Source organism: Streptomyces sp. NPDC093225 (assembly GCF_044753805.1).
Taxonomy (GTDB): domain Bacteria; phylum Actinomycetota; class Actinomycetes; order Streptomycetales; family Streptomycetaceae; genus Streptomyces.
The window spans coordinates 1-57,671 of sequence record NZ_JBIVNX010000021.1 but is presented as its reverse complement, the minus strand read 5'-3'; the positions used below and the strand labels follow the sequence as shown (position 1 = coordinate 57,671).

Annotated in this window: 46 protein-coding genes and 1 pseudogene (1 of these 47 running past the window's edge); 25 read left to right on the top strand and 22 right to left on the bottom strand. The window is 73.9% G+C overall.

The genetic code is table 11. From position 1 onward, the window contains the following. Positions 1–331: the 3' end of a hydrogen peroxide-dependent heme synthase gene (gene hemQ, locus ACIQCH_RS20460; RefSeq protein WP_030202513.1), read on the top strand. It extends 383 nt beyond the left edge of the window; only the last 331 of its 714 coding nucleotides appear in the window; its start codon lies off the left edge, out of view; its stop codon occupies positions 329–331. A gap of 205 nt (positions 332–536) precedes the next feature. Here the strand turns inward: hemQ and ACIQCH_RS20455 are convergent, their stop codons facing one another. The 3 genes from ACIQCH_RS20455 to ACIQCH_RS20445 all read right to left on the bottom strand — a co-directional run bounded on the left by ACIQCH_RS20455 (position 537) and on the right by ACIQCH_RS20445 (position 4,095). Then, positions 537–2,201 (bottom strand): alpha/beta hydrolase, encoded by a 1,665-nt coding sequence (locus tag ACIQCH_RS20455; RefSeq protein ID WP_402582809.1) that lies wholly within the window; start codon positions 2,199–2,201, stop codon positions 537–539. An 830-nt stretch (positions 2,202–3,031) separates the two neighbouring features. Beyond that, positions 3,032–3,463 carry a hypothetical protein gene (locus ACIQCH_RS20450; RefSeq protein WP_402582717.1) on the bottom strand — a complete coding sequence of 144 codons (432 nt, stop codon included), beginning with the start codon at positions 3,461–3,463 and terminating at the stop codon, positions 3,032–3,034. After that, positions 3,460–4,095 carry a TetR/AcrR family transcriptional regulator gene (locus tag ACIQCH_RS20445; protein ID WP_402582716.1) on the bottom strand — a complete coding sequence of 212 codons (636 nt, stop codon included), beginning with the start codon at positions 4,093–4,095 and terminating at the stop codon, positions 3,460–3,462. Before ACIQCH_RS20445 ends, ACIQCH_RS20450 begins: the two co-directional genes overlap by 4 nt. A 192-nt stretch (positions 4,096–4,287) precedes the next feature. Between ACIQCH_RS20445 and ACIQCH_RS20440 the strand changes: the two genes are divergently transcribed. Then, on the top strand, positions 4,288–5,082 hold the full coding sequence (locus ACIQCH_RS20440; RefSeq protein ID WP_402582715.1) for an SDR family NAD(P)-dependent oxidoreductase: 795 nt from the start codon (positions 4,288–4,290) through the stop codon (positions 5,080–5,082). A gap of 51 nt (positions 5,083–5,133) precedes the next feature. On the opposite strand, the gene ACIQCH_RS20435 is transcribed toward ACIQCH_RS20440, so the two are convergent. Beyond that, positions 5,134–5,460 carry a hypothetical protein gene (locus ACIQCH_RS20435; RefSeq protein WP_402582713.1) on the bottom strand — a complete coding sequence of 109 codons (327 nt, stop codon included), beginning with the start codon at positions 5,458–5,460 and terminating at the stop codon, positions 5,134–5,136. Between the two features lie 194 nt (positions 5,461–5,654). Between ACIQCH_RS20435 and ACIQCH_RS20430 the strand changes: the two genes are divergently transcribed. Further along, entirely contained in the window at positions 5,655–8,129 is a 2,475-nt protein-coding gene (locus ACIQCH_RS20430; protein WP_402582711.1) for a CehA/McbA family metallohydrolase, read from the top strand. Positions 8,130–8,197: 68 nt separating this feature from the next. Here ACIQCH_RS20430 and ACIQCH_RS20425 read toward each other — a convergent pair whose 3' ends face one another. Then, a complete protein-coding gene (locus ACIQCH_RS20425; protein WP_402582709.1) occupies positions 8,198–8,710 on the bottom strand; it encodes a CAP domain-containing protein in 513 nt (170 codons plus the stop codon). Positions 8,711–9,247: 537 nt separating this feature from the next. Between ACIQCH_RS20425 and ACIQCH_RS20420 the strand changes: the two genes are divergently transcribed. Continuing rightward, a complete protein-coding gene (locus ACIQCH_RS20420) occupies positions 9,248–10,681 on the top strand; it encodes an amidase (RefSeq protein WP_402582707.1) in 1,434 nt (477 codons plus the stop codon). Positions 10,682–10,700: 19 nt separating this feature from the next. Here the strand turns inward: ACIQCH_RS20420 and ACIQCH_RS20415 are convergent, their stop codons facing one another. After that, a complete protein-coding gene (locus ACIQCH_RS20415) occupies positions 10,701–11,864 on the bottom strand; it encodes an agmatine/peptidylarginine deiminase (RefSeq protein ID WP_402582706.1) in 1,164 nt (387 codons plus the stop codon). 201 nt (positions 11,865–12,065) lie between these two features. Beyond that, a complete protein-coding gene (locus ACIQCH_RS20410) occupies positions 12,066–12,764 on the bottom strand; it encodes a TetR/AcrR family transcriptional regulator (protein WP_402582704.1) in 699 nt (232 codons plus the stop codon). A 129-nt stretch (positions 12,765–12,893) separates the two neighbouring features. On the opposite strand from ACIQCH_RS20410, the gene ACIQCH_RS20405 reads away from it, so the two are divergent. From ACIQCH_RS20405 to tpx, 12 genes are all read left to right on the top strand, one after another. Then, positions 12,894–14,621 carry a serine/threonine-protein kinase gene (locus ACIQCH_RS20405; RefSeq protein WP_402582702.1) on the top strand — a complete coding sequence of 576 codons (1,728 nt, stop codon included), beginning with the start codon at positions 12,894–12,896 and terminating at the stop codon, positions 14,619–14,621. 163 nt (positions 14,622–14,784) lie between these two features. Then, on the top strand, positions 14,785–15,366 hold the full coding sequence (locus tag ACIQCH_RS20400) for a TetR/AcrR family transcriptional regulator (RefSeq protein WP_402582700.1): 582 nt from the start codon (positions 14,785–14,787) through the stop codon (positions 15,364–15,366). A gap of 333 nt (positions 15,367–15,699) precedes the next feature. Continuing rightward, on the top strand, positions 15,700–16,419 hold the full coding sequence (ureA, locus tag ACIQCH_RS20395) for an urease subunit gamma (protein ID WP_402582699.1): 720 nt from the start codon (positions 15,700–15,702) through the stop codon (positions 16,417–16,419). Beyond that, positions 16,416–18,167 (top strand): urease subunit alpha, encoded by a 1,752-nt coding sequence (locus tag ACIQCH_RS20390; RefSeq protein ID WP_402582697.1) that lies wholly within the window; start codon positions 16,416–16,418, stop codon positions 18,165–18,167. The genes ureA and ACIQCH_RS20390 overlap by 4 nt, the downstream gene beginning before the upstream one ends. Positions 18,168–18,272: 105 nt before the next feature. After that, positions 18,273–19,286: an agmatine/peptidylarginine deiminase gene (locus tag ACIQCH_RS20385; RefSeq protein WP_402582695.1), complete on the top strand. Its 1,014-nt coding sequence runs from the start codon at positions 18,273–18,275 to the stop codon at positions 19,284–19,286. A 147-nt stretch (positions 19,287–19,433) separates the two neighbouring features. Continuing rightward, on the top strand, positions 19,434–21,116 hold the full coding sequence (locus tag ACIQCH_RS20380; protein WP_402582693.1) for an ABC transporter substrate-binding protein: 1,683 nt from the start codon (positions 19,434–19,436) through the stop codon (positions 21,114–21,116). After that, positions 21,113–22,081, top strand: a complete 969-nt coding sequence (locus ACIQCH_RS20375; protein WP_402582691.1) for an ABC transporter permease — start codon at positions 21,113–21,115, stop codon at positions 22,079–22,081. Before ACIQCH_RS20380 ends, ACIQCH_RS20375 begins: the two co-directional genes overlap by 4 nt. Then, positions 22,078–22,938: an ABC transporter permease gene (locus ACIQCH_RS20370; RefSeq protein WP_402582689.1), complete on the top strand. Its 861-nt coding sequence runs from the start codon at positions 22,078–22,080 to the stop codon at positions 22,936–22,938. Before ACIQCH_RS20375 ends, ACIQCH_RS20370 begins: the two co-directional genes overlap by 4 nt. Further along, positions 22,935–23,996, top strand: coding sequence for an ABC transporter ATP-binding protein (locus tag ACIQCH_RS20365; RefSeq protein WP_402582687.1), 1,062 nt, complete (start codon positions 22,935–22,937; stop codon positions 23,994–23,996). The genes ACIQCH_RS20370 and ACIQCH_RS20365 overlap by 4 nt, the downstream gene beginning before the upstream one ends. Continuing rightward, entirely contained in the window at positions 23,989–24,819 is an 831-nt protein-coding gene (locus ACIQCH_RS20360; RefSeq protein ID WP_402582685.1) for an ABC transporter ATP-binding protein, read from the top strand. Before ACIQCH_RS20365 ends, ACIQCH_RS20360 begins: the two co-directional genes overlap by 8 nt. A 12-nt stretch (positions 24,820–24,831) precedes the next feature. Continuing rightward, the gene (locus tag ACIQCH_RS20355) at positions 24,832–25,935 is read left to right on the top strand and encodes an agmatine/peptidylarginine deiminase (protein ID WP_402582683.1); all 1,104 of its coding nucleotides are present in this window, start codon (positions 24,832–24,834) and stop codon (positions 25,933–25,935) included. 142 nt (positions 25,936–26,077) lie between these two features. Continuing rightward, a complete protein-coding gene (gene tpx, locus ACIQCH_RS20350) occupies positions 26,078–26,578 on the top strand; it encodes a thiol peroxidase (RefSeq protein ID WP_402582682.1) in 501 nt (166 codons plus the stop codon). A gap of 14 nt (positions 26,579–26,592) precedes the next feature. Here the strand turns inward: tpx and ACIQCH_RS20345 are convergent, their stop codons facing one another. Then, positions 26,593–27,810 (bottom strand): PP2C family protein-serine/threonine phosphatase, encoded by a 1,218-nt coding sequence (locus tag ACIQCH_RS20345; RefSeq protein WP_402582680.1) that lies wholly within the window; start codon positions 27,808–27,810, stop codon positions 26,593–26,595. Positions 27,811–27,932: 122 nt separating this feature from the next. Here ACIQCH_RS20345 and ACIQCH_RS20340 point away from each other — a divergent pair, with 122 nt between their 5' ends. Beyond that, positions 27,933–28,346 (top strand): VOC family protein, encoded by a 414-nt coding sequence (locus ACIQCH_RS20340; protein WP_402582678.1) that lies wholly within the window; start codon positions 27,933–27,935, stop codon positions 28,344–28,346. A 323-nt stretch (positions 28,347–28,669) separates the two neighbouring features. After that, positions 28,670–29,506: an SDR family oxidoreductase gene (locus ACIQCH_RS20335; protein ID WP_402582676.1), complete on the top strand. Its 837-nt coding sequence runs from the start codon at positions 28,670–28,672 to the stop codon at positions 29,504–29,506. Positions 29,507–29,540: 34 nt separating this feature from the next. Here ACIQCH_RS20335 and ACIQCH_RS20330 read toward each other — a convergent pair whose 3' ends face one another. The 5 genes from ACIQCH_RS20330 to ACIQCH_RS20310 form a co-directional block, all read right to left on the bottom strand. After that, on the bottom strand, positions 29,541–29,894 hold the full coding sequence (locus ACIQCH_RS20330; protein ID WP_402582674.1) for a UBP-type zinc finger domain-containing protein: 354 nt from the start codon (positions 29,892–29,894) through the stop codon (positions 29,541–29,543). After that, on the bottom strand, positions 29,891–31,396 hold the full coding sequence (locus ACIQCH_RS20325) for an ATP-binding protein (protein WP_402582672.1): 1,506 nt from the start codon (positions 31,394–31,396) through the stop codon (positions 29,891–29,893). Before ACIQCH_RS20325 ends, ACIQCH_RS20330 begins: the two co-directional genes overlap by 4 nt. Positions 31,397–31,420: 24 nt before the next feature. After that, positions 31,421–33,097, bottom strand: coding sequence for an FAD-dependent oxidoreductase (locus ACIQCH_RS20320; protein ID WP_402582670.1), 1,677 nt, complete (start codon positions 33,095–33,097; stop codon positions 31,421–31,423). Between the two features lie 135 nt (positions 33,098–33,232). Next, a complete protein-coding gene (locus ACIQCH_RS20315; protein WP_402582668.1) occupies positions 33,233–33,964 on the bottom strand; it encodes a hypothetical protein in 732 nt (243 codons plus the stop codon). Between the two features lie 118 nt (positions 33,965–34,082). Continuing rightward, positions 34,083–35,618, bottom strand: coding sequence for an MFS transporter (locus tag ACIQCH_RS20310; RefSeq protein WP_402582666.1), 1,536 nt, complete (start codon positions 35,616–35,618; stop codon positions 34,083–34,085). 213 nt (positions 35,619–35,831) lie between these two features. Between ACIQCH_RS20310 and ACIQCH_RS20305 the strand changes: the two genes are divergently transcribed. Beyond that, a complete protein-coding gene (locus ACIQCH_RS20305) occupies positions 35,832–37,040 on the top strand; it encodes an MFS transporter (protein WP_402582664.1) in 1,209 nt (402 codons plus the stop codon). Between the two features lie 108 nt (positions 37,041–37,148). On the opposite strand, the gene ACIQCH_RS20300 is transcribed toward ACIQCH_RS20305, so the two are convergent. Continuing rightward, complete coding sequence (locus tag ACIQCH_RS20300; RefSeq protein ID WP_402582662.1) at positions 37,149–39,488, bottom strand: LamG-like jellyroll fold domain-containing protein; 2,340 nt, start codon at positions 39,486–39,488, stop codon at positions 37,149–37,151. A 452-nt stretch (positions 39,489–39,940) separates the two neighbouring features. Here ACIQCH_RS20300 and lpdA point away from each other — a divergent pair, with 452 nt between their 5' ends. Next, positions 39,941–41,344 (top strand): dihydrolipoyl dehydrogenase, encoded by a 1,404-nt coding sequence (gene lpdA / locus ACIQCH_RS20295; RefSeq protein ID WP_402582660.1) that lies wholly within the window; start codon positions 39,941–39,943, stop codon positions 41,342–41,344. 24 nt (positions 41,345–41,368) lie between these two features. On the opposite strand, the gene ACIQCH_RS20290 is transcribed toward lpdA, so the two are convergent. Next, positions 41,369–41,944, bottom strand: a complete 576-nt coding sequence (locus tag ACIQCH_RS20290; RefSeq protein ID WP_402582658.1) for a TetR/AcrR family transcriptional regulator — start codon at positions 41,942–41,944, stop codon at positions 41,369–41,371. Between the two features lie 105 nt (positions 41,945–42,049). On the opposite strand from ACIQCH_RS20290, the gene ACIQCH_RS20285 reads away from it, so the two are divergent. Further along, positions 42,050–42,445: a nuclear transport factor 2 family protein gene (locus tag ACIQCH_RS20285; RefSeq protein WP_402582656.1), complete on the top strand. Its 396-nt coding sequence runs from the start codon at positions 42,050–42,052 to the stop codon at positions 42,443–42,445. A 38-nt stretch (positions 42,446–42,483) separates the two neighbouring features. Then, positions 42,484–43,503: an NAD(P)-dependent alcohol dehydrogenase gene (locus ACIQCH_RS20280; protein ID WP_402582654.1), complete on the top strand. Its 1,020-nt coding sequence runs from the start codon at positions 42,484–42,486 to the stop codon at positions 43,501–43,503. A 12-nt stretch (positions 43,504–43,515) separates the two neighbouring features. Here the strand turns inward: ACIQCH_RS20280 and ACIQCH_RS20275 are convergent, their stop codons facing one another. From ACIQCH_RS20275 to ACIQCH_RS20265, 3 genes are all read right to left on the bottom strand, one after another. Next, positions 43,516–44,952 (bottom strand): condensation domain-containing protein, encoded by a 1,437-nt coding sequence (locus ACIQCH_RS20275; RefSeq protein WP_402582653.1) that lies wholly within the window; start codon positions 44,950–44,952, stop codon positions 43,516–43,518. Further along, positions 44,952–46,367, bottom strand: a complete 1,416-nt coding sequence (locus tag ACIQCH_RS20270; protein WP_402582651.1) for a condensation domain-containing protein — start codon at positions 46,365–46,367, stop codon at positions 44,952–44,954. Before ACIQCH_RS20270 ends, ACIQCH_RS20275 begins: the two co-directional genes overlap by 1 nt. Before the next feature lie 183 nt (positions 46,368–46,550). Beyond that, entirely contained in the window at positions 46,551–47,486 is a 936-nt protein-coding gene (locus ACIQCH_RS20265; RefSeq protein ID WP_402582649.1) for a glycoside hydrolase family 16 protein, read from the bottom strand. 279 nt (positions 47,487–47,765) lie between these two features. Here ACIQCH_RS20265 and ACIQCH_RS20260 point away from each other — a divergent pair, with 279 nt between their 5' ends. From ACIQCH_RS20260 to ACIQCH_RS20250, 3 genes are all read left to right on the top strand, one after another. Continuing rightward, positions 47,766–48,035 carry a hypothetical protein gene (locus ACIQCH_RS20260; protein ID WP_402582647.1) on the top strand — a complete coding sequence of 90 codons (270 nt, stop codon included), beginning with the start codon at positions 47,766–47,768 and terminating at the stop codon, positions 48,033–48,035. A gap of 201 nt (positions 48,036–48,236) precedes the next feature. After that, positions 48,237–50,324, top strand: a complete 2,088-nt coding sequence (locus ACIQCH_RS20255; protein ID WP_402582807.1) for a bifunctional polysaccharide deacetylase/glycosyltransferase family 2 protein — start codon at positions 48,237–48,239, stop codon at positions 50,322–50,324. Between the two features lie 2 nt (positions 50,325–50,326). Then, complete coding sequence (locus ACIQCH_RS20250; RefSeq protein ID WP_402582645.1) at positions 50,327–51,628, top strand: acyltransferase; 1,302 nt, start codon at positions 50,327–50,329, stop codon at positions 51,626–51,628. 149 nt (positions 51,629–51,777) lie between these two features. Here ACIQCH_RS20250 and ACIQCH_RS20245 read toward each other — a convergent pair whose 3' ends face one another. The 4 genes and pseudogenes from ACIQCH_RS20245 to ACIQCH_RS20230 all read right to left on the bottom strand — a co-directional run. After that, the gene (locus ACIQCH_RS20245; protein WP_402582643.1) at positions 51,778–52,791 is read right to left on the bottom strand and encodes a BtrH N-terminal domain-containing protein; all 1,014 of its coding nucleotides are present in this window, start codon (positions 52,789–52,791) and stop codon (positions 51,778–51,780) included. A gap of 142 nt (positions 52,792–52,933) precedes the next feature. Further along, complete coding sequence (locus tag ACIQCH_RS20240) at positions 52,934–56,269, bottom strand: S8 family peptidase (protein WP_402582641.1); 3,336 nt, start codon at positions 56,267–56,269, stop codon at positions 52,934–52,936. A gap of 322 nt (positions 56,270–56,591) precedes the next feature. Continuing rightward, positions 56,592–57,515, bottom strand: coding sequence for an ABC transporter permease (locus ACIQCH_RS20235; protein ID WP_402582639.1), 924 nt, complete (start codon positions 57,513–57,515; stop codon positions 56,592–56,594). Beyond that, positions 57,502–57,671, bottom strand: a pseudogene (locus ACIQCH_RS20230) (ABC transporter ATP-binding protein); the annotation flags it as partial. The gene ACIQCH_RS20235 and the pseudogene ACIQCH_RS20230, both read right to left, overlap by 14 nt.

Below are 57,671 nucleotides of genomic sequence, written 5' to 3'. Positions count from 1 at the left end.
CGACGAGGTGGCCCGCGACTACGTCAGCGTCTACCCGTTCGTGCGCTCGTACGACTGGTACCTGCTGCCGGACGAGGACCGTCGCCGCATGCTCGCCGACCACGGCAAGATGGCCCGCGGCTACCCGGACGTCCGCGCCAACACCGTCGCCTCGTTCTCGCTGGGCGACTACGAGTGGCTGCTGGCCTTCGAGGCCGACGAGCTGTACCGCATCGTCGACCTCATGCGCCACCTGCGCGCTTCCGAAGCCCGTATGCACGTCCGTGAAGAGGTGCCCTTCTTCACCGGACGCCGCAAGTCCGTCGCCGACCTGGTCGCCGGACTCGCCTGACCTCCCCAGGGGGGATGGACCGGGGGCCAGGGCCCCCGGTGGTCGGAGGTGGACCGCCTCCGGCACCACGCCGGAGGCCAGCCGCACTCCGGTGAAGGACCGGAGGGCCTGCGCACTCCGGTCACGGACCTGAGGCCAGCCGCACTCCGGTCCGCACCTCGGGGGTCCGCCCCCGAAACGACGCAGCCGGACCCGCCCCGGAAGTTCAGACGGCCGGCGGCAGCATGCCCGTACGGGGTGCTGCCGCCCGGTCGTCCAGCGACACCGGTGCGGGTTCCGGATGCGGCGCGCAGTCGGCCCGCCGCCCGGCCGGCAGGGCACCCTTCAGCAGGTACTCCCGCACGTGCCGGTCCACGCACGCGTTCCGGCCGCCGACCAGCCCGTGCGAGCCGGCCCCGCGCTCCGTCACCAGCGCCGAGCCGGTCAGCCGCCGGTGCAGCTCCAGGGCCCCCGCGTACGGGGTGGCCGCGTCCCGCTCCGCCGCCACGACCAGGGTGGGGGGCAGCGCCCTCGGCAGCACCCGGACGTCGATCTTCTGCTGCCGCTTCGCCGGCCAGTACGCGCACGGCAGGTTCGTCCAGACGTTGTCCCACGTCTCGAACGGGGCCCGGCGCGCCAGCGCCGTGTTGTCCCGGTCCCAGACGGCCCAGTCGCCGGGCCAGGCCGCGTCGTTGCACAACACCGCCGTGTACACCGCCGTCGCGTTCTCCTCCTCGACCGCCGAGGCCGTGTCGGGTCCGGCCTGCGCGGCCAGCGCCCACTCGTCGCCGGCCAGGTACGCGCTCAGCGCGCCCGCCCGCGGGGCCCAGTAGTCGTCGTAGTAGGCGGTCTTGAGGAACGCGGCCTGGAGCTCGCCGGTGCCGACCGTCCCGCCGGCCGGGTGCTTCGCGACGGCCGCGCGGACCTTCTCGTACGAGGCCAGCACCGCCTCCGGTGTCCTGCCCAGGTGGTAGACGTCGTCGTGGCGGGCCGCCCAGGTCCGGAAGTCCCGCCAGCGGCCCTCGAACGCCAGGGACTGGTCGAGGTTGTTGCGGTACCAGATGCCGCGCGGATCGGGGTTGACGACGGAGTCGAAGACCATCCGGCGCACGTACGAGGGGTAGAGCGTGGCGTACAGCGCGCCGAAGTACGTGCCGTACGAGGCGCCCATGAAGGTCAGCTTCCGGTCGCCCAGGGCGGCCCGCAGGACGTCCAGGTCCCGGACGTTGTTGAGCGAGTTGTAGTACGGCAGCGCCGCGCCGGCCGAGCGCGCGCAGCCGCGCGAGTACGCCCGCGCGGCCGCGATCCGCTGCCGCTTGTACGCCGCCCCGGGCGCGCGCGGGGTCTGCGTGGGCGCGTGGCCGAACTGCTTCGGGTCCTGGCAGGACAGCGGGGCCGAGCGGCCGACCCCGCGCGGGGCGTAGCCGACCAGGTCGTACACCGCGGTGACCGGATCCCACTCGGGCAGCATGCCGACGACGGGGAAGTACATGCCGGAGGCGCCCGGGCCGCCCGGGTTGTACACGAGGGAACCCTGACGGCGGGAGCGCTCGCCGGTGGCCCGCGCCCGACTGACGGTCAGGGAGATCTGCCTGCCGTCGGGCCGCGCGTAATCCAGGGGAACGCGCAGCAGCGCGCACTGCACCGTCGGCGGCAACTGCTCGACGCGCGGACAGGCCCGGAAGGCCAGCCCGGCGGTGGCCGCGCGCTTGGCGGCCAGGGCCGCGCCCCGCTGCTCGGGGGTGCCGGCGAAGGCGCCGGGCACGGCAGCACCAGCGACCGGCCCGGCAGCCCCACTGCCGGCTGCGGCCGCGGCGGGCCCCGGGGCGGGCGCACACAGGCTCAGGGCGAGGACCGTGGCGGTCACTCCGTATCGGACGAGTTCCCGCATGTCCCGCATGGCGGCGGCCCCTTCACATCCCACTGGTCCAGATCATCCACAACATCCGTAAATCGGATAAAGGGATGCTTCGTGGAGGAGCGGCCGAAGTAAAGGAGGCGGCACGGATGTCGGACCGGATGGCCCCCGTTGGGTCAGCGCACCGGTTGACGAAGCGTCAGCGCCGGCCGCGGAAGCCATCGCCGTCCGTGGCAGCCCCCGTCACCGGATCCGGTGCCCGTGACTCCCGTGGTGTGGGGGGCAGACCCCGGCCACCGCATCCTTGGCGGTGCCTGGTGGGTCCCGTGGCGCGTGGGCCCGCAGCCCCGGCCACCGCATCCTTGGCAGTGCCTGGTGGGTCCCGTGGTGTGTGGGGGAGGTGCTTGAGGCGGTAGGGCAGGCTGGTCCGGAGGCAGGCCCGGGCCTGGGGTGGCCGTAGGCCAGGGGCGGAGCCCCCTTGCCCCAGGGGTGGGCCTGCCGCAGGGCCTGCAGGCCCTGCCGGGTCAAGCACCGAGGGGACCCACACACCACACGACCCACCCCCCGAAGCGAGCCCACCCCATACCGGGCCGCACACCCCGCCCGACCCCTTGAAGCAACCCCCTCGAAGCCACCCCACCCCGTCCCCACCCGCACCCTCGCGACCCCGCTCGCCCCCACCGCGGCCCGGCGCCCCCAGCGCTACCCCCGGTCGGCGTACCGGCGCCGTGCCTCGCCCGCGAGGTCCGGGACGGCGCGCCGCAGGTCGGACTCTGACGGCCGCGGCTCCGGGTGCGTGACCCGGCGTCGTGGGCCCGCCCCTCGGCGGGCCCGCCGCGCCGTGCGCTCCGGCAGCCTGTGCGCTACGCAGCCTTGCGGCGGCGGAACAGCCGCAGCAGGGCGAACACGATCACCGCGAGGAGCACCACGCCGAGCACGCCCACGACGAGGGCGGCGATGCCGAGCTTCTTGAAGAAGCCGCCCTTCTTGCCCTTCTTCTTCCCCTTCTTCTTGCCCTTGCGGTCCTTCAGGGCCTTGAGGTTCTTCGTGACCTTGTTCGGCTTGCGCTTGTCGGCGAGCAGCACCGTGCCGGCCGCCTCCTGGCCGACGGCGGTGGGGGTGGTCGCGGCGGCCGTCCCGGCCACGGCTATCGCCCCGGCCGCAGCTGCGGGGCCCGGGGCCACGGCCACGGCGCGGGCGGTCGCGGGCGCCGCCTCGGCCAGCGCCGCCGGGCCCGCGAGCAGCCCCGCGAGGGCGAGGGCGGCCGCGGCCCGTACGGTCGTGCGTCTGTTCACTGCGTCTCCTCCGTCGGACGGTCCCCGGGCGTGCGCCGCCCGGTGGCTTCGGTGCCGGCCCCGGAGCCGGGCGTGGTGGCGGGCCGGGTCAGGACCAGCAGGGCGTCCACGAGGTCCTCCGCCGGGGCGCCGGTGGCCAGCCGCCGCAGCTGCTGGCCGAAGACCAGCGCGACCGCGGCCCCGGCCAGCCGCTCGGGGTCCGGTACGCCGAGGTGGGCCAGGATGCGCGCCGCAAGCAGGTCGTAGGCCGCGAAGCAGTCGGCCGCCGCGGCGCGCAGCCGCTCGTCGCGGCCGGCCTGGACGTACAGCTCGAACGGGGCGATGTGCCGGCTGTCGAAGCCGTCGACCCCCGCGACCCGGGCCACCACCTCGGCCGCCTGCCGGATGTCGAAGCGGTCGTCGGAGCACTCGTCGGCCAGGGCCGTGAAGTGGCGCGTCTCCTCGGCCACGAAGTGCAGCAGGCTCTCCCGCAGGAGTTCGTGCTGGGTGGCGAAGTGGTAGGTGACGGAGCCCAGCGAGACCCCGGCCTCCTTGGCGATGCGCCGGTTGGTCAACGCGGCGATCCCGTCCTGCCCGATGATCCGCAGTACGGCGTCGATGATGTTCTGGCGGGTGTCGGCGGCAGGGGACATGGCGGCATTCTGCCCGATCACCCCGGGGACCCGTGCCGCCCGTGCCCTGGCCACCTGCGGGCCCGCCGGCGGCGCGTCCCGACCTCCCTGCGGTGCCTGGACAGGGGCCCGCTCCCCTCCCTACTGTTCGTTCGAACGAACAGCTCAGTGGACCACGCATCGGCAGTCGGCACTCGGGAGTCGGGAATCGCCATGGACGTATCCGGATCGAACGTTCTGCTCACCGGGGCCACCGGAGGCATCGGCGGGGCCCTGGCCGCCGGCCTGGCCTCGCACGGGGCGCGCCTCACGGTCACCGGCCGGCGCGCGGACGCGCTGAAGGCCGCCGCCGACGCCCACGGCGCCCGGGCGGTGGTCGCCGACCTCGCCGTACGCACCGACGTCGCCCGCCTCGCCGAGACCTGCGCCGACACGGACGTCCTGGTCGCGAACGCCGCCCTGCCGGCCAGCGGCGACCTCCTCGACTACACCGAGGACCAGCTCGACCGCGCCCTCGACGTCAACCTGCGCGCCCCCGTCCTGCTGACCCGGCTGCTCCTCCCGCACATGGTGGCGCGCGGCCGGGGCCACGTCGTGCTGGTCGGCTCGATCTCCGGCAAGGCGGCGAGCAGGTCCACGTCCCTGTACAACGCGACCAAGTTCGGGCTGCGCGGGTTCGCCCTCGCCCTGCGCCAGGACCTCGCGGGCACCGGGGTGGGGGTGTCCCTCGTCCAGCCGGGCTTCGTCCGCGACGCAGGGATGTTCGCCGACACCGGCGCGGCGACCCCGAACGGCATCCGGACCGTCGCCCCCGGCCAGGTCGCCGAGGCCGTCGTCCGGGCCGTCCGGCGCGACCTGTGCGAGGTCAACGTGGCACCGCTGGAACTGCGGCTGCTCAGTGCGGTGGCCGGCCAGTTCCCCCGGTTCGCGGAGCGGGTCCAGGCCCGGTCGGGCGGCGTCGACGGCCTCGTCCGCCAGATCGTCGACGCGCAGCGGTCCCGGCGCTGAGCGGTGTGACGCCCGCGCGGGAGCGGCGTACCGCCCGACCGTGACGGCGGGTCAGCGGACGGTGCCCGCCGGGCCGGTGAGCAGGTGCAGCGCCCGGTGCTCCGCACCGGCCTGGGCCGCCCCGGCACCGAGCAGCCCCCGGTCGGCCGCCTCGCGCAGGGTCGTGCTGAGCTCGTCGCAGCGGGCACATCCCTCCACCCACCCCGGGACGAGGTCGAGGTGACGGTTGGCCAGGTGGCGCGCCAGCCGCGTGAGGGGGTGGGACGGCGCGCCCGGCCTGGGCGCGGCGTCCGGGGTCGGTGCGGGCTGACGGACGGTCTGGCGCAGGCGGTTGCATTCCGGACAGGCGGCCGGCACGGCTACGGGGTCGGCACTCATGCCTGCCACGGTAACCCCCGACGGCTCCGGTACCGGCCCCGGCTCGGCGGCGGCCGCCGCATTGTCGCGCCATTGTCCCCCCACGACGGCTGCCCTACTGTTCGTTCGAACGACTTGGGGCGGATGTCACGTCGCCTGCCCGCCCCGCACCCGTACGCCTCCCATAACACGCCACGTGAACGGAGAGTCCGGCTGTGCCGAGCGACCACCCCCCGACCCCCCTGTCCGCCGACCCCGGCGGCCCGCGCGCCGGCTCCGGCGTCGACCGCCGCGCCCTGCTCCGCATGAGCGGGCTACTGGCCGCGGGCGGCGCGGCCGCCCTGGTCCCCGCACCGATCGCCCGCGCCGTGACGAGCGGCCAGGGCACCGGCACGGTGACCACCACCTACCAGGGCCGCTCGCCCTACGGGATCGACCAGTGGGCGTCCGTCCCCTTCGACGTCCCCCCGGGCGTCCAGCGGATCACGGTCGCCTCCTCGTGCGAGGCGGCCGCCGGCATCCTGGACACCGGCATCTTCGGGCCGTCCGGATTCCGCGGCTGGTCCGGCAGCGCCCGGTCCGAGTTCACCCTCTCCGGGGCGGACGCCACCCCGGGGTACGTGCCCGGGCCCGTCGAGCCGGGCGGCTGGTCCGTCGCGCTGGGGCCGATGGTCAGCGGCGCCGGCGGCATGGCCTGGACGGTCACCGTCACCCTCCACCACGGCGAGCCGCTGACCCGGGCCCCGTACGACGTCCTGCCGACCGCGCTGCCCGGGCGCGGCCCGGGCTGGTACCGGGGCGACCTGCACCTGCACAGCGTGCACTCCGACGGGCAGCGCACGGTGGACGAGATCGTCGCGGCGGCCCGGCAGGAGGGCCTGCACTTCCTCGCCACCTCCGACCACAACACCAGCTCGACGGGCGTGTCGTGGAGCGGCAACGTCCCGGGCGACCTGCTGGTCATCAACGCCGAGGAGGTCACCACCCGGCACGGCCACTGGCTGGCCGTGGGGATCCCGCAGGGCGAGTGGGTGGACTGGCACTACGGCCCCCGCGACGCCGGGGCGTTCGACGGCCACGTCCGGCGCGTCCACAGTCTCGGCGGGCTGGCGATCGCCGCCCACCCGCTCACCCCGGCCGCGGGCTCGTTCTGGGAGTTTGGCCTCGACCGCGTCGACGCGCTGGAGGTGTGGAACGGGCCCTGGACGCTGGACGACGCGGCCAACATCGCCGCCTGGCACGCCATGCTCTGCGTCGGCAAGCGCGTCGCCGCCGTCGGCAACAGCGACGCTCACAGCCCCTCGGACGCCGTCGGCCGCCCGCACAACGTGGTGTACGCCAGCAGCCTGTCCACCCCCGCCGTCCTGGACGCCCTGCGCACGGGGCGCTCGTACGCCGTCGAGTCCTCGGCCGTCACCCTGGACTTCACCGCCCGGGGCGGCGGCGGGGTCGCCGGGCCGGGCCAGGAACTGCCGCTCGGCTTCTTCGACGGCGTGGACGTCGTGCTCGACGTCCGGGGCGCCCCGGACACCGTCGCCACGCTCTACACCGAGTGGGGCATCATGGCCGCCACGTGGATCGACGGCAGCGGCCGGGGCCAGCTGCGCTGGCGGGGCTGGGGCAAGGCCTCCCTGTTCGCCCGCGCCGAGGTGCGCCGCCTGAAGCCCGCTTCCACCACGCTGGACCAGCTGGTGGCGATCACCAACCCGATCTGGTTCTACTCCCCCCAGCTGCCGCCGTACGACGTCGAACGGCGCACCCTGTTCCACACCGAGCGGCGGCCCGACGGGTCGTGGAGCAGCATGCGGCCGCTGCCGGGGGCCGCCGGCGCGTCCGCGTTCTCCGGGGTGCAGACGGCGGCTGCCGGCCAGGCCGACGGCTCGGTGGTGCTGCTCGGCATCGCGCCGGACAACAGCCTGTGGCTGACGGCCGTGCGGGGCGCGAGCGTGCTGCAGCCCTGGCAGCGGGTCGCGGGGCCGGACGGCAAGGAGGCGTTCACGGTCCGCGAGGCGGACGTGGCGGCCTTCCCCGACGGCACCTGCCAGATCGTGGCCACGGCGATGGACGGCACCGCGTACCACCAGCTGCGCCGGGCCGACGGCGGGCTGACGGGCTTCCGGGCGGCGCCCGGCGCCACGGCGTCGAGCCGGTGGGGTGCGACGAAGGTGGCGATCGCGGCGATGCCCGACGGGTCCGCCCAGTTGCTCAGTTACGGCACGGACGGGCTCATGTACCACTGCGTGCGCGGCCGGGACGGCTCGTGGAGCGGGTGGGGGCGGATGGGCGGCGCGAACGGGGCCGCGACGTTCTCCGGTCCCGCGCTGGCGATCACCGGGATGCCCGACGGTTCGTCCCAGGTCCTGGCGATCGGGCTCGACGGCATGGTGTACCACCAGGTGCGCCGCCCCGACGGTTCGTGGACCGGTTTCCGGGCGCCGCGCGGGGTCACCACGCCCACCATGGGCGCCAGTGCCGTCGGCATCGCCGGGATGCCCGACGGTTCCGCCCAGGTCGTGGCGGTCGGGCTCGACGGGCGGGTCTGGCACGACGTCCGGCGGGCGGACGGCTCCTGGACGCCGTTCGCACAGGTCCCCGGCCCGAACGGGCGGGACGGCTTCCCCGCGGGCCAGGTCCGCATCACGGCCCTGCGGGACGGCACCGCGCACGTGTCCGCCGTCAGCGCCGGCTAGCCGGCGGGGGGACACGCGCGCGGTGGGTGCGGCCGGCGTGGTGCGGGCACCACGCCGGCCGCGGGGACTCAGCGGGCCGTCGCGAAGTCCTGGGTCCAGTAGTGGCTGGCCCCGGAGACGCCGACGCCGATCTCCTTGAAGGAGCAGTTGAGGATGTTCGCCTTGTGGCCGGGGCTGTGCATCCAGGCGTTCATGACCTTGGCGGGCGTGCTGTAGCCGTAGGCGACGTTCTCGCCGTAGGCGCGCCAGCGGTAGCCGGCGCGGGTGATGCGCTGGCCGGGGTTGGAGCCGTCGGAGCCGGTGTGCGACATCCGGTGGTGGACGGCCTGGTCCCGGCTGTGGTTCTGGGCGGCCTTGGTCAGCTTCGCGTTGACCTTCAGCGCGCGGCAGCCGACCTTGGCGCGCTCCTTGTTGACCAGCGCCACGACCTTGGCCGTCGGGCTGGTCGAGGACGTCGCCGCGGTGACGTCCTGCGGGGTCTCCTGGGACGCCATGGCGGCCGTGGGTATGCCCACGAGGCCCAGGGTGGCGACCGCGATGGCCGCCTTGCGGTAGTGCGTCTTCTTGCGGTGCTTCTGCATGCGTGACCTCATTCGGTGTCGCGAAGCCGGCGGCGCCGGGGTCTCCGGCGCCGAGCGGGCCGCCATTCTTAGAAAGCTGGCGAGGGCATGGCAAGTCGCTCCGCTTGGGCGCGCGTCAACTCGGCTGCACCGGGCTTGAAATGGGCGGGCGGTCGTGCAGGTGGACCCGGTCGTGTCGTGAGTGAGATATCTGATGAAGAATCAAAAATCCATCTGAGCAGGGAATTTGCTGCTCGGCGTCTCGAGCGTCGAGATGGGCATTCCGTCGGAGAGGGGTATTTCGATTCCCGTCGCACATGTCCGGACATGTCGACGCGGGCCCGGCGCCCGTAACCCTTCCGTTATCCCGTCACCGTCCGTGATCCATGTCACGGTCCGATCGGTAGCAAGATCACGCATGCCGGAACCGGCGGTGACGGAACGTGAGGCGCGTGCGGGGGGTGGAAGGTGCCGGGGGAGCCTCCGACCCCTCGCGTGTTACTCGGCGGTACGTAATGATGGCGGCGACCATCCACACGGCCGGGGGCTGAGGTAGCGGTGACGACTTTCGACGAACGGACCACGGTGCACGCCTTCCGCGACGACGCCCTGGGGGAGCACGACGCCGTCGGTCTCGCCGCGGCGATCCGGCGGGGCGAGGTCGGCGCCGCCGAGGCCGCCCGGGACGCCGCCGCACGGGTGCGGGAGGTCGAGTCGCGGCTCCGCGCGGTCCAGGTGTACGCCCACGACCCGGAGCCGACCGGACTCCCCGCGCACCGGGCCGGCGGAGGCGGCGCCTTCGCCGGCGTGCCGACGTTCGTGAAGGACAACACCGACTACCGCGGACTGCCCACGGGCCACGGCAGCGCGGCCTTCACCCCGCGGGCCGCCCGCCGGCACGCACCCTTCGCCCGGCAGTTCCTGAGCACCGGGGTCACCGTCCTCGGCAAGACCCGGCTGCCCGAGTTCGGGTTCAGCCCGAGCACCGAGTACGAGGGCGCCGAGCCGGTCCGCAACCCGTGGCACACCGGCCACTCGGCGGGCGGCTCCTCCGGCGGCAGCGCGGCGCTCGTCGCCGCGGGCGCCGTACCCCTCGCGCACGCCAACGACGGCGGCGGCTCGATCCGGATACCGGCGGCCTGCTGCGGACTCGTCGGCCTCAAGCCCACCCGCGGCAGGGTCGTGCCCAACGCCCAGAGCCGCCAACTCCCGCTCGACATCGTCTCCGACGGCATCGTCAGCCGCTCCGTCCGGGACTCCGCAGCCTTCCTCGCCGCCGCTGAGACGTACTGGCGCAACCCCAAGCTGCCGCCGGTCGGCCTGGCCGAGGGCCCCACCGGGCAGCGGCTGCGCATCGGGTTCCTGGTGGACTCGCCCAACGGCGTCCGCTCCGACACCGCCACCCGGGAGGCGGTCACCGGGACCGCGGCGACGCTGGAGCGGCTCGGCCACACCGTGGAACCGGTGGAACTGGCCGTCGACCCCCGTTTCACGGACGACTTCCTCACCTACTGGGGCCTGCTCTCCTTCCTCCTCGGCGTCACGGGCCGCACCCTCGGCGCGGACTTCGACCGGAGCCGCATGGACGCCCTCAGCCGGGGCCTGCGCCAGACGTACCTCGACGACTGGCGGCGGACCCCCGGGGTGCTGCGGCGGCTGAAGCGCACGCGGGAGGCGTACGCGGCGTCGTTCCGCGGACTCGACCTCGTGCTCTCACCCGTGCTCGCCCACACCACGCCGCCGATCGGCCACCTCAGCCCGACCGTTCCCTACCGGGCCCTGATCGAGCGGATCCTCGCGTACGTGGCGTTCACGCCGGTCAACAACGTCGTCGGCACGCCGTCGATCTCGGTGCCCGCGGCGCACGCGACGGCCGACGGCCTCCCCGTCGGCGTGATGTTCTCCGGCCGCCCGGGCGGGGAGCGGAAGCTGCTGGAGGTGGCGTTCCAGTTGGAGGCTGACCGCCCCTTCCGCCGCATCCAGGACGCCTGAAGGGGACTCCCGACCGGCGTCAGGCGGCCGGCTTGCCCGGCTGGTCGTGGGTGGAGCAGTGGATGCCGCCGCCACCGGAGGCGATGGTGTCGATCTGCACCTGGACGACGTCCCGTTTCGGGAAGTGCTCCTGGAGGATCGCCTTGGCCCGCGCGTCCGCCTTCCGGTCGCCGAACTTGGGCATGAAGACGGAGTCGTTGGCCACGTAGAAGTTCGCGTAGGTGGAGACGAAGTCGTCGCCCTCGCCGGTGATCCGGTCGAGGTCCGGCTGGGGCAGGTCGACGATCTCGAAGCGCCGGCCCCGCGCGTCGGTCGCCTTGCTCAGCACCGCGCGGGCCTGGTCGGCCGAGCGGGACCAGGAGTCCGGGGGAGTGCTCGGGTGCGCCTGGTCGAGGAGGACGACGCCGGGGGCGGTGAAGCGTACGAGGCTGTCCACGTGCGCGTCGGTGATGTCCTCGCCGCGGACGCCCGCCAGCCACACCACCTTCTCCACGCCCAGGGTCTCGACGAGCTCGTCCTCGATCTGGTCCCGGCTCTTCCCGGGGTTGCGGTTGGCGTTGACGATCGAGCTCTCGGTGATCAGGAGGGTGCCCTGCCCGTCGGTCTCGAAGGAGCCGCCCTCGGCGACGAGCGGGGCCACCTCGCGGGGGATGCCGTACCGGGCGAGCAGCTTGCGACCCACCTGGGCGTCGTTGGCGTGCTCCTGCTTGTTGCCCCAGCCGTTGAAGTTGAAGTCGATCCCGGTGACCTTCCCGGCGTCCTCGACGAAGACGGGGACGATGTCGCGGGCCCACAGGTCGTCGACGGCCATCGGAACGACCTCGACCTGCGAGCCGCAGGCCCGCTGGGCCGCGGCGAGCTGGTCGGGGCGGGCCAGCATCACGACCGCCTCGTACTCGCCGACCGCGCGGGCGATGCGGGCGATGTCCTCCCGGACGTACGGCAGGTCCTCCCCCCACACCGAGGCGAGGGCCGGCCACGACATGAACGTGCGCGTGTGGCTCTCCCACTCGGCACCGAAGCGGCGCTCGGCCTCCTCGGACGGCGTGCGCCCGGGGGCGGTGTTGCGGCCGGCGCCGGCGGACTCCTCGGGACTGCAGGCCGCGGCGCCGAGCCCGAGCGCGCCGCCGAGGGCGGCGAAGGCCCGCAGGGCGGTGCGGCGGGAGAGGGGGAGGTGGGACACGCTGTGCTCCGATCGTGGGCTGGCGAGACTATCCGGCCGCGGCGGGCGGATCCCGGGGGCGCGCGGCGGCGGGGTGGGTCGCCGGGCGCGCGGGGCGGCGGATGTCACGGGCCGGGGCCCCACGCGGGGGCGGCCGTCGGGGCGGCTGCGCCGGTGCGTGGGTGGGGTGGCCGTGCGTCCACTCTGACACTGACTGAATTTTCAGTCAAACTCCCTCCGGGTCGGTGTGCCGGCGCCCCGGGCGCCGGGCACCGCCGCGCCGACCGCGTCGCGGGTCCTCAGGTGCAGGCCCGCCACCTCGGCCCCGATCGCGTCGCGCACCAGGTCGCGGGCGTGGGACACCGGCAGGATCCCGATCAGCCACCGCGTGGTCAGGCCCTCCAGGAGGACGCCGAGCCGCTCGGCCGCGGCCGCCAGGGCGGCGTCCGGAGCCGTCGGCGCGACCCGTCCGAGCAGGTCCGTGGTCTCCCGCACCCATTCCAGACTGGCCCGGGCCAGTTCCTCCCGCAGCTCGGGCTCGAAGATCGCGCCGGCCCGCAGCTCGCCCCAGGCGGTGCTGTTGTCGCGGGCCTCGGGGGCGTCCCGGAGGTCCAGCAGCAGCCGGTGTTCCAGCTCCCGCCGCCAGTGCCCCGGCCCGCCCGGTCCGTCCGCTCCGTCCCCCGGCCCGCCCGGTCCGTCCCCCGGTCCGGGCGCCGGGTGGTGGGCGTACCGCCGCGCCCGGTCGCCGATGAACCTCAGGGTGTGCCGCAGCAGGCGGGCGCGGTCGCCGAAGTGGTAGTACACGAGCGCCTTGGACACCCCGGCCTCGGTGGCCAGCTCCTCGATGCGCAGCCCGCGCACCCCGCGGCGGGCGATCACCCGGGCCGCGGCCTCCAGGATCGTCGTCTTGCGGTCCTTCACCCTGTGCTCCTTCGCACGGCCCCCTGCACCGGGTCCGTTGTTGACTGAAACTTTAGTCAACAGGCGCGATCGCCGGGGCGCGTCCCGCGCCCCGGCCCTCCGCCGCCCGCACCGCCGAAAGAGCCACCCATGCCCTCCACCCAGCAGTCCGGGGCCCAGCCGGTCCACTCGCCGCTGTCCGCCGACGACCCCCGCGAGATCGGCGGCTACCGGCTGCACGCCCGGATCGGCGCCGGCGGCATGGGCCTCGTGTACCTCGCCCACACCCCCGGCGGACGGCCCATCGCCCTGAAGGTGGTCCGGGAGGACTTCGCCGCCGACCCCGGGTTCCGCCGCCGGTTCGCCCAGGAGGTCGCCAGCGCGCGCCGCATCCACGGCCTGTTCACCGCGCAGGTGGTGGACGCCGGCGTGGACGCCCCGCTCCCGTGGCTCGCGACGGCGTACGTGCCCGGCCCGTCCCTGCAGCAGCTGGTCGAGCGGTACGGCCCGCTGCCCGCCCGCTCGGTGCTGCTCCTGGTCGCCGGGATCGCGGAGGCCCTCCAGGCGGTGCACGGGGCGGGCGTGGTGCACCGCGACCTCAAGCCCGCCAACGTGCTCGTCGCCGAGGACGGCCCCCGCGTCATCGACTTCGGCATCGCGCGGGCGGCCGACGACACCGGGCTCACCGGCACCGGCCTGCGGATCGGCACGGCAGCGTACATGGCGCCGGAGCAGGCGCTCGGGCGGGCCGTCACGCCCGCCACCGACGTCTTCGCGCTCGGCGCGCTCGCGGCGTACGTCGCCGGCGGCGGGCTGCCCTTCGGCGCGGGACCCGAGTCGGCCGCCCTGTACCGCGTGGTGCACGAGCCCGCCGACCTCTCCCGCGTCCCGGCGGAGCTCCACGGGCTGCTCGTGCGGTGCCTGGCCAAGGACCCCGGGCTGCGGCCCACCCCGGCCGAACTGATCGCCGCGGTGCGCGCGCACCCGGCCGTGGGCCCCTCGGCGGAGTTCGGCGACGGGTGGCTGCCCGGGGCGGTCGGCCGGGAGGTCACGCGCCGCGCCGCGGCCCCTGCGGCCGCCGGTTCGGTGCCCTCCGGTCCTGGTGCCCACGGTTCCGCGCCCTCCGGCTCCGGGTTCCCCGCGCCCGGCTTCGACGCGCCCGGCTTCGACGGGGCCGGGCTCCCCGCCCCCACCCTGCTCGACGCGGAGTTCGGGGCGGCGTTCCCGCACGCGCAGCCCACCCAGGCCGTTCCGGCCGCCCGAGCCGTCCCGGACGCGGTCCACGGTGCCGTCGCCGGTGCCGCGGGGGCCGCCGGGCCGGGCGCACCGGGCGGGCGGGACCGCGGCGGGCGCCCCGGGGCCGCCGGGCGCCGGTCCCCGCGCGGGGTGCGGCGCGGCCGTACGGCCCGCACGGCGCGGGTCGTCGGCGTCCTCGTCGCGCTCGGGGCGGTGGCCGGGGCGGTGTACTGGTTCGACGTACCCGGCGGGGACGACGGCGGGCCGGGCGTCACGTACGCGGCGGGGTACGCGGACGTCGAACTCACCGCCCCCGACGACGGCTACGAGTTCGACCTGGACACCGGGAAGGTGGTGCCCGCCGACACAGCCGAGTGGTACCTCGCGCGGGTCGAGGACGGGTTCGTGGTGCCGGAGGACGCCGACGCGTTCGTGGCGTCGGGGTACGCGCTCGGCCCCGCCGACTGCGAGAGCGGGCTCGACGCGGAGCCGGTGGCGAGCCTGCCGTACGACCAGCTCGCCGACGAGCGGCCGTTCTGCGTGCGCGGCGCCGACGGCCGACTGGTCGTGGCGCGGCTGGTCGAGGCGGACCCCGGCGGCCGCGTCACGGTCGCCCTGAGCCAGTACCGGCGGAACGGCTGACCGCGCACGGCAGCCGCGGGCGTGCCGGGCGTGCCGGGCGTTCGGGCCGTACCGGGCGGGCGTGCCGGACGCGTCGGCGTACGGGCGTACGGGCGTGTCGGGCGGATTCCGGGGAGCGGACGGCGTGACGGCGCTTCCCCGCGGTCCGGATAGGGTTCGTGACATGGCGTCTCGCAGTACTCAGATCCTGGAAGCGGCCGCCCGGGTGATCGCCCGGCGCGGGGTCCGCGGCCTGCGCGTGGAGGAGTTGGCGGAGGAGGCCGGGGTGTCCACCGGCCTGATCTACTACCACTTCAAGGACCGCACCGGAGTCCTGCGCAGCACGCTGGAGTTCATCAACGACCGCGCCGAGCGGTACACCACGGCCCAGGACCCGGACGCGGAGCCGTTGAGCCCCCGCGAGGAGCTCGACCAGGTCCTGCTCCTGGAACTCCAGGACGACCCCGAGGTGCGGGAGAACAGCACGGCCTGGGGCGAGCTGCGGGCCAGCGCCGTCTTCGACCCCGTCCTGCGCGAGGACCTGGCCCGGGCCACCCTGGTGTGGGTCCAGGAGGTGGCCGCCCTGCTGGGCCAGGTGCAGCCGCTCGCGCCGGCGGCCACGCTCGCCGCGGCGGCCGAACGCCTCACGGCCCTGCTCGAGGGCCTGAGCATGCGCTGGCTCAGCGGCGGCCTCGCCCTCGATCACGCGCGCACCCTCATGGCGGAGGCCGTCGAGGTGGAGCTGGCCCGGCTGCGGCAGCGCTGAGCCCCGGCCGCCGCGGACGGCGATCAGGCCGCCCCGCCGGCCACCGGCGCCCTTCCCCCTGGGAGGGCGCTTTCTCGTCTCCCCAGTCTTGACTGAAAATTCAGTCAGTGCCACAGTGAGGCCACCGCCGGGCTCCACGCCCGCCATCGAGGCCCACCCGCCTCCGAGGCCCCGCGCCGAGCCGGCTGCCCGAAGGCCGGACGCGCGAAGGCCGGAAGGTCCCGCCTCCGGGCCGTCCGGATCCCGGCCCTCCCTCGCTCTCTCCCCACCCTTTCCGTACGGGGAGGAAGGACACCCCATGCACGCCATGCACGTCATCCGCCCGAGGCCGGCATGCCGCTGACCCCCACCGAGCGGGACCGCCTGCTGCTGTTCACCGCCGCCGAACTCGCCCGGGCCCGCCGCGCGCGCGGCCTCCGGCTCAACGTCCCCGAGGCGACCGCGCTCGTCGCGGACACCGTCTGCGAGGCCGCCCGCGACGGGCTGCGCCTGGCCGAGGCGATCGAGCGGGGGCGCTCGGTCCTCGGGCCGGACGACGTCCTGCCGGGCGTCGTGGACGTGGTCACCGAGATCCAGGTCGAGGCCGTCTTCGACGACGGCAGCCGGCTCGCCGCCGTCGCCGAGCCGTTCGGGGCCCGGGAGGGGCGCGACGACGGCGCGCCCGGCGCCGTCCTGCCCGGCCCGGACGCCCCCGCCGTACCCGAGGCGGTCGTGACGCTCCGGGTGCGCAACACGGCGTCCGTGCCGATCAGCGTCACCTCGCACTTCCACTTCTTCGAGGCCAACCCGCGCCTCGACTTCGACCGCTGCGCCGCGTACGGGATGCGGCTCGCCGCCCCGGCCGGCGCGTCGACCCGGTTCGACCCGGGGAGCACGGCCGCGGTGGGCCTCGTCCCCCTCGGCGGCGCCCGCGTCGCCCTGGGCTTCGCGGGCCTGGTCGACGGACCGCTGGACGCCCCCGGCGTGCGGGAGGAAGCCCTGCGCAGGGCCGCCGCCTGCGGTTACCTGGGCGCGGCGGAGCACCCCGGCGCGCCGGACGGGGGGCGGGCATGAGCAGGCCGACCCGGCACTCCGACCACTGCGCCCCCGGCAGCAGTCGTCACATCGACCCGTACGAGTACGCCTCCGTGCACGGTCCGCGCGCCGGCGACCGGGTCCGGCTGGGCGACTCGGGACTGGTCGTCCGCGTCGAGTCCGACGCCCAGCAGCCCGGTGACGAGTTCCTGGCGGGCTTCGGCAAGACCGCGCGGGACGGCATGCACCTGAAGGCGGCCGCGGTCCGCGAGACCTGCGACGTCGTGATCACCAACGTGCTGGTGATCGACGCCGTCCTCGGCATCCGCAAGGTGTCGGTCGGCATCCGCGAGGGCCGCATCCACGCGATCGGCCGGGCCGGCAACCCCGACACCCTCGACGGCGTCGACGTGGTCGTCGGGACGGGCACCACGATGATCCCGGGGGAGGGCCTGATCGCCACCGCAGGCGCGGTCGACACCCACGTGCACCTGCTGTCCCCGCGCATCATGGAGGCGTCCCTGGCGAGCGGTGTCACCACGGTCATCGGGCAGGAGGTCGGTCCGAGCTGGGGCGTCGGGGTCAACTCCCCGTGGGCGCTCAAGCACGCCTTCGGCGCCTTCGACGCCTGGCCGGTCAACATCGGTTTCCTGGCCCGTGGTTCGTCCTCGGACGCCGCGCCGCTGGTGGAGGCCCTCGCCGAGGGCGGCGCCTCCGGCTTCAAGGTCCACGAGGACATGGGCGCCCACACCCGCGCCCTGGACACCGCCCTGCGCGTGGCCGAGGAGCACGACGTCCAAGTGGCCCTGCACAGCGACGGCCTGAACGAGTGCCTGTCGGTGGAGGACACCCTGCGGGTCCTGGAGGGCCGGACCATCCACGCCTTCCACATCGAGGGTTGCGGCGGGGGTCACGTCCCCAACGTGCTGAAGATGGCGGGCGTCCCGAACGTCATCGGCTCCTCGACCAACCCCACCCTGCCCTTCGGCCGTGACGCGGTCGCCGAGCACTACGGGATGATCGTCTCCGTCCACGCGCTGAAACCCGACCTGCCGGGCGACGCGGCGATGGCCCGCGACCGGATCCGGGCCGGGACCATGGGCGCCGAGGACGTCCTGCACGACCTGGGCGCGATCGGCATCACGTCCTCCGACGCGCAGGGCATGGGCCGGGCGGGGGAGACCGTCCGCCGTACGTTCGCCATGGCCGCGAAGATGAAGGCCGAGCTCGGCCCGATGGACGGCGACGGCGAGGGCGACGACAACGCCCGCGTGCTGCGCTACGTCGCCAAGCTCACCATCAACCCGGCCATCGCCCACGGCCTGGCCCACGAGATCGGCTCCATCGAGGTCGGGAAGATGGCGGACATCGTCCTGTGGCGGCCGGCCTTCTTCGGCGCCAAGCCGCAGATGGTCGTCAAGAACGGCTTCCCCGCCTACGGCGTCACCGGCGACCCCAACGCCGCCACCGACACCTGCGAACCCCTCGTCCTCGGGCCCCTGTTCGGCGCCCACGGCGCCGCGCCCGCAGACCTCTCCGTGGCCTTCGTGAGCGCGGCCGCGGTCGCGGCCGGCTCGGCGGGCCGCCCGTACGACGCCCTCGCGACCCGCCGTCGCCGGGTCGCCGTCCGCGGCACCCGCGGCATCGGCCCGAAGGACCTGCTGCACAACTCGCGGACCGGTGACGTGCAGGTCGACGGCCGCTCGGGCCTCGTCACGCTCGACGGGGCGCCGCTGCGCTCGGAGCCTGCGGACAGCGTCGCGCTGAGCCGCCTGTACTTCCTCTGACACCCCGCTGGTCCCTCCTTTCACGGGCGTTCTCCCCGCCCAAAGACTTGACTGAAAATTCAGTTAGGGCCACGATCCCTCCCAACGACCGAAAAGAGACCCCCGATGACCGGATTCCGCATGCCCGCCGAATGGTCCGAGCACGAGGGCTGCCTGATGGCCTGGCCCACCCGCACGGACCTGTGGGGCGACGTCCTCGACGCCGTGAAGGCGGAGTACGCCGAGGTGGCCCGCGCCGTCGCCCGCTTCGAGCCCGTCACGATGGTCGCCCCGCCCGGCCACGCCGACGACGCCCGCGCCCACTGCGGCGACGAGGTGACCGTCGTGGAACTGCCCCTGGACGACTCCTGGTTCCGCGACTCGGCACCGCTGTTCGTCCTGGACGGCGACGGGCGCCGGGCCGGCGTCGACTTCCGGTTCAACGCCTGGGGCCGCAAGCACCACCCGTACGACTCCGACGACCGGATCAGCGCGCTGCTCCTGGAGCACCTCGACGTCGAGCGCATCGCCTCCGACATGATCCTGGAGGGCGGGGCGATCACCGTCGACGGCGAGGGCACCCTCATCACCACCGAGCAGTGCCTCCTGCACCCCAACCGCAACCCCGGCCTGAACCGGGCGCAGATCGAGGCCGAGCTCAAGGCGCGGCTCGGCGTCGACAAGGTGATCTGGCTGCCGTACGGCGGACTGCTCGACACCGAGACCGACGGCCACGTCGACGGCGTCTGCGCCTTCGCCGCGCCCGGCCGCGTCGTGCTCTCCCTGCCCGACGACCCCCAGCACCCGGACTACGTCCGGATGCGCGCCAACCGCGCCGTGCTGGAGGCCTCGACCGACGCCCGGGGCCGCTCCCTGGAGATCGTCGACGTCCCCCAGACCGCGTACGCCGAGGCCGGCGGCACCCGCGTCGAGGTCTCGTACCTCAACTACTACGTCGCCAACGGCGGGGTCGTCGTCCCGGTCGCCGGCGTACCGCAGGACCTGGCCGCCATGGAGGTGATCGCCACCGCGTACCCGGACCGCAAGGTCGTCGGCGTACCGGCCCCGGTCATCGCGTACGGGGGCGGCGGCGTCCACTGCATCACCCAGCAGGTCCCGGTGGCCCGCCCCGGCGCATGACCCAGGGGGCACACCCCACCGGGGCGCGCCCGGCGCCCCGGCCCCCACCCCTGCCCCCACCCCCCCCCGCCGCGTCACCCCCCCGCCGCGTCACCCCCCCCGCCGCGTCACCCCGCATCCCCGCCCGCACCGAAAGAGAGCGCGACGATGAGCCCCGCACCGCCCCCGCCCCGCGTCCCGGGACGCCGCCCCGCGAGGACCGCCCTCGCGGCCCTCGCCTCGGTCGCCGCCCTCTCCGTACTCGCCGCCTGCGCCGGACCGCCGCGCGGCGGGGCCGACGGCGCAGGCGCGTCGTTCGCGCTCTCGGCCGGCACTCCCAGGCCCAAGGGGGACATCGACTCCTTCACCTGGGCCGTGTACGCGGAACCGCCCACGCTCGACTACACGATGGCCTTCGACTACCCGCAGAACACCATCCTGTCCAACGTCTGCGAGAGCCTGATGCGCTGGACGCCCGGGCTCACCCCGGAACCCGGGCTCGCGCAGAAGGCGACCAACCCCGACCCCACGACCTGGGTGTACGACCTGAGGCGCGGCGTGCGCTTCCACGACGGCCGCACCATGACCGCCGACGACGTCGTCTTCAGCCTCGGCCGCCAGACCGACCCGAAGAACGCCGCCGCCTGGGCGCAGAACTTCCAGAACGTCGCCTCGATCCGCAAGACCGGCCCCCTCCAGGTCACCGTCAAGCTGAAAAAGCCCGACTCCCAGTTCCCCCAGTACATGGCGACCGCCGCCGGCGTCGTCGCCTCCAGGGCCGGGGTCACCGCCGCCGGCGCCGACTACGGGACCTCCGGCGGCCTCGCCTGCACCGGCCCCTTCACCCTCGGCGCCTGGCAGAAGGGCCAGTCCCTCGAACTGCGCCGGTTCGACGGCTACTGGGGGACCCGCGCCAAGGCCGGCAAGGTCGTCTTCCGCTTCCTCACCGACCCGTCCGCCCGCACCAACGCCATGCTCAGCGGCGAGGTCGACGGCGGCTACCTCATCCCGACCGAGAGCTACGGACGCCTCAAGGACAGCGGCGTCGGCACCCTCTACTTCGGCGAGGGCCTCAGCACGGTCAACCTCGGCATCACCAACATGAACGGCCCGCTCGGCGACGTACGCGTCCGCCGCGCGCTCTCCCTGGCCCTGGACCGGACCGGCTTCGTCCGCGCCGCGCTCGGCGGCGCCGGCACCGCCACCAACTCCCTGACCACCCGCGCCGCCTGGGCGGGCGCCTCCCCCGAGGTGCGCAAGGGCGCCTTCGCCGGGCTGCCCCCCGCCACCCGCGACATCGAGAAGGCCAAGGCACTCGTCGCGCAGGCCGGCGCCACCGGCCGGACCCTCACCATCGCCACCAGCTCCATCGGCCAGGACGTCTCCCTCCTCGCCACCGCCGTCCAGGCCGCCGGCACCGCCATCGGGCTGAACGTCACGCTCAAGTCGGTCGCCCCCAACGCCTTCACCGCGCTGTTCACCGACCCCGGCGCCCGCGAGGGCATCGACGCCTTCCCGCTCACCTACTACGACTCGATCACCGACCCGCTCGACCTGCTCGTCAACTTCCGGACCGGCTCCTACCTCAACTTCGCCGGCTACAGCGACAAGCAGTACGACGCACTCGTGGAACGCGCCACCGCCACCTACGACCGGGACCGCCGCCTGCGCATCGAGACCGAACTCCAGCGGCACGCCGCCGAACGACTGCCCTGGATCCCGGTAGCCGAGTGGCCCACCGCCCTCTTCCTCAACAAGCGCATCACCGGCGCCCCCACCACCATCGCGTACATGTACTACCCGTGGGCCGCCGACATCGGCGCCACCACCGGTGCGGGAGCGGCCCCGTGACCGCCGTCGACTTCCTGAGGTTCGCCGCCCGGCGCGCCGCCGAGATGGCGGCCACCCTCCTCGTCGCCTCGTTCGTCGTCTTCGGCGCGATGTACCTGGCCCCCGGCAGCCCCGCGAGCTTCCTGCTCTCCGGCCGCTCCGCCTCGCCCGAGGCGCTCGCCGCCGTCAACGCCCGCTACCACCTGGACGACCCCTTCGCCGAGCGCTACCTCCACTGGCTCGGCGACGTGCTCCGGGGCGACTTCGGCCGCTCCCTCACCTACCGCACCGAGGTCTCCCGGCTGCTCGCCGACCGGCTGCCCACCACCCTGCTCCTGATCGCCATGGCGCTCCTCGTGGTCGTCACCGTCGGCCTGTTCCTCGGCCGGATCGCCGCCGTCCGGGGCGGGGCCACCGACACCGGCGTCCTGCTGGCCACCACCCTCGCCGTCGGCACCCCGTCCTTCGTCGCCGCCGTCCTGCTCCAGGGCCTCTTCGCCGTACGCCTCGGCTGGTTCCCCAGCAGCGGCGCCGGCGAGGGGTTCCTCGACACGGTGTGGCACCTGACCCTGCCCGCGACCGCGCTGGCGCTCTACCTGATCGGCATGCTCGCCCGCGTCACCCGCACCGCCATGCTCGAAGCCCTCGACAGCGACCACGTCACCGTGGCGCGCAGCCGGGGCGTCCCCGAGCGCCTGGTCATCCGCCGCCACGTGCTGCGCAACTCCCTGGGGACCGTGCTCACCACCGGCGGCCTGATCGTCTCCACCCTCCTGGTCTGCACGATCCTCGTCGAGACGGCGTTCAGCATCGGCGGCATCGGACAGCTCCTCGAACTGGCCACCACCACCAAGGACTTCCCGACCGTGCAGGCCATCTCCCTCATCATCGTGACCCTGTTCATGGCCGTGAACCTGCTCGTCGACCTCGCCCTGCCCCTGGTCGACCCGCGCATCACCCTCGGTACGAGGGGAGCCGCCGCATGACCGCCGTCCTCACCCGCCGCCCGGGCCTCGCCCGGCTCCGCGCCGCCTCCGGCGGCTCCCCGCTCCACCTCGCCTGCCTGGGTTTCGTCGCGCTCCTCGTGCTCGCCGCCCTGCTCGCCCCCTGGCTCACCCCCCACGACCCCAACGCCGTCGACCTCGGGGCCGCCCTCGCCGGGCCCTCCGCCGACCACCCGCTCGGCGCCGACGCCGCCGGCCGCGACACCCTCTCCCGGCTGCTCCTCGGCGCCCGCACCTCCCTGCTCGGGCCGCTCGGCGTCGTCGTGACCTCCACCCTCGCGGGGGTCGCCGTCGGCACCGCCGCCGCCTGGCGCGGCGGCTGGCTCGACTCCGTCCTGTCCCGCTCCACCGAGCTCGTCTTCGCCTTCCCCGGCATGCTGCTCGCGATCCTGGTCGTCTCCGTGTACGGGGAGGGCCTGCTCGCCCCCGTCGCAGCGCTGGGCCTGGCGTACCTGCCGTACGTCAGCAGGCTCACCCGCTCCCTCGTCCTCGCCGAACGCGCCCGCCCGTACGTCAGCGCGTACCGGGTCCAGGGCCACTCGGCGCTCCAGATCTGCCTGCGCCACGTCCTGCCCGCCATCGCCCCCGTCGTCCTCGCCCAGTCCACTATCAACTTCGGCTACGCCCTGATGGACCTGGCCGGCCTGTCGTTCCTCGGACTCGGCGTGCCGCCCCTCACGCCCGACTGGGGCCGCATGGTCTTCGACGGCCAGACCGCCATCCAGCACGGCTACCCGCTCTCCGCGATCCTGCCGTGCGTCCTCGTCGTGCTCACCGTCGTCGCGTTCAACGTGGTCGGCGAGCGCTGGGCCGACCGCGTCGCCAGGAGGGACCGATGACCCCGCCCACCGCCGGCCCGCCGGCCCCCGCGCTCGACGTCCGCGGCCTGCGCCTCACCCTGCCCGGCACCGCCCGACCCGTCCTCGACGGCGTCGACCTCACCGTCGGCCCGGGCGAGACCGTGGCCCTCGTCGGGGAGTCCGGCTCCGGAAAGTCCCTGACCTCGCGCAGCGCGCTCGGGCTGCTCCCGCCCGGCGCCACCGCCGAGGGAACCGTACGGATCGAGGGCGAGGACGTCTTCGGCGCCTCCCCCGCCCGGCTGCGCGCCCTGCGCACCGGCACCGTCGCCATGGTCTTCCAGGACCCGCGGGCCGCCCTCAACCCCCTGCGCCGCATCGGCGACTTCGTCACCGAGTCCGTCCGCGCCGCCGGCACCGTGGACGAGAAGACCGCGGCCGCCCGCGCCACCGAACTCCTCACCGAGGTCGGCCTGGACGGCTCCGTCCTGCGCAAGTACCCCCACCAGGTGTCCGGCGGCATGCTGCAGCGCGTGGTGATCGCCGCCGCGCTCATGGGAGACCCCGCGCTGCTCCTCGCCGACGAGCCCACCACCGCGCTCGACGTCACCACCCAGGCCGAGGTGATCGCCCTCCTCGCCCGGCTGCGCGCGACCTTCCGCACCGGCCTGCTGTTCGTCACCCACGACCTCGACCTCGCCGCCGCGATCAGCGACCGGGTCTACGTCATGTACGCCGGACGCATCGCCGAGACCGGCCCCGCCGACGTCCTCTTCGCCCACCCCCGGCACCCGTACACCGCCGCCCTGCTGGCCTCCACGCCCCGGCTCACCACCCCGGGCGGCCGGCTCGCCGCCATCCCCGGACAGCCCCCGGACCCGCGCACCGCGCCGACGGGCTGCGCCTTCGCCGCCCGCTGCGCCCTGGCGACCGACCTCTGCCGCGAGGAGACCCCGCAGGCCCTGCCGGACCCCGACCGCCCGGCGCACCTCGCCGCCTGTCACCACAGCGACCGGCTCGGGGCACGGCCCCCGGCCGCCCCCGGGGCCGTGCCCGCGGGGGAAACCGCCGGAGAAGGAGGAGCCGTCCTCGATGCCTGAACCCCTGCTCCACGTCACCGGACTGGCCCGCGCCTTCGGCACCGTACGCGCCGTGGACGACGTCGCGTTCACCCTCCCCGAGGGCGGCTCCCTCGGCATCGTGGGCGGCTCCGGATCCGGCAAGACCACCACCGCCCGCATCGTCGTCGGCCTGGAGCGGGCCGACGCGGGCGAGGTGCGCGTCCGCGGCCGCGTCCGGCCCGCCCGGGTGCGCGGCCGGGCCCGGCGGCTGGCCCGGGCCCGGGAGGTGCAGATGGTCTTCCAGGACCCCTACCTCTCCCTCGACCCCCGCACCAGCGTCGGCCGCGCACTGCGCGAGACCCTGCGCCTGCACTTCCCCGGCCGCGACCCCGAGCCCCGCGTCCGGGAGCTCCTCGACCAGGTCGGCCTCGGCGGCCGCGCGGCCGAGGCCCTGCCCCGGCAGCTCTCCGGCGGGCAGCGCCAGCGCGTCGCCATCGCCCGTGCCCTCGCCGTGGAGCCGGCCGTCCTCGTCCTGGACGAGGCGGTCGCCGCCCTCGACGTCTCCGTCCAGGCCCAGATCCTCAACCTGCTCGCCGACATCCGCGAACAGACCCCGGTCGGCTACCTCTTCATCACCCACGACCTCGGCGTGGTCCGGTGCGTCACCGACGAGGTCCTCGTCATGCACCGCGGCCGCGTCGTGGAGGCGGGCGCCACCGCGGAGGTGCTCGCCGCCCCGCGCCACCCCTACACCCGGCTGCTCCTGGACTCCGTACCCCGCCCCGGCTGGCAGCCGGAGCGGATCGCGGCCGCACGCCAGGCGCTGCCGTCCCCTCAGGCAACCCCCACACAGGAGGCATGAATGTCCCGAGGCATGAACCGGCGAACCTTCCTCGCCGCCGCCGGAGCCACCGCCGCCGGCGCCGCCCTCGCCACCACGGCCGCCCCCGCGAACGCCCGCACCACCGCGGGCTCCTTCCGGGTCCCGGTCGAGGACGTCCGCCACACCCGCACCTGGATGGCCTTCCCCGACAGCACGTCCATCTGGGGCAGCAAGCTGAGCGGCGTCCAGGCGGACATCGCCCTGATCGCCCGTACCATCGCCACGTACGAGCCGGTCGTCATGTGCGCCAACTCCGGCAGCGCCGCCAAGGCCCGCTCGCTGTGCGGCTCCGCCGTCACGGTCCTCAGCTCCATCCCGGTCGACGACTGCTGGATGCGCGACAGCGGCCCCGTCTTCCGCACCGACGGCTACGGCGGCCTCGACGCGGTCGGACTCAACTTCAACGGCTGGGGCAACAAGCAGACCCACTCCCGCGACGCCCTGGTCGCCGAGCGCGTCGCCGACTGGGCGGGCGTCCGCTTCACGTACGCCGACCTCGTCGGCGAGGGCGGCGCCATCGAGCCGGACGGCGCCGGCACCCTGATGGCCACCCGCAGCAGCCTGGTGAACCGCAACCGCAACCCCGGGATGACGGAGCGCCAGCTGGAGACCGCGATGTGCGACGCGTACGGCGCCTCCAAGGTCATCTGGTTCGACGGCGTCCGCGGCCAGGACATCACCGACGACCACGTCGACGCCACGTCCCGCTTCCTCGCCCCCGGCGAGTCCCTCACCCAGATGCCCCTGAGCACCGACACCGACGCCTACGCCCGCGACGCCCGCCAGCAGTACGCCGTCCTGTCCGCCGCCACGACCGCCACCGGCCGCCCGATGGACGCGATGCAGCTCCAGGGCCCGGACTACAACAAGATCCGCTCCACCAACCGCGAGTTCCTGGCCTCCTACGCCAACTTCTACCTGTGCAACGGCGCCGTCATCAGCGCCCAGTTCGGCGACACCCGCGCGGACGCGGCGGCCCGCGCGACCCTGGCCCGCCTCTACCCCGACCGCGCCGTCGAGCAGCTGAACATCGACCGCCTCGGCACGGGCGGCGGCGGCATCCACTGCGTCACCCAGCAGCAGCCGGTCGCGTAGCCGCGTGGCCCCGTAGTCGGCGGCCGGCCGGCCCCGGGCGGGAGCGATCCCGTCCACGGGTCGGCCGGTCACGCCGCGCTTTCACCCGAACGCATTAAGATCGCGGCGATATCAGCATTTGTGTTCGAAGGGGAAACATCACATGGCTCAGGTCACGCTGAAGGGCAACCCGGTGCAGGTCAACGGCACCCTCCCGGCCCCCGGCACCCAGGCCCCCGCATTCGCGCTGGTGGGCGCCGGTCTGGCGGACGCCGCGCTCGCGGACTTCGCCGGCAAGCGCAAGCTGCTCAACATCTTCCCGAGCGTCGACACCCCCACCTGCGCGGCTTCCGTGCGCGCGTTCAACGAGAGCGCCGCCAAGCTCGACAACACGGTCGTGCTCTGCATCTCCGCCGACCTCCCCTTCGCCCAGGCCCGCTTCTGCGGCGCCGAGGGCCTGGAGGACGTGAAGAACCTGTCGACGCTGCGCGGCCGTGAGTTCCACGAGGCGTACGGCGTGGCCATCGCCGACGGTCCGCTGGCCGGTCTGACCGCCCGCGCCGTCGTCGTCCTCGACGAGAACGACCAGGTCCTGCACTCCGAGCTGGTCGGCGAGATCGCCGAGGAGCCGAACTACGAGGCCGCCCTCGCGGTCCTGAAGTAGGCCCCGGGCCCGCGTCACCCGGGCCGTCCCGCCGCGCCGGCGTCGCCGTCGGCGTGGTGGGGCGGCCGGGGGTGCAGGCGGGCCGCGACGACCGCGACGTCGTCCTCGGCGTGCCGTACGTCGAGCCCGTCGCAGACGGCGTCCACGACCTCGGCCAGCGGCGTCCCGCCGCGGACGGGCAGGGCGGTGAGCCGGGCCAGTGAAACGTCCATGTCCTCGCCGCGGCGTTCCACCAGGCCGTCCGTGTAGAGCAGCAGGGTCTGCCCGGCGGCGATCGGCCGGGCCAGCGCCTCGTAGCCGCCGACGCCCGTGCCGAGGGGCGGGCCGACGGGGACGTCCAGCACCTCGCCCGCGCCGTCCCGGTCGAACACCACGGGCGGCAGGTGGCCGGCGCTGGCGTAGACGGCCGTGCCGCGGGCCGGGTCCACCCGGACCAGCAGGCAGGTGGCGGGGCGGCGGGACTCGTCCGCCGCGGACATCGCGTCCATCTGCCGCAGCACCCGGTGCGGGGCGAGATCGGTGGACGCGATCTCGCGCAGCACGGCGCGGTAGGCGTTCATGTCGACGGCGGCGTCCAGGCCGTGGCCCATGACGTCCCCGACCACCAGCAGGGTGCGGCCGAAGTGCAGCCGCACCGTCTCGAACCAGTCGCCGCCCACCACCGCCCGCCCGCCCAGCGGCAGGTAGCGACTGGCGATCTCCAGGTTCGGATGCGGCCGGCCGGGTTCGGCCACCAGCGCCCGCTGGAGCTCGAACGCCGACTCCTCCATGGCGGCCAGCCGCAGGGCGTACCCGAGGTGCATGCTCGCGAGCCGCACCGCGAAGTGCAGCGTCGCCAGCTCGTGGTCGCCGAACCCGGCGTGCCGCCGGGCCGCGACCAGCCTTCCGTGCACCTCGTCCCGGCCGATCAGGGGGACCGCCACCAGATGCACGGCGGCGCCCGCCGCGGGGACGGTCCACGCCCGCAGGGGATGGCCCTGGTCCAGCGCGCGCACGGACGACGGCAGGTCCGGAGCGGGCCCCTCGAGCAGCTCCGCCGCACCCGCCACGGCCGCGCGCCCGGCGCCGGCCCCGGGGTCGGCCAGGTCCACCGCCGCGGCGTCGCAGAGCCCATGGACGAGGAAGAGCGCCAGCTCCCGGCAGGTCTGCCGGGCGTCGGAGGTCGTCCCGATGGCTTCGAGGGCCGCTTCCACGGCGCGCAGTCGCGATTCCGGCCCGCCCTGCTCGCTCACCCTGCCCGGTCACCCCCGTCGCCCGCATCGTCGTCGGCCTGTCGGGGACGGCCTTGCGCCGGTTTCGCCGATGGCGCCCCTAGGCTTCCGAACCGGTCCATTGTTCCTGAAAGGGGCACGACGTGGCATCTCGCCTCAACCCGTACATCAGCTTCTCCGGTGACGCGCGCCCGGCCATGGAGTTCTACCAGAGCGTCCTGGGCGGGGAGCTGCGCGTGAGCGGCTACGGCGAATTCGGCTCCGAGGCCCCGCCCGGGTACGAGGACAAGGTCATGCACGGCATGCTCGAGACCCCGGACGGGTTCACGCTGATGGGGGCCGACGTGCCGCCCGGCATGGAGCACGCGCCCGGGAACAACTTCGCCGTCAGCCTCAGCGGCGACGACGCGGACCGGCTGCGCGGCTACTGGGAGGGGCTGTCCGCGGGGGGCACCGTCTCCGTCCCCCTGGAGAAGCAGATGTGGGGAGACGTGTTCGGCATGTGCACGGACAAGTTCGGCATCACCTGGATGGTCAACATCGGCACCCAGGGCTGATCCCCGCGACGACCCCGTCCCCGTCCCCGTCCCCGTCCCCGTCCCGGGCCCGGGCCCGGGACACGGCGCTGGCTCCGGCTCGGGTCCCCGCCCCGGCCGCAGCCGGCCGCGCCGAGCACGGCGGGCGTCACCGCGGGGGCGCGCAGCTGGCCGGGGCGCCCGGTCGTACGCCCGCCCGTGCGTCCGCGCGCCCCTGCGCAGGGGATGGCCGCCGCCACGTCCGCCCCCGACGATGAACCGCACCCCGCCCCCACCGTGCGCGATCGCACGGGTACGCACGGGCACGGGCGGGTACGAGCGGTTCGGTCACCACGGGGGGAACGATGGGTGGACGCTGGCTGGTCACGGGCTGCTCCTCCGGCCTCGGGCACGCGCTGGCCGGGGCCGCGGCGCGGGCGGGGCACGAACTGGCGGTCACCGCCCGCAAGACCGTCGACCTCGCGGACCTGACCGCCGCGTGGCCCGGCCGCATCACCCCCGTCCCGCTGGAGCTGCGCGACGCGGACTCGTGCGAGGAGGCCGTGCGCACGGCCGTCGACCGGCTCGGCGGCATCGACGTCCTCGTCAACAACGCCGCCGTCGGCCTGTTCGGCGCGGTCGAGGAGGTCTCCGACGCCGAGCTGCGCGACCAGCTGGAGACCCTGCTCGTGGGCCCCTGGCGGCTCACCCGGCTGGTCCTGCCGCTGATGCGCGCACAGGGCCACGGCCACATCGTGAACGTGTCCTCCGTCGGCGGCCGGATCGCCTTCCCGGGCCTGGCCGCCTACGTCGCGGGGAAGCACGCCCTCGAGGGCATGAGCCAGGCGCTGGCCGCCGAGGCCGCCCCGCACGGCATCCGCGTCACCGTGCTCGAACCGGGCATGTTCGCCACGCGCTACGGCAGCTCGTTGACCGAGGCCCGCCACCGGATCCCCGCCTACGACGCCACCAACCGCGAGATGCTCGAAGGCGCCCGGGGCCTGGCCGACCACCCCGACACCGGCCGCCCGGAGGACTTCGCGGCCCGGGTCCTCGACGTCGTCGGCGCCGACGCCCCCACCCCGCTGCGGATCCCGGTCGGCGACGACGCGTACGGCTACCTCGACCTGGCCGACGTGGCCGCCCGCGAGGAGCTCACGGCGGCCCGGGCCCTCGTCCAGGGGCCGCCGCCCGTCACCTGACGGCCCTCGCGGCCCGGCCCGGGAAGTGCACCCCTCAGCGGTGGAGCCGGGTCGTCCAGTCGCTCGGGACCCGGCCGGCCGGGCCCGGGGCCGGCTGGTCGGCCGGGTGTCCGCCGGGCGGGGCCAGGGCCGGCCCGGACTCGTAGAACTCGTCGGTGCCGTAGTCCCAGAACCAGTCCTCGCCCGGCTCGAAGCTCTGCACCAGCGGATGTCCGGTGGCCTTCCAGTGGGCGGTGGCGTGCTGCGCCGGCGAGGAGTCGCAGCAGCCGACGTGGCCGCACCGGGCGCACCGCCGCAGGTGGAACCACCAGCCGCCCACCGCGTCGCAGTCGGCGCAGCCGGTCCCGCTGGGCGGGACGCCCGGGTCGATCCCGTCGATCTCGGTCATACGGGTTCCTCCGTACTCTCGGTGTCGGTGTCGGTGTCGGTGTCGGTGTCGATGTCGGGGGCGGTCAGCGGCAGCAGCACCTGGAAGCGGGTGTCGCCCGGAACGGACTCGACCTGCAGGCTGCCGTGGTGCTTGTTGACGACGATCCGCCAGCAGATGTCGAGGCCGAGGCCGGTGCCCTCACCGACCGGCTTGGTGGTGAAGAAGGGGTCGAAGATCCGGTCGCGGATGTCCTCGGGGACGCCCGGGCCGGTGTCGCGGAACTCCACGAGCAGCCGGTCGCCCTCACGGGCCGTGCGGACCGTCAGGATGCCGTCCCCGTCCCCGTGCCCGTCGCCGTCACCGCCGGTGATGGCGGCCACCGCGTTGTCGATGAGGTTGGTCCACACCTGGTTCAGCTCGGCCGGGTAGGCGGGCACCTCGGGCAGCGAGCGGTCGTAGTCCTTCACCACCCGCACCCGGCTGCCGATCTTGCCGGACAGCATCAGCAGCGTGCTGTCGAGGAGTTCGTGGACGTCGACGTCGCGGTGCGGGGCCCGGTCGAGCTGCGCGTACTGCTTGGCCGCGTCCACCAGGTGCGAGATGCGGGTGGTGGAGTCGTCGATCTCGTCCATCAGGAGCTCGGTCTCGACGGTGTAGTTGAGCCAGCCGATCGCCCCCGGCAGGATGTCCTCCGCCACGGTCGCCGCGACCTGCTCCAGCCAGTCCGTGTCCAGCCCGGCCTGGACGAAGGTGGGCGCGACCCGCCACCCCTCGGGGATGCCGTGGTCCTCCAGCCAGTCCGCGAGCTCGTCCTCCCGGTCGGACGCCTCCAGCGGGGTCAGCACCGGTGCCTTGGCGACGCGTTCGGCCGTCCGCTCCTGGATCTCGATGAGGTCGGCGAGGGCCTCCCGGGAGTACGGGCCCCGCGCGATGTGCGCCAGCTTGTGCCGCATCTTGCCGACCCGCTCGCGCAGCGCCGCGGTGGCCCGTACGGCGGCCGCGGCCGGGTTGTTGAGCTCGTGGGTGAGCCCGGCGGACAGCGAGCCGAGCGCCAGCAGGCGCTCGCGCTGCCCGATGGCCCGCTGGGTGTTCTTGGAGCCGAAGAAGAGCCCCTCCAGCAGGTGCGCCGCCATCGGGAACCACTCCCGCATGACGTCCGCGAACGACTGCGCCGGCAGCACGAAGAACCGGGTCGGTTCGGTCACGTGCATCGAGTTCATGTACGCCTGCGGCACCCGGTCGCCCAGGTACGCCTGCATCGCCCCCGCGTACACGCCGCGCTGCGAGGTGCGGCTGACCTCCACGTCGTCGCCGCCGACCCGGCGGTACAGCACGACGGTGCCCTCGATCATCACGTAGAAGCAGGTGGCCGGGTCGCCCTCGACGTACACCGGCCCGGGGCCGAACCGCTCCACCCGCCCCTCGGAGCACAGCCGCCCGAGCTGCTCCGGCGACAGCTTCTCGAACAGGAACAGCGAGGAGATCTCGTGCGGGTCGCACGGCATGACCTGCGCGCTCATGACGGACTCCTCATGACGGACTCCTCACGACTGCTCCAAGTAGCGGTGGACGAGCATCACGGCCATGGCTCCCTCTCCCACCGCCGACGCGACCCGCTTCGCGGACTGGGCGCGCGCGTCGCCCGCCACGAAGACCCCGGGGACGCTGGTCTCCAAGTGGTAGGGCGGCCGGTCGAGTTCCCATCCTGCCGGCGGCCGCCCGTCCGGCGTGAGGTCCGGCCCGGCCAGGATGAACCCGTGCTCGTCGCGCAGCACGGTGTCCTCCAGCCAGTCCGTCAGCGGTGCCGCGCCGATGAAGACGAACATCCACTGGGCGTCGACGTCCTCGGCGGCACCGGACCCGGCGTCCCGCAGGGTCAGGGCCTCCAGGTGCTCCGCGCCGTGCGCCGCCGCCACGACGGTCCGCGGCCGCACCGTGATGTTCGGCGACTCCTCGATCTGCTGGATCAGGTAGTACGACATCGACGCCGTCAGGGACTCCCCGCGCACCAGCAACGTCACCGACTTCGCGCCCCGCGCCAGGTACACTGCCGCCTGCCCGGCCGAGTTGGCGCCCCCGACGACGTACACGTCCTGGCCCTCGCAGGACGACGCCTCGGTGAGCGAGGAACCGTAGTACACCCCGCGGCCGGTCAGGTCCTCGCAGCCCGGCGCCCCCAGCTGCCGGTAGGACACCCCGGTGGCCAGGATGACGCTGTGCGCGGCGACGGCCGAGCCGTCGGAGAAGCGTACGACCCGCGCCGGACCGTTGACCTCCAGGCCCGTGACCTCGCGCGCGGTGAGGATCTCGGCACCGAAGCGGCCGGCCTGGCGGCGGGCGCGGTCGGTGAGCTGCGCCCCGGAGACGCCGTCCGGGAAGCCGAGGTAGTTCTCGATGCGGGAGCTCTGGCCGGCCTGGCCGCCGGTGGCCGAGCGCTCGACCAGCACGGTCCGCAGCCCCTCGGAGGCGCCGTACACCGCGGCGCCGAGCCCGGCCGGGCCGCCGCCGATGACGACGAGGTCGTAGAACGCGGCGGCCGGGGTGGTCGCGAGCCCGACGCGCGCGGCCAGTTCGGGCGTCTCCGGCTCGATCAGCGCCGTGCCGTCCGGCGCGACCACCAGCGGCAGCCGGTGGCCGTCGGCGCCGGCCGCCGCCAGCAGCCGCTGCCCCTCGGGCTCGTCGGAGGAGTACCAGCGGTACGGCACCTGGTTGCGGGCCAGGAACTCGCGCACCCGCGAGGAAGGGGCCGACCAGCGGTGACCCACCACCTTGGTCGCGGGGACCGGCCGGTAGTCGCTGGTGCGCCAGGCCGTGAGGAGGTCGTCCAGGACCGGGTAGAGCTTCTCCTCGGGCGGGTCCCAGGGCTTGAGCAGGTAGTGGTCGAGGTCGACGACGTTGATCGCGTCGATGGCGGCGTTGGTGTCGGCGTACGCGGTCAGCAGCACGCGCCGCGCCCCCGGGTACACGCCCAGGGCCTGCTCGAGGAACTCGATGCCGTTCATCTGCGGCATGCGGTAGTCGGCGAGGATGACCGCCACCAGGTCGCCCCGCAGCTTCAGCTCGCGCAGCGCCTCCAGCGCGGACTCGCCCGACTCGGCCCGTACGATCCGGTACCCGCCGCCGTAGCGGCGCCGCAGGTCGCGGGCGATGGCGCGGGAGACCCCCGGGTCGTCGTCCACCGTCAGGATGACGGTCCGTGCCGCGTCGGTGGCCTGTGCCATGCTCCTCCGCCCTGGGCGCTGCGGACGGCCGGCCCGACGGGCTGCCCGTGCCGGCACCCGCCCATCGTATGTTCGATCCCGCGGGAGCGCCCCGGCACGCGCGGGCGGCCGGGGGGCCACGCCCGGCCGGTCGGGTCAGGCCGGTGCACCCCAGGCCGTCGTCAGACCGTCGAGCCAGGCGGGCGGCAGCTCGGCGGCGTCCCACTTCTCGCGCAGTGCCGCGGGCGCGACGGCGAGGCGTTCCAGCACGGCGACGCTGGTGGGGGAGTGGAGCAGGGAGTACCGGCCGTGGATCGCGGTGGGGCTGCCGGGCCCGTACCCCGCGTACAGCCGTTCCAGGTGGGCCCGGTGGTCGGAGGCGAACCGGGCCAGCCGGCCCGCGTATCCGGCCCGCTGCCGGGCGCCCAGCGTGCCGAGCACGGCGGTGAGCACCTGCTCGGAGACCTCGGGGTCGAGGTCGGACTCCGTGGTGAACGCGAGGTAGAGCGGCCGCACGGCCACCTTGGCCCGTTCCACCTCCATCCGGCTGACGTAGCGGCGCTCGTCCGGGGCGCCGCCCGCCGGCGCGCTGCCCACGACCCGGTGCAGCGTGCGTTCGGCGATCTCGCCGAGCCCGTCGGTGACGGCCCGGGCGCCGTCGAGCCAGCCGGCGGCGTAGAGCTCGCCCTTCCCCTCCGGGGCGGCCGTGGTGTCCTCGACGGTCTCCCGGTGCGCGACGGCGACCGCGCCGGCCTCGACGAGTCCGATCAGCTCCTCCGCGTCGGCGGGGCGGACCCCGGCGCGCTCGAGTAGCTGGACGAGCGTCGTCTTCGCGTTGAGGACGCTCACCGCGTCCAACTGCTGCGGGCCTTCGCCGGCCGCGTTCATGGGGTCCTCCTCGTTCGTAGGCGCGCCGAGGCGAGCCTACGCAGCCCGGACGGCGCGTCCACGCCCGTGGGGTGTCCATCCGGGACCGGTTCGGGGAAAGTACCCCGCGAGGACCCCGCTAAGGGGTGTCCGGCGGGGCCGTTCCCGGGGCCGGTGGTCCGTGGGCGGCGCCGGTCGCAATGGTGTGGGAGCCCGCTGCGGCGGCCGCGGCGTAGTCGGCCGCCGAGGGCGGGCCGGACGGCCGGATCCGCCCGACCAGCAGGGCCAGGGCGATGCCGAAGGCGCAGAACAGCGCGAGCCCGACGGCCGCCCGCGAGAACCCGCTCGCCAGTGCTTCCGCCGCGGCCGCGCCGGCGGCCTGCCGCTTCGTGGCGGCCGCGTTGAAGACGGCGGCGGTGACGGCGGTCAGCACCGCCGCGCCGACGTAGCGGCCCATGTTGGAGATGCCGGAGGCCGCACCCACCTCGTCCTCCGTGACGCAGGAGGTGGCGACCGACGAGGACGGGCCGTTCGCCAGTCCCAGCCCGACCGCGACGACGACCAGCGGGCCGACGAACGCCGCGTACTCCCAGGACGCGCGGACGAGGGCGAGCACCACGAACGCGGCGGTCGCGATCACGAAACCGCCCGCGATCACGTTCCGGGCCCCGACCTTGTGCACGACCGGCGTGATCAGGGGTGCGGTCACGACGATGCCCGCCGCCGCGGGCAGCGTGGCCACGCCCGCCTCCAGCGGGGTCATGCCCAGGCCCTCGGGGTTCTGGAAGTACAGGCTGCACACGTACATGAGCGCGTTGATGCAGCCGGCCACCACCAGGATCGCGACGGAGGCACCGACCAGGAACGGGTTGCGCAGCAGGGCCAGGTCGATGAGCGGTGCCCGCACGCGCTTCTCGACCAACACGAACCCGACCACCGCGACCACCGAGATCCCGAAGCACACCAGGGTGGGGGCGCTGAGCCAGCCCCAGTCCGCGCCCTCCGTCACCGCGAACACGAAGGGCACGAGCACGGCGGCGACCAGCGCCGTCCCGGCGAGGTCGACGGAGCGCGGCCGCGACGGATCGCGCGACTCGCGGACCGTGCGGAGGGTCAGCGGTACGCAGCCGGCGGCGATCCCCGCGTCGATCCAGAACAGCCCCTGCCAGCCGGTCACGTCGACGAGCACGCCACCGAGCAGCGGTCCGGTCGCCGCCCCGGCGGCCGAGGCCGCGCCCCAGAGCGACACCGAGCGCATCTGCGCGGCCCCGGAGACCCCCGCCGACAGCAGGCTGAGCCCGCACGCCAGGATCGTCGAACCGGCCGCTCCCTGGATCGCCCGGCCGCCGATCACCAGTCCCGCGCCGTCCGCCAGCGCGATCAGCACGCAGGAGACCACGAACAGCAGCAGCCCGCCGATGAAGACGCGGCGCCGCCCGAAGATGTCGCCGAGCGCGCCGGAGGTGACGATGACGGCCGCACCGACCAGCGAGTAGCCGGTCACCGCCCACTGCAGGGTGGCCAGGGAGGCGCCGGTGTCCTGGCTGATGGCGGGGAGCAGGATGCTGACCGCGGAGGTGTTCGCGTTCACCACGAAGGCGGAGACGCAGGTGGCCGCGAGCACGCCGCCCGCGGCCCGGGCCGGGGCGGCTGCGGCGTCGGCTCCGGTTCCCATGTCCACACCACCCTCCCGAGCCCGTCCGCGGCGTCGCGCGTCCACGCCCCGCGCGTCGAAACCCTCGGCCGCCATCGTCGCGAGCGACGGGCCGCCCCGCCCAGTCGGGCTGGTCCGTCCGTGGTCACGGGCACGTTCACGGGCGGCCGACGCCCCGCCGCGACCTCCGCCGACATCCCCGGGGGGAGCGCCCGGCGGGGTTACGGTCGGCGGATGGATGGTGATCGCCGGAGCTGGCCGCGGTGCCTGCTCGCGGGGGCGGTGTTCGTCGTGTGCATGGCCGGCACCACGCTCCCGACGCCGCTCTACCCGCTCTACGAGCAGAAGTTCGGCTTCGCCGAGCTGACCGTGACGCTGGTGTACGCGGTGTACGCCTTCGGCGTCATGGGCGTCCTGCTGCTGGCCGGCAACGTCTCGGACGCCGTCGGCCGCCGGCCGACCCTGCTCTGGGGCCTCGGCTTCGCGGCCGCGAGCGCCGTCTGCTTCCTGAGCGCCGACGCGGTGGGCTGGCTCTACGCGGGCCGGCTGCTGTCGGGGCTGTCGGCCGGCCTGTTCACGGGGGCGGCCACGGCGTACGTCATGGAGCTCGCCCCACCGGGCGGCAGGACGCGGGCGACGTTCGTGGCGACGGCCGCCAACATGGGCGGTCTGGGCTGCGGCCCGCTGCTGGCGGGCCTGCTGGCGGAGTACGCCGCCGAACCGCTGGTGCTCCCCTTCGCGGTCCACCTCGCCCTGGTGGCCGTCTCGGCCCTCGTCCTGGTGCGCCTTCCGGAGACCGTGGCGGACCGGCGGCCGCTGGCCACCGTACGCCCGGAGGGCCTCGCCCTCCCCCCGCAGGTCAGGGTGGTGTTCCCGCCGGCGGCGATCGCGTCCTTCGCAGGCTTCGCCCTGTTCGGCGTGTTCGCCTCGGTCAGCCCCGCCTTCCTGGCCCGCTACCTGGGCGTGGACAACCACGCCGTGAGCGGCCTGGTGGTGGCCCTGGCCTTCTTCGCCTCGACGGCCGGCCAACTGGCCGTCGACCGCGTCGGCGTGGCGCGCTCGCTGCCCGTGGGCTGCGTCGTCCTCTTCGCCGGCCTGCTCCTCCTGGCGGCGGCCCTCTACACGGACCTCCTCGCCCTCGTCGTCCTCTCCGCGCTCGTCGGCGGGGTCGGCCAGGGCCTCACCTTCCGCGCCGCCCTGGCCGCGGTGGCGGCGGCCGCGCCGGCGGACCGGCGGGCCGCGGTGATCTCGACCCTGTTCGTCGTCGCGTACACGGGCATCTCGGTCCCGGTGATCGGCGTGGGCCTGCTGGCCGACGTCCTCGACCTCGAGGGCGCGGGCCTGGTCTTCATCGGCTGCATGCTGCTGCTCGTCGCCGGGGCCGGCGCCTACCTGCTGCGGCGGCCGGTGGCGACGGGGCGGACCTCCGAGGAGCGCACCTGACGGAGCGCGCCGGGGGCCAGGCGGGGCGGACGGCTCGCGCCGCACGAACGCCTGCGGGGGCCGGCGCGGTGCACCGGCCCCCGCGTCGTCAGGCGACCGGGATCACCGTCACGGTGCCGTGGCCAGGTCGAAGTGGTTCTTGACCTGGGCGGCGGAGAGCGCCGTCGGGTAGACGGCGGTCTCGTCGATCTGGCCGGCGAACGCGTCGCTGAAGGGACGGCCGGGCCAGCCGGCGAGGTTGTCGCCGCCGACGTGCCAGTAGCCCGTGTAGTCCGCGTGGCCGGGGACGTTGAGCGTGCCCTTGCTCTGGCCGTCGACGTACAGCGCCATGCCGGCCGGGCCCTGGGTCGCGACGACGTGGTGCCACCGGTTGTCGTTGTACGCCTCCCACCAGGGGCTGGCGAGGGTGTACGTGGAGCCGGAGTACACGCCGAACACCAGGCGACCGTCGTTGGTCATGTAGAGGTGGTTGTCGTACTGGTTGCTGAGCTGCGTGGTGTGGCTGCCGAACCCGATCAGCTTGCCGCCGCGCGTGGTGCCGGTCCGGAACCACGTCTCGATGGTGTACGCGCTGCCCGCCCGCTGGCGGTGGTCGCTGTAGACCTGCTGGGTCGTGCCGTTGAAGCCCATGGCCGTGCTGGGGCCCGTGACGGCCCCGGGCGCCTGGCGCAGGGACGGCGCGCCCACCTGGAGGCCGCTGGTGTTGCCGCCGTTCGAGGAGTCGGCCACGTACGGGCTGACGGTGTCGTCGTAGCGCCAGTACAGCCGGGCGCCGTCCGCACGGACCTGGTTGGGGTAGGCCTGTGCGGCGGCCGGGACCGTCACGGACGCGGTGGCCGACTTGGCGCTCGTGTTGCCCGCGCCGTCGGTGGCCGTGACCCGGTAGGTGTACGTCTGGCCGGCCGAGACCGCGGTGTCGGTCCAGGAGGCCTGCCGACGCTCGAACTCGAGGGAGTCGGCGGTCATCGTGTGGACGGGCGTGGCCGCACCGTTGCGGTAGATCCGGTAGGTCAGCCGGCTGTCGTCGGCGTCGAAACTGGTGCGCCAGCGGACCTGGACCTCGCCGGGCCTGATGCTGCCGGCGCTGGCGACCGGGGTGGTCGGCGCACCGACGTCGCCGGTGGACGCGAAGCGGGTCAGGCCCTGCTGGGGCTTGGTGTTGACGGTGGTGAACTCACCGCCGACCCACAGGTACTTCGTGTCGCCCTTGGCCGCGACCGTCATGACGCGCGGGCCGACGCCCTCGCCGATGCCGCCGTTGACGGCGGGGAACCAGCCGAGCTTGCCCGGGCCGGGGACGAACCCGTCCACCGGGGCGGGCACGGTGCCCTTGTGGTGGGTGGGCTGCGCCATCAGGTAGCGGCGCTTGCCGTCGTCCGGGAACTCGCCTTCGGTGGCGCAGTTGTGCGCGTGGGACGCGATGTAGAGCGCGCCGCCGTACGGCAGCACGTTCTGGGTCGCGCCGAGGCAGCGGTCGCGCCACTGCTCGTTGAAGTCGCTCAGGTCGAACGCGGTGCGCCCGTCGAACACACCGCCGGCGTTGCCCTGGTTGCCCGTGTAGAAGCTCGTCGCGTCGGTCGCGATGTCCATGACGACCGAGAGGCGGTGGAACGTGTTGTACGTCTTGCGCACCGCGCCGGACACCGCGTCCGCGACCGCGAGGGCGTGGCTGTTCGAGCCGTTGACGGTGAAGAAGTCGCCGCCGAGCAGCACGTTCTTGCCGTCGGGGGTGAGCTCGATGGCCCGGCCCGCCTCGTCGGCGTTGGCCGTGAAGGACCGCAGCGCCCCGGTGGTGGCGCTGACCGCGGCGAACTTGCGGCGGGTCTGGCCCTGGACGGTGGCGAAGTCGCCGGCGGCGTACAGCGTCGTGTCGGAGACGGCGAGCGCGCGCACGGTGGCCGAGAAGCCCGGGTGGAAGGAGGCCTTCGGCGCGCAGGTGGCGATGTCGATCGCGGCGACGTTGGAGACCTTGACGCCGTTGACGGCGCCGAACCGGCCACCGGCGTAGAGGGTCTTCTTGTCCTTCGACACGACGAGGGCGCGCACGGTCGCGGTGCTGCTGGTCGTCGTGAAGGAGAGCCGGCACGAGGTGGGCGCGCCCGTCGCGGCGTCGAGCGCGGCGAAGTTCACGACCTGGCGGGCGGTGCCGGCGGTGCCCGCCGGCGGGCGCAGCTCGGAGAACGTACCGCCGGTGAACACGGTCCCGTTCACCTGGGTCATCGCCCAGACGATGCCGTTGGTCTGCCAGGTGGGCAGGTTGTCGGCGGTGAACGACACCGGCGGCGTGACGGCCGAGGCCTGCTGCGGCGCCAGCACGCCCAGCCCGGCGCCGGCCCCCGCCAGCGAGAGGACGAGGGCCGCGGTCAGCCCTCTGGATCTGCGCCGGGGACGCCCCGGGCCGTCGCCCGGCCTGCGTCGCTGCTCGCGCTCACTGTGTCTTTCGGTCATGAGTGCCTCAGGGATCCTGCGTGGAGGGTGCGGGTTGGCGAAAGCGTGCCAGAGGGGAGCCACGGAGAATTCGGGCAAACGGGCATTCATGTCGAGATGCCTTACCGTTACCTTCCGATTACACCTGACGGCTCATCAAATCTCTTTGCGTGCAACCCAGTTGAGCGGTCGACTGGAGCGTGACCGTCGTCCACCTCCCGGACCTGTTACCGAATCGAGACAAACCCTGCAGCGCTCGGCGGATATTGACGGAAATTCAGTCAGGGGCTCACCTTTTACGGAAAGAAATCTCCCTGTCGCGGGCTGTGAGCTGCCGGTTCGCCGCGGTCGCGGTCACCGGAACGGCGGCGCCGCGCCCCCAAAGTGCGTGCCCCGCCCACGCTTTCACTAAAGTGGCGCACGACCGGTGCACGACGCCGTGTCCCAGGCCGCTCCCTACCCGAAGGAGTCCCGTGTCCCAGCATTTCGACGTCGTCGTTCTCGGAGCCGGACCGGGCGGTTACGTCGCCGCCATCCGCGCCGCCCAGCTGGGCATGCAGGTCGCGGTCGTCGAGGAGAAGTACTGGGGCGGTGTCTGCCTGAACGTCGGCTGCATCCCGACCAAGGCGCTCCTGCGCAACGCCGAGCTCGCACACATCTTCCAGCACGAGGCCAAGGCCTTCGGCATCACCGTCGACGGCACCGTCTCCTTCGACTACGGCGAGGCCTTCCGGCGCAGCCGCACGGTCGCGGACGGCCGCGTCAAGGGCGTCCACTACCTGATGAAGAAGAACGGGATCACCGAGTTCGACGGCCGCGGCACCTTCCTCGACGCGCACGCCCTCCGGGTGGACGGGGCCGACGGCACGGTGCGGACCGTCGGCTTCGACCACTGCATCATCGCCACCGGGGCCACCCCGCGCCTGCTGCCCGGCACCGCCCTCAGCGAGCGCGTCGTGACGTACGAGGAGCAGATCCTCGCCGAGGACGTGCCGGGCTCGATCGTCATCGCCGGAGCCGGCGCGATCGGCATCGAGTTCGCCTACGTGCTGAACAGCTACGGCGTGAAGGTCACCGTCGTCGAGTTCCTCGACCGCATCGCCCCGCTCGAGGACGAGGACGTCTCCAAGGAACTGGCCAAGCAGTACCGCAAGCTCGGCATCGACGTGCTCACCTCCACCCGCGTCGAGTCGATCGACGACTCCGGGCCGCAGGTGCGGGTCACCGTCACCGGCAAGGACGGCGCGCAGCGCGTCCTGGAGGCGGACAAGGTCCTGCAGGCCATCGGCTTCGCGCCGAACGTCACCGGCTACGGCCTGGAGAACACCGGCGTCGCCGTCACCGAGCGCGGTGCCATCGACGTGGACGGCCGCTGCCGCACCTCGGTGCCGCACATCCACGCCATCGGCGACGTGACCGCGAAGCTGATGCTCGCGCACACGGCCGAGGCCATGGGGATCGTCGCCGCGGAGACCATCGCGGACGCGGAGACGATGGAGCTCGACTACCCGATGATCCCGCGGGCCACGTACTGCCGCCCGCAGATCGCGAGCTTCGGCTGGACCGAGAAGCAGGCCCGCGAGAAGGGCTACGACGTCAAGGTCGCGAAGTTCCCGTTCACCGCGAACGGCAAGGCGCACGGCCTGGGCGACTCCGTCGGCTTCGTGAAGATCATCGCCGACGGCACGCACGGGGAGATCATCGGAGCCCACCTGATCGGCCCGGACGTCACCGAGCTGCTGCCCGAGCTGACCCTGGCCCAGCAGTGGGACCTCACGGTCACCGAGGTGGCGCGCAACGTCCACGCGCATCCGACGCTGGGCGAGGCCGTGAAGGAAGCGGTCCACGGGCTCGCCGGCCACATGATCAACTTCTGAGGTCCGGCGGCCCGCCCGGGCGGCTCAGGCGGGCCGCCCCGAGTCGATGACGTGTTCCGCGAGTTCGCGGGACGCGGCGGCGGGGCGGCGGTCCGGGCGGGTGGCGCCGGCGGCGAGGAGGCCGTCGACGAGGATGAGCAGCTGGTCGGCGGCGAACTCCGGCCGGGCGTGCCCGAGGGCGGTGAACTCGTCCGCGAACAGGCCGTGCAGGGCGCGCCGGTAGGCCCGGGTGACCTCGTGTCCGGGGTGGTCCGGGTCCGTCAGTGCGAGGTCGGCGGCGAGGTAGCGGCAGCCGTGGAAGTCGGGGTCGGCGGCGATGCGGCCGAGCCGGTCGACCACCGCGAGGAGCCGGGCCCGCGGGTCGTCGCCGGCCGCCGCCATCGTCGCGCGGTAGCGGGCCTCGTCCTCGGCGGTGCTGCGGCGCAGCACTTCGGCGATGAGCCCGTCCTTGCCGCCGAAGTGCTCGTACAGCGAACGCCGGGCGACGCCGGCGGCCTTGAGCAGGGCGTCCACGCCGACACCGACGCCCTGCGCGTAGGTCAGCTCCTGGGCGGCGAGCAGCAGGCGTTCCCGGGGGCCCGGCTTGGCGGAAGTCGTCATGACCCGATTGTGCCCGCCCTTGACGGAGTAGATCAACCGGTCTATCTATAGAAGTAGACCGAACGTTCTATCTATTTCATGTGCGTCGTCGAGGAGGACTGACCCATGTCCGTTCGCACCACCGTCGAGGTCATCGAGCGCTTCAACCGCGCGTTCGTCCGTCGCGAGGCCGATCTCCTGGCCGACCTGGTCGCCGAGGACTGCGTCATGGAGAGCGTCCAGCCCGCGCCCACCGGGGAGCGGGTCGTCGGGCGCGCGGCCTGCACGGCGTGGTGGGCGGCGCTCATCGAGGACCGCGGCGGGCAGTTCACGCCGCAGGAGGTCATCGTGGCCGGCGACCGCGCGACCATACTGTGGCACTACCGGTTCGGCGACGGCCCCACCGACTGGGTCGCCGGCGTCAACGTCATGCGCGTGGCCGACGGCCGCATCGTCGAGGCCCTCGGCTTCAGCAAGACCGCGGGCGAGGTCCCCCTGGCCTCCGGGTCCGACGCCGCATGAGCGCCCCCACCCCCACCCCGAGAAGGGACGGCACGCGCATGCGGAGCTACCACCTGTCGCACACCGGCGCCGGCCCGGCCGGCCTCACCGTCCGCGAGCACGCCACCCCGGTGCCCGGCCCGGGCCAGGCCCTGGTGGCCGTGCGCGCGACGTCCCTGAGCTTCCGCGAACTCATGGTCCTCGACGGGACCTACGTCCTGCCCGTCAAGCCCGACGTGGTCCCCGTCTCGGACGGCGCCGGTGAGGTGCTCGCGGTCGGCCCGGGCGTACGCACGACCCGCGCGGGCGACCGCGTCGCCGCCACGCTCTTCCCGTCCTGGCAGGACGGACCGTTCGCCGTCGAGCACCTCCCGCAGCGGGGCGGCTCGCTGGACGGCATGCTCACCGAACTCGCCCTGGTCGACGCCGACTCGCTCGTCACCGTCCCCGCCCACCTGACGTACGAGGAGGCCGCGACCCTGCCCTGCACGGCGGTGACCGCCTGGAACGCCCTCACCGGCGACGGGTCCGGCGTCCGCCCGGGCGACACCGTCGTCGTGCAGGGCTCGGGAGGCGTGTCCCTCTTCGCCCTCCAACTCGCCAAGGCCCTCGGCGCCCGGGTGATCGCCACCACCAGCAGCCCCGCCAAGGCGGCCCGCCTGCGCGCACTCGGCGCCGACCACGTCGTCGACTACACGGCCGCGCCCGACTGGGCCGCCGAGGTCCGCACCCTCACCGCGGGCCGTGGCGCCGACCGCATCATCGACGTCGCCGGACTCCTCCACGAGTCCGTCCGCGCCGTCGCCCTGGCCGGCACCGTCGCCTGCGTCGGCTTCGTCGGCGCCTCCGCCGCCCCGCTCGACCCCCGCGCCGTCTTCGCCGCCGGCGCGACCATCCGCAGCGTCGCCGTCGGCAGCCGTGCCCAGTTCACCGAGATGAACGCGGTCATCGAGGCCCACGGCATCCGCCCCCTCATCGACCGCGTGTTCCCCTTCGAGGAGGCAGTCGACGCCTACCGCCACTACGCCACCGGCAAGGCCTTCGGAAAGGTGGTGATCCGCCACGGCGGGCACGCGTGACGCCGGCCGTCGTCAGAAGGTCCCCTGACGGGCCATGGCCTCCAACGTCCGGCCCAGGGCGCCCACCAGGGCCGCCTTCGTGCGGCGGGCCTGCGGGGTGTCCACGTGGACGGAGTTCAGGTGGATGCCCTCGTGGGTGCGGTGCAGCCACAGGAACATGCCGTTGGTGGCGGGGATCGAGGTGTACGCGCCGGCCTGCCGATCGGCGTGCCGCGCCGCGCCGGGGACGTCCCTGAGGTCCATGTACGAGACGAAGTTGACCGCGTGGGGCCAGGGCCGGGCGTAGTACTCGGGAGCGAGCAGCCGCAGCACGACGACGAACGGGATCCGACCGCCCCGGACCATCCGCGTGGACGCGTCCCGGGCGGCACCCACGGTCTGCGCGAGGTCCGCGCCCGCCGCCACCGGGAACTCGACCGGGAGCAGGTTCACGAACCACCCCGTGCTGCGCGCGTGCCGCCCGCGACCGCGCGTACCGACGGGCACCAGGGCCCGGTACACGTCGGGACCGCCCGCCTTCCTGAGACTGACGCCGACGGCGGCGAGGGCCCCGGTCGCCACGCCCGCGCCGACCGACCGGCAGCGCGCCTCCAGGGCTGCCGCGCCGGAGCGGTCCAGCAGGGCGTCGGTCGCGTTCACCGCGCGGCAGCCGGCGCCCGGCTCGATGCCGAGGTCCAGCGGGAACCTCGGGAACGGGCCCCCGTTGCGGGCCATGAAGCCCTTCCAGTGGTCGAGCCTGCCGTCCTCGGGGCCCACCGCGGCCGTCCGGCGCCGCTCCGCGCGGGCGTGCTCGACGAACCCTCCCACGGCCGGGAGGTCCGGCTCCCGGCCGCACGAGAAGGCCTCGTAGGCGGTGGCGACGTCGTCCAGGACCACCGTCATCGACGTCCCGTCCGTCACCAGGTGGTCGCAGGCGAAGTGGACCGTGGTGGACTCCTTCCGGATCATCGCGCCCATGACGAACCAGGGCCCGCGCCGGGTGTCCGTGGTGCTCAGGAACCGCTCCACCCGGGCGCGGGCCCCGGCGGGCGAGGTCACGGCTCCCCGGTCGATCGCGTCGAGTTTGACGTCCTCCGGCGCCGCGACGTCGACGACGACGCCACCGTCGGACGCGGAGCGGAACGCGCAGCGCAGCGCCTCGTGGCGCCGTACGCAGTGGAGCAGGGCGGCTTCGAGCGCCGGGCGGTCGAGCCGGCCGACGATCTCGAAGGTGACGGCGAAGGAATCCGTACGGCCCCCCTCTCCGGCTCCCTCCCCGGTCCCGGTCCCGTCCCCGGTCCCGTCGTCGCCCGCCGCGGGCGCGGATGCGGCGAAGTGGTACTCCTGGTTGTAGGAGGGCAGCGGCCGGTCCGGTTCCGGGGCGGCTCCGGCGCGCGTCACGGCCCGTACCCGCCATTCGACGGCGTGCCCGGGGGCGATGACCAGCTCGGACGCGGGGAGTTGGCGCATCAGGACCGGCCGGTGCGGGCGACGTCGTCCAGGGTCCGCACGAGGGTGCCGACGAGGGCGGCCTTGGTGCGGTGGGCCTGCGGGGTGTCCACGAAGACGGAGTTCAGGTGGAGCCCGGCGTGGTTGCGGTGGAACCAGAAGAAGATGCCGTTGCTGTGCGAGGTGGAGACGTACTTGCGCGCGCGGCGCGCCACGTGGCTGTGCGCCCCGGGGGTCCTGCGGAAGTCCAGGTAGGAGAAGAAGCTGACGGCGAACGGCCAGACCTGCGGCCCGTTCTGATCGCGGGTCAGCAGCTCGAAGACGCGGACGAACGGAGCGTCGACGTACGCGCGCATCGCGTCCAGGGCGCCCTGCGCACCGGCCATGACGTCCGCGAAGCCCATGCCGTCGGCCACCGGGAACTCGACGGGGAGCGTGTTGACGAACCAGCCCATGCCGTGTTCCCCGGGGCCCCGGCCGCGCGTGTTGACCGGCACGAGGGCCCGGTACACCTCAGGCCCCCCTTCCCGGCGCAGGCTGACGCCGAGGGCGGCCAGGACGGCGGCGGAGGTCCGGCCGCCCGTCGCACGGCAGCGGGCCTCCAACGCGTCGAGCCGGCCGGCGGGCAGCAGCGTGTCCGTCCGGTTCACGGCGCGGTGCGCCACTCCCGGCTCGATCCCGAGGTCCAGGGGGAAACGCGGGAAGAGCTGGCCGTCGTTGCGCGCGACGAACCCCTTCCAGTGGTCCAGCAGCGCGTCCTCGGGGCCCATCGCCGCGCCGCGCTTCCGCTCGGCGCCGGCGTGGTCGAGGAAGCTCTCCGCCTCGGGGAGGACCGGCTCGCGGCCCTGGGCGTAGGCCTCGTAGGCCGCGGCGACGTCGTGGACGGCCACGGGCGTCGACACCCCGTCGGTCAGCAGGTGGTCGCAGGCGAAGTAGACGGTGGTGGACTCCTCCCGGACCATCGCGCCCATGACGATCCACGGACCGCGCAGCGTGTCGGTGCCCTGGAGGAAGCGCTGCACGTAGGCGTGGGCCTCGGCCGGGGAGTCGAACCGCCCGGCGTCGACGCGCTCGAGCTTCACGTCCTGCGGCGGTACGACCTCCAGCACCGGCTCGTCGGTGCCCTCCTCGAAACCCCTGAACTCGCACCGCAACACCTCGTGGCGCCGGACGAGATGGAGCAGGGCGGCCTCCAGCGCCCCGGGGTCGACGCTCCCGCGGATCTCGAAGGAGCCGCCGATGTACGAGGCGTAGCCGATGTCCAGGGCGCGCAGGCTGCGCGCGACCGAGAGGTGGTCCTTCTGGTTGTAGGAGGCGAGGGGCGCCGGATCGGAGTCCCCCGAGTCGACGTGCCCGGCGGTTCCGGCAGCGGACACCGTCCATTCCACGGCGTGTCCGGGTGCCATCTCCATGTCCTCGACGGGCAGCTGCAGCACGGGGGCCTTCCTGGTAGGTCGTCGTCACATCGCCCGTAAAACGAGCCGGACACCGCAGGGTGACGGCCGGGTACACGAAGTGGGCGTCGTCCGAACAGGACAACGCCCACTGCGCACACCGCACTTCACGGTTCCGGAACCGATCGCCTGAACGAATCGAGGCCGTCGAATCCCTTACCGCGCTCAGGACTTCGGCACGGTGTTGACGTAGTCGGTGCCGGCGTCGTAGAAACCGTCCACCGTTTTCTCGACGTCGGCCAGGGAAACGGCCTCGTCGGCCTTGTAGTAGAACCAGTTGACCTTCATGTCCCAGGTGCGCGGACCGCCGGTGAAAGGAAGGTCGATGAACCAGTTGCTGAAGTGGATGTCCATCTTCTCGCGCGGAACGTATTTGCCGGAGCTGGTGAACAGGTCCTTGCCGTCCAGGGAATAGGTGACCTTTCCGTCCATGGCCGTGATCATCATGGTGTGCCAGCCCGCGAGGTCGCGCCTGAGCGCGTGCGTGACCCGGTCCGGGGGATCGGCCCGGTACCAGCTCGTGGTGTCGAGCTGGGGGCCCACCGAACCCCAGCCGCCGTTCGGCATGTACTCGTAGTCGAGTTCGCTGTAGTCCGTCGAGGCGTCCGAGGCGGAGATCGGGTAGAAGGTCTGGACGACGTGGTCGCCGTTGCGACCGCTCGTCGGCTCGCCGCTGAGGTGGACCCGGGCGGCGAAGGTCCCCGTGAACAGGGGGGTGCCGGTGCTCTGCACCTCGACCTGCCTGGTGCCCGACCCGGTGCCGTCGGTGGAGGCCTGCAGCCGCAGGACCCGGCCGCCCCGGGCGCTCGTGTCGGAGGGGAAGTCGGCGCCGGTGGACCAGGTGTCCTTGATCCCGGGGCCGCCCCCGCCGGTGCGGACCTCCCAGCCGTGGGCGGCCAGTGCGGGGTCGTCGGGCCCGTCGTACCGGAAGGTGTCGAACAGGGTTCCGGGCGGTCCGGACGGGGTCGGCGGGGCGGTGGGTGCGGGCGCGGCGCCGTCGTCCACGGGGCCGCCGGAACACGCGGCCAGTACGCACAGAAAGGCGGGCAGTGTGAGCGCGGTCCACGCGCGGCGACGAGAGGTGCGGCGGGGGTGGCTCACACGGGCTCCTTGATGGGTGAAAGGCGGTACCTGAACACGCCCTTTTACACGAGGACCAATGGCTGATCACACGAGGGGGTCATCCTAAAGTCCCACGCCCGGCGGCCGTATCCGCACGCTTACCGATCGGTATTGCCAATTGTCATTTCGATCCGATTACGGCAACTGAGCAGATCGCGTCAAATCCAGACATCGGCCCCAAGCCGATGAAGCCCGGTGCACTAGCGTTCGCCCTGCGATTCCGTGGTCTACGTACCCTGCACTGAAAGGCCTCGCAAGGTGCGCCCAGTCATTCCCTCCTTCGAACGCGGACCGGCCTTTCAGGCGCAGCCTGAAAGGTCCGATCCGAGCTTTGCGGGGCCTGCTCCCGCGCCGGTCTTCGTCGACCAGTCGGGTCTGCGCGGCCGTCTGCTGCGGGGCTTCGGCTGGCCGGTCTCCGTGGTCGGCGCGATCCTGGCGGTCGCCATGGGCAGCAGCCTGGTCGGTGTGCAGGCGGACGCCCCCGCGATGGGCGTGCCCCCGCAGCCCTCGACGTCGCCCGCCCCGTAGCCCCGTAGCCCCCGTAGCCCCGTAGCGCCGCCGCCGGCGCCCACCCCGTCGTCAGCGCCGTCCTCGTCGTTCCGACCCTGGACGCCCCCGAGGTGCGGTCGGCGCCCCCGCCCGCACCACCCGTCTCCAGGAGCGTCATTGTCCCGCCACCAGCGCCGCCGGCAGTCCCTGCTGAGGCCGCGCCGACTGGCCGCGCCACCGCTGCGCTTCTTCATGCCGCTGTCCCTGCTCGCCTGCCTGCTCGCGCTCCTCGTCCTGCGCGGCCTCGCCAACAACGAGGCGTTCCACGACTCCCGCATCGCCATCTCGGTCGACAAGACGACCGTGCCGCACCACCTCCTCAAGGGCGGTCCGGTCATCGACGCGCGCGGCACCAAGAACGAGCAGCCCGTGAGCTACCGCATCCCCGACCGCACCGCGGTCCTGAGCTTCGACGACGGCCCCTCGCCGAAGTGGACCCCGAAGATCCTGGAACTGCTCAAGGCCCGCGGCATCCGCGCGGACTTCTTCGTGACCGGCGCCATGACCACGCGCAACCCGGAGCTGATCAAGCAGATCGTGGCGGACGGCCACGAACTCGGCGTGCACACCTTCACCCACCCCGACCTGGTGTACCAGTCCCACGCCCGGATCAGCTGGGAGCTGGCCCAGACGCAGCTGGCGCTCGCCGGCGTCGCGGGCGTCCACAGCGCGCTGTTCCGCCCGCCGTACTCCTCCGACGCCTCGGCGCTCGACGACTGGAACTATCCGGTGATCAAGTACGTGGGCGCGCGCGGCTACCTCACCGCGTTCATCGACCGCGACACCGACGACTGGAAGCGTCCGGGCGTCGAGAAGATCGTCAAGGCGGCGATGCCCCGCAAGCCGGGCGCGGGCGCGCTGATCCTGCTGCACGACGCGGGCGGCGACCGTACCCAGACCATCACCGCGCTCGGGCAGATCATCGACCGGCTGCACGCCCAGGGCTACCGCTTCACCACCATCTCCGAGGCACTCGGCGCCTCCAGCGCCACCGTGCCGGTGCACGGGTACCGGCTGTGGGCGGGCAAGGGATTCATCTGGGCCACCCAGTTCGCCGTGCGCACCCTGCCGGTCCTCGTCGGGCTGCTGGCCGTCGTCGGCTTCCTCAACTTCGGCCGGTTCGCGCTGATGCTCGTCCTCGCACCGGTCCACGCCCGCCGCGCCAAGCGGCGGGACGCCTGGGGAGCGCCCGTCACCGGACCCGTCACCGTCCTGGTCCCGGCCTACAACGAGCGCGAGTGCATAGCCAACACCCTCCACTCCCTGGCCGCCAGCGACCATCCGATCGAGGTCATCGTCATCGACGACGGCTCCACGGACGGCACCGCCGACATCGTCGAGGAGATGGCCCTGCCGTTCGTCCGGCTGATCCGCAAGGTCAACGGCGGCAAGTCCAGCGCGCTCAACACCGGCATCGCGGCCGCCTCGCACGACATCATCGTGATGATGGACGGCGACACCGTCTTCGAGCCGTCCACCGTGCACGAGCTGGTCCAGCCCTTCGGCGACCCGGCGATCGGCGCGGTCGCGGGCAACGCCAAGGTCGGCAACCGCGAGAGCCTGATCGGTGCCTGGCAGCACATCGAGTACGTCCTCGGCCACAACCTGGACCGCCGGATGTACGACATGCTGGGCGTCATCCCGACCATCCCCGGCGCGGTCGGCGCCTTCCGCAAGGAGGCCCTCCAGCAGGTCGGCGGCATGAGCGACGACACCCTCGCCGAGGACACCGACATCACCATCGCGGTGCTGTGCGACGGCTGGCGGATCGTGTACGCCGAGCACGCCCGCGCCTGGACCGAGGCCCCCGCCAGCCTCCAGCAGCTCTGGTCCCAGCGGTACCGCTGGAGCTACGGCAGCATGCAGGCGATGTGGAAGCACCGCGGCGCGGTCACCTCCCGCGGCCCCGCCGGGCGCTTCGGCCGGCTCGGGCTGCCCCTCGTGGTCCTGTTCGGCGTGGTCGCCCCGCTGCTGGCGCCGCTGGTCGACCTGTTCCTGCTGTACGGCGTGCTGTTCGGGGACGCCCCGCTCACCCTCACCAGCTGGGGCGGCTTCATCCTGCTCCAGGCCGCCCTGTCCTGGTACGCCTTCCGGCTCGACCGCGAGAAGCCCTGGCACCTGATCAGCCTGCCGATCCAGCAGCTGGTCTACCGACAGCTGATGTACGTCGTCCTGCTGCAGTCCGCGATCACGGCGATGACCGGTGGCCGACTGCGCTGGCAGAAGCTCCGGCGCACCGGCGAGGTCGCTGCACCGGTGGAGGCCTGACCGTGACCTCGTCCACTGACTTCTGGCGCTCCCGGGACACCCTCCAGCTGAGGGTCCCCGCCGGGCTGCGATCCGATCCGCGCGCCCTGCCGGAGCCCGAGCCCGAGCCGGTGCCGGAGCCGGAGACGGCGCCGGAAGGGGAGGCCCCGTCGCGGCGCAAGACCGGCCGGGACCGCTACCTCGACCTGCTGCGCGCGCTGGCACTGGTCCGCGTGGTGCTCTACCACAACTTCGGTTGGGCCTGGCTGCCGCTCGCCTTCCCGTCGATGGGCGTGATGTTCGCGCTGGCCGGCTCGCTGATGGCCCGCTCGCTCAGCCGTCCCGCCCTCGGCGTGATCCGCGGCCGACTGCGCCGGCTGCTGCCCCCGATGTGGCTGTTCGGCGCCCTCATGATCGCCCTGCAGATCTACGACGGCTGGGGCCCCCGCTCCGAGGGCCACCCCACCTGGTGGTGGGCCAAGCTGGCCTTCTGGATCCTGCCGCTGAGCACCCCGCCCTACGCGGACGAGCTGGCCGGCTTCCACCACCACGTGGAGCAGTCCTGGGCCGCGCAGATCATCGTCCCGCTCTGGTACCTCCGGGCCTACCTCTGGTACGTCCTGCTCTCCCCGCTGATGCTCCGGGCGCTGCGCCGCTTCCCGGTGGTGACGCTGTTCACCCCGCTGGCGCTGTCGATCGTCATGAACACCTTCTTCGCCGAGCAGGAGTTCGTCTACAGCAGGGTCTGGGAGACCGCCAACGACTTCACCATGTTCGGCTCCTGCTGGATCCTCGGCATGGCCCACCAGGAGGGGCTGCTCAAGAAGATCCCGCAGTACGTCCTGCCCTCCGTCGCACCGCTGATCATGGTGGCCGGCTTCTGGTACCTGCAGACCCGGCCGGTCGATCCGACCGAGCCGACCGACATAGAGTCCTGGCCGATCGCCCAGGCCCTGTGGTCCCTCGGCTTCGTCGCCCTCCTGCTCCACGTCAGCCCGTCCTGGGAGCAGTGGCCCAGGCCGCTGGAGCGCTGGAACGGCCTGGTCAGCCTGCTCAACTCGCGCGCCGTCAGCGTCTACCTCTGGCACGAGACGGCCCTGGTGGTCGCCGTCCCGCTGATCGACCCGCTCTGGAGCGTCCGGTTCTTCTACGACCACCTCCAGTGGCTCCTGCTCAGCCCGTGGTTCACGCTCCTCGTGGCGATCCCGCTGCTCGTCCTGCTGGTGCTGACCTTCGGCTGGGTCGAGGACGTGGCCGCCAAACGCCCGCCGCGGCTCCTGCCGTACCCGCGCCGCGGACGGGGCAGGCGCCGGGCCGCCGGCTGACGGGGGCCGCGCCCGGGCCGAGGCGGCGTGACCGCGGCGCCGCGAGCGGTTCCCGGATCGCCTCCAGGTCCCCGTCGTCGAGCGTGCCCCCGCCCCCGGCGACGGGGGCGGGGCCGGGGGCGGTGTGCAGCATCACCAGGTAGGTGGTGTCATGGCTGCTTCCGCTGCAGTGCCGTCACCGCCCGCCGCTCCAGGTCCAGGGAGCGGTCCACGTGCGTCGCGCACTCCTCGAAGAGCGCGCGGCGCGCCCCGGCGTCGGCGTCCGCGTCGGCACCGCGGGCGAGCAGGGCCAGCCGGGACCAGTGCAGGGCCGATTCCCGGAACAGCGCGGCGGCCTCCGGCCGGCCGACGAGGTCGAGGAAGTCGGCGTACAGCGGGCGGGTGGCGGCCGGGGCGGTCCACTGCTCCTCGAGGCAGGAGTACAGCCGCCCGGTGCCGGCCCGGAAGGCCTCCGGCGACCCGCCGAACCGGTGCTCCCATCCCGCTGAGGTGTCGCGGTCGCGCAGCTCGGCCGCGAGCTTCTCCATGCCGGTGAAGCCGAAGTTCACGTCGAACGCGTTGCCCAGCACCGGCCCGGTGAGGTGCGTGATCGTGGCGGCGATCGCCCCCGCCACGTCCGGCTCCCCCTCGGCCGGACCGGTGGGCACGACCAGCTGGTGACGGCCCTTGCGGTGCGCGGTCCAGGCGGCGCCGAACTCCTCGCGGTCGATGCGGTACGGGGTCGGGGCCCCGTCGTCGACCAGCAGGTCGTCGCCGTCGTACCCGGCGATCACCACGGTGTGGGCGTCCGTGCCGGTCAGCCCGGCGTCGGGGTCGGCCTCGTGCCAGGGCAGGGACGAGCGGTCGACGACGCAGAAGGCGGGCTGCCCGCCGTCGAGCGCCGCGCGGACGCGGCCCCATCGCGGGTTCATCGCGCGCGTGGCCTCGTACGGGATCCCCAGGCGACCCAGCGCGACCTGCACCCACGGCTCCGGGTGGGCCTGCGCCACGATCGTGGCGATGGGCGGCCGGCCCGCGTACTCGAACACGAAGTACATGAAGCCGATGCCCCCGGCCAGGCCGGCGACCAGTTCCTCGTCGTGGACGCTGCCCACGGCACGCCGGATCAGGGAGGCCTCGCGGTGGCGTCCGGTTTCGAAGTCTTCGTACACGAGCACAGTCATGTGCACACCCTAGGCGGGCGGCCGGGATCCGGACGCGGCGGTGCCGGCGGTGGCAGGGGAGGCAGTCGTGCTGGGACGCGGACCGGCCCGGCCCCGCGGGTGCGGGGCCGGGCCGGGGGTGGTGCGTCGCCGTGGGCTCAGGTCACCGCACGAGCCGGTAGGCGTTGGCGATCGTCTCGCGCGCGGTGTTGCCCTGCTTGTCCTTCAGGTCCACCCGGAAGGTCACGCCACCGGCGGCCGCCGGGTGCTTGACGGTCACCGAGCGGGCGCCCGTGGCATCGGTGGCCACGGCCAGCCGGTGCCAGGTCCGGCCGCCGTCATAGGAGACGTCGACGGTCAGCGACGCGAGCTGCCCGGCCGGCGCGGCCGCGCCGGCCACGTGCAGCGGCACCTTCAGGGTGCTGCCGGCCTTCGCCGTCCCGGTCAGGCCCAGCTTCGGCGACAGCCGTACGGTCGACAGCGGCAGCTTCACGCTCCGGTCGGTGGCCGGGCGGGCCGAGGTGAACGTCCAGACGCCGGTCACCTTCGTGCTGGTGGAGGTGTCCTTGGCGGACCGGGTGGCCTCCTTGGTCAGCCGGTACACCGCGGAGGCGGCCGGGACGTCGGTTGCGCTCACCCAGTCGTTGGGTGCCCCCTCGGCGAGGACCCGGCCGCCGGACTCCAGCCGGCTGAAGCCGCCGGTGGCGACGGAGCTGCCCTCGTGACCGGCGCCGTCCACGAACAGCGGCAGGTTGGCGTCGATCGTGTTGCCGTACCGCTCGGCCCCCTGCGCGCCGGACCCGGCGCCCAGGTCGGGTCCGACCACGCCGGTGTTGAACTCCAGGGTGTAGCGCCCGGCCGGCCGGTAGGACACCCGGTTCTTGTAGTGGACGATGCGCACGTCGCCGTGGGCGTCGGCCTGCGAGGCGGACCAGCTCCAGCGGACGCCGCCGGTGCTCATGTACTGCGTGCCGGTCAGCGGGAGGGTCCGCTCCATCGTGGTGATCGGGCCGGCGCTGAACCCCTCGGGGGTCGACGCGGTGATCTGTACGAGGCCCTTGACGCCGGGGACCGAGGCGCCGAAGCCGAACTTCACCTCGGCGAGGTCGGCGCGGGCGACGGTGCGGGTCAGGCCGGTGAACCAGTTGCCGGTGCGCTGGAAGGCGAGCCGGTAGTCGGTGGTCGGGGCCGCGGGAGACCGCCAGACGCCGGACAGCTGCGCCTGTACGCCGGTCGCCGCCGGGCCGAGTGCGGCGGTGCGGAACTTCGTCGCGCCGTCCACGACCCAGCTGCCGGTCACGCCCGCCGCCTGGTCGTAGTAGCCGACGGTGGCGCTCACCAGCTTGGCGCTGCGGTCCGGGGCCGTGATGACGAAGGGCTTGGCCTTGCGGGAGTCGAGGGTGACGGTGGTCTTCGCGGCCACCTTCAGCACCGGCTGGACGAAGACGGCCATGCGGTTGTCGTTGCCGGGGCTGGTGACCAGGCTCTCCAGCTGGTAGTCGCCCTTGGGCAGCCGCTTGACGGCCGTGCCCGAGGGGTCGTAGGGCACGTCGAGGCGCTCCATCCCGTTCGAGCCGGCCTTGGTGAGCGTGGTGGCGTAACCGGGTGCGGGCCGGCCGTTCTCGTCGAGGTGGCGCACGGCCACGTCGTACGACTCGGTCTCGCGCTGGACGGCGAGGCCGGTGTGCACCGACTGCCCGCCCCCGGCGGCGAGTACGGTGCCGCCGAAGGAGCCGTCGGCGGTGCCCTTGCGGGTGTCGACCGTGACGGTGGTCGTCGCGGTGCCGCCGGCCGGGACGGTCAGCTTGGCATCCTTGACGGTGAACATCCCCGCCGGGGCCGGGCGGCCCGCCGCGTCGGTGCCGGCCGCGGACAGCGTCACCGTGACGGCCTTGGTGCCGTGGTTGCGGTAGGTGAGGGCCTTGGCGCGCGGCTTGTCGTCGGCGTGCGGCCACAGCTGGGTGCCGAAGTCGAGCGAGCCGGGCTCGGAGACGACGAAGGCGGTGCGGGCCCGGGAGAGGTCCACCCGACCGGCGCCCTGCTGGAGGGCGTTCAGCCCCGGACGGGGCTTGGCCGAGCCGGTCAGCAGCGCCTTGAGCCGGGCGCCGTTCCATCCCGGGTGCTGCTGGAGCAGCAGGGCGGCGGCGCCCGCGACGTGCGGGGTGGCCATGGAGGTGCCCGACATCGTCGTGTAGCCGTTGCCGGCGGGCTCGCCGCCCTGGGTGGTCTTGGCGGCGACGATGTCGACGCCGGGCGCGGTGATGTCGGGCTTGGCGAGGCCGGTGGCGGTCGGGCCGCGGCTCGAGAACTCCGCGAGCCGGTCCTGCTTGTCGACCGCGCCGACGGTGAGCGCCGCGGGGGCGCTGCCGGGCGAGGTGATCGTGCCCGGCTTGTCGCCCTCGTTGCCCGCGCAGACGACGAACAGGGCCTTGCCGGAGAGCCGGGCGACCGCTTCCTCCATCGGGTCGACCTCGGGGCCGTCGTCGGCGACGATGCTCATGTTGACGATCCGGGCGCCCTGGTCGACGGCCCACTGCATGCCGGCGGCGATGCCCGACTGGCTGCCGAAGCCGTCGTCGCCGAGGACCTTGCCGTCGAGCAGCCGGGCGCCGGGGGCGACGCCCTTGTACCGGCCGCCCGACCTGGCGCCGGAGCCGGCGAGGGTGGAGGCCACGTGCGTGCCGTGGCCGTAGCGGTCCTTGGCGTCGGGGGAGCTGGTGAAGTTCTTCTCGGCCAGCTCCACGCCCCGGAGGTCGGGGTGGGTCTGGTCGACCCCGCTGTCCAGAACGGCGACCTTGACGCCCTTGCCGGTGTAACCGGCCTTCCACATGGCGGGGGCGCCGATCTGCGGCACGCTCTTGTCGAGGGCGGCGCGGACCTTGCCGTCCAGCCACAGGTGGGCGATCGGGGCCGCTTGCCGCGCGGTCGCGCCGGCGGATGCCCGACCGGCGAGCCGGGACCACAGGGCCGGGACACCGGACTTGGGCGCCTCGAAGGCCTCGCCGTCGACGGCGGGCAGCGCGCGCCGGTCGCGGGCGACGTCGGCCAGCGCCTCGCCGAAGGCGCTGGGCACCCTGGCCCCCGAGGTGTCCCGCCGGTACGAGACGATCAGCGGCAGGGCGTCGCGGTGCGCGTCGTCGAAGCCGTCCGCGGCCAGTCGGGCGACGTCGAACAGCCGCCTGTCCAGCACCCCTTCGCCCAGCAGGCGCAGCGCGTCCTGCGGGATGACGTACGTGTGCCCGGCCGTGCGCCGGATCGACATGGCCGTGCCCGCACGGCCCTTGGCGCGGTCGATCCGGACCACCGCCCCGTCCGCGCCGACGGCGACGCGGTCGCCGGTGACCAGGGTGACGGTCACCGGTGGTCCTGCCGGTGCCTTCGCTCCCTGGTGTGCGGTGGGTCGTACGGTCGGCGCCGGCTGGCCCGTGGCCGCCGCCGTCCCGGCGACCAGCGCCGCCGCCACCGTGGCGGCCACTGCCGCCCCTCTCACTTTCGCCACAGGTACCACCTGTGATCCCCCGCTCTCATGCGCATGCCAAAAGGTCGATCAGTAACACGCGTGTGGGGGGCATTCAGTTCTCTTGTCCGGCAGATCACATGGCCCTGCGGGTCATTTCCCGTGCTTCAAGTGGTTCGGGTGTCGGCCGAGTTGGTGTGTGGCGCCGACGGCGAGACCGCTCGTCGGCGCCGGGGACCCGAACGGCGCCGGCTTCGGGGCTCGTAGACGCTTGTTCCGGCCGTGCTTCGTGCACACATGGTTGCGGCGGCCCTCCCGGGGCCGCCGCTGCTGCGTGGCGGCCCCGGGAGGGCCGCCCGCACGCTCAGGTCCTGACCAGCAGGCCGCGGCTGCGCAGCACGTACCGCTCGAGGGGGCTGAAGATCAGCAGGTCGATCGCGATGCCGACGACGAGGATCAGGAAGATCGCCAGGAACACGCCGGGGAGGTCGATGTTGTTGCGGCCGTTCTCGAGCAGCTGGCCCAGGCCCAGGCCGAGGTCGGGGGAGCTGGCGATGATCTCGGCGGCCATGAGGGAGCGCCACGAGAAGGCCCAGCCCTGCTTCAGGCCCGCGAGGTAGCCCGGCAGCGCGGCCGGCATGACGATGTGCCGGGCGCCGAGCAGTCCGGTGGCGCCCAGGGTGCGGCCGGCCCGCAGGTAGAGCGGCGGGATCTGGTCGACGCCGGAGACCAGGCCGTTGGCGATGGACGGGACGGCGCCCAGCAGGATGACGGTGTACATCATGGCGTCGTCGAGGCCGAACCAGAGCACGGCCGGGGGAACCCAGGCGACCGAGGGCAGGGACTGCAGGCCCTGGAGGATCGGGCCGATCGCGGCCCGGACGGCCTTCACCCGCGCGACGAGCAGTCCCAGCGGGGTGCCGATCGCCAGGGCCAGCAGGAAGCCGAACAGGCCGCGCGACACGCTGGTCCAGACGACTTCCAGGAGCGTGCCCTGCACCCACATGTCGGTCAGGCTGTCCCACACCGCGGACGGGGCGGGGAGCTTGGTCTCGTCGGTGACCCGTGCCGAGACGAGGACCTGCCACACCAGCAGCACGAGGCCGACGGCCAGGAGCGGGGGCAGCACCTTCCGGACGAGGACCTCGCGCACCGGGGTGCGGTGGGTCTGGACCGCGTCGAGGGCGTCCAGGCCGGCGCCCAGGCCGCCCAGGTCGTCCGGCCCGGCCTTGCCGGTGGCCTCCGGAGTGGTGTCGGTGGACTCCGGGGTGGTGTCAGTGCTGGCCATGGCGGCGGATCTCCCCACGCAGGTGTTCGGTGATCTCGAGGGACAGTTCCGCGACGGCGGAGTCCTCGATGCGGCGTGGCTGCGGGATGTCCACGGTCCATTCCTTGGCGATGCGGCCGGGTCGTGAGGAGAGCAGTACGACGCGTTGGGCGAGGC

Bases quoted from the DNA above. Each gene is read 5' to 3' on its own strand.
- ACIQCH_RS20455 (WP_402582809.1), bottom strand. From the start codon at position 2,201: ATGCGGGAACTCGTCCGATACGGAGTGACCGCCACGGTCCTCGCCCTG.
- ACIQCH_RS20445 (WP_402582716.1), bottom strand. From the start codon at position 4,095: ATGTCCCCTGCCGCCGACACCCGCCAGAACATCATCGACGCCGTACTG.
- ACIQCH_RS20440 (WP_402582715.1), top strand. From the start codon at position 4,288: ATGGACGTATCCGGATCGAACGTTCTGCTCACCGGGGCCACCGGAGGC.
- ACIQCH_RS20435 (WP_402582713.1), bottom strand. From the start codon at position 5,460: ATGAGTGCCGACCCCGTAGCCGTGCCGGCCGCCTGTCCGGAATGCAAC.
- ACIQCH_RS20425 (WP_402582709.1), bottom strand. From the start codon at position 8,710: ATGCAGAAGCACCGCAAGAAGACGCACTACCGCAAGGCGGCCATCGCG.
- ACIQCH_RS20405 (WP_402582702.1), top strand. From the start codon at position 12,894: ATGCCCTCCACCCAGCAGTCCGGGGCCCAGCCGGTCCACTCGCCGCTG.
- ACIQCH_RS20400 (WP_402582700.1), top strand. From the start codon at position 14,785: ATGGCGTCTCGCAGTACTCAGATCCTGGAAGCGGCCGCCCGGGTGATC.
- ureA (WP_402582699.1), top strand. From the start codon at position 15,700: ATGCCGCTGACCCCCACCGAGCGGGACCGCCTGCTGCTGTTCACCGCC.
- ACIQCH_RS20390 (WP_402582697.1), top strand. From the start codon at position 16,416: ATGAGCAGGCCGACCCGGCACTCCGACCACTGCGCCCCCGGCAGCAGT.
- ACIQCH_RS20385 (WP_402582695.1), top strand. From the start codon at position 18,273: ATGACCGGATTCCGCATGCCCGCCGAATGGTCCGAGCACGAGGGCTGC.
- ACIQCH_RS20380 (WP_402582693.1), top strand. From the start codon at position 19,434: ATGAGCCCCGCACCGCCCCCGCCCCGCGTCCCGGGACGCCGCCCCGCG.
- ACIQCH_RS20370 (WP_402582689.1), top strand. From the start codon at position 22,078: ATGACCGCCGTCCTCACCCGCCGCCCGGGCCTCGCCCGGCTCCGCGCC.
- ACIQCH_RS20365 (WP_402582687.1), top strand. From the start codon at position 22,935: ATGACCCCGCCCACCGCCGGCCCGCCGGCCCCCGCGCTCGACGTCCGC.
- ACIQCH_RS20360 (WP_402582685.1), top strand. From the start codon at position 23,989: ATGCCTGAACCCCTGCTCCACGTCACCGGACTGGCCCGCGCCTTCGGC.
- ACIQCH_RS20355 (WP_402582683.1), top strand. From the start codon at position 24,832: ATGAACCGGCGAACCTTCCTCGCCGCCGCCGGAGCCACCGCCGCCGGC.
- tpx (WP_402582682.1), top strand. From the start codon at position 26,078: ATGGCTCAGGTCACGCTGAAGGGCAACCCGGTGCAGGTCAACGGCACC.
- ACIQCH_RS20335 (WP_402582676.1), top strand. From the start codon at position 28,670: ATGGGTGGACGCTGGCTGGTCACGGGCTGCTCCTCCGGCCTCGGGCAC.
- ACIQCH_RS20330 (WP_402582674.1), bottom strand. From the start codon at position 29,894: ATGACCGAGATCGACGGGATCGACCCGGGCGTCCCGCCCAGCGGGACC.
- ACIQCH_RS20325 (WP_402582672.1), bottom strand. From the start codon at position 31,396: ATGAGCGCGCAGGTCATGCCGTGCGACCCGCACGAGATCTCCTCGCTG.
- ACIQCH_RS20320 (WP_402582670.1), bottom strand. From the start codon at position 33,097: ATGGCACAGGCCACCGACGCGGCACGGACCGTCATCCTGACGGTGGAC.
- ACIQCH_RS20315 (WP_402582668.1), bottom strand. From the start codon at position 33,964: ATGAACGCGGCCGGCGAAGGCCCGCAGCAGTTGGACGCGGTGAGCGTC.
- ACIQCH_RS20310 (WP_402582666.1), bottom strand. From the start codon at position 35,618: ATGGGAACCGGAGCCGACGCCGCAGCCGCCCCGGCCCGGGCCGCGGGC.
- ACIQCH_RS20305 (WP_402582664.1), top strand. From the start codon at position 35,832: ATGGATGGTGATCGCCGGAGCTGGCCGCGGTGCCTGCTCGCGGGGGCG.
- ACIQCH_RS20300 (WP_402582662.1), bottom strand. From the start codon at position 39,488: ATGACCGAAAGACACAGTGAGCGCGAGCAGCGACGCAGGCCGGGCGAC.
- ACIQCH_RS20290 (WP_402582658.1), bottom strand. From the start codon at position 41,944: ATGACGACTTCCGCCAAGCCGGGCCCCCGGGAACGCCTGCTGCTCGCC.
- ACIQCH_RS20285 (WP_402582656.1), top strand. From the start codon at position 42,050: ATGTCCGTTCGCACCACCGTCGAGGTCATCGAGCGCTTCAACCGCGCG.
- ACIQCH_RS20280 (WP_402582654.1), top strand. From the start codon at position 42,484: ATGCGGAGCTACCACCTGTCGCACACCGGCGCCGGCCCGGCCGGCCTC.
- ACIQCH_RS20275 (WP_402582653.1), bottom strand. From the start codon at position 44,952: ATGCGCCAACTCCCCGCGTCCGAGCTGGTCATCGCCCCCGGGCACGCC.
- ACIQCH_RS20245 (WP_402582643.1), bottom strand. From the start codon at position 52,791: ATGACTGTGCTCGTGTACGAAGACTTCGAAACCGGACGCCACCGCGAG.
- ACIQCH_RS20235 (WP_402582639.1), bottom strand. From the start codon at position 57,515: ATGGCCAGCACTGACACCACCCCGGAGTCCACCGACACCACTCCGGAG.